The following is a 57,671-nucleotide window of genomic DNA, read 5'->3' on the forward strand; positions in this document are numbered from 1 at the left end:
CCATAACCGTTATTAACATCCCGCATCAGAGCCGTCTGATCACCAACACCACCGTCAACTGCTGGGATATTGAAGAATCCTACCTTGCCAATCAAACCTTCACCGGATTGTCCGGCTTTAAACACGGAGGATTTCCACGTACCGTCATACATCAGAATCGCTTCACCACTAGTAAATTGTGTTGTATATTCAGCATACTCGAAGCCGAGTTCGCCTTTTTTGAAATATCCTTTGTCGATCCATTCTTTATACTTCGCAAAGCCCTTAATTACATCTGGGTCACTCCACTTAGCTTCGCCTGTAGCAAATTTAACCGTTACATCCGGTCCAGCATAGCGAGACCATAAATGGTTAGCCAGCATAAGCGGTACCCAACCTGCTTTGGACGCGCCAGCCAATGGCACTTTGCCATCCGCCTTGATTTCAGCTAGCTGTTTCTCAAGCTCTGCAAAGGTAGTTGGAGCCTGCCAGCCCTTGCTAGCATAATATTCTTTGTTATAGAAGAACCCTTCACCGGAACCGCCAATAGGCAATCCATAAATCTTACCTTCATAAGTAAAAGGGTCCAGGTTCGAGAATTTATCTTTTATGCCCAGTTCTTCAAGAATAGGTGTGAGGTCCAGCAATTTACTTTCTTTGGCATAGATCTTGGAGTCCGGACTGCCGAATAGATCGAATATTTCCGGAGGGTTCCCTGCCGCCATTTCACCGCGGAGTTTTTCTTTACGATTCACATCCGAATCTACTCCATCCAGCTTGAACGTTAAACCCGGTACCTCTGCTTGAACTTTGCCTACTACATCCTCCAAGATGGCCAGACGTTTTTGTTTGTCTGCACCCACTTGTGTATGACGAATCGTCATTTCAAATGGTTCAGTGCTGACAGGTTCCTCTGTTGCAACCGCATTTGTGGCGTTCGCTCCGTTGGTCGCAGTGGCGTCTCCTTCTGCGTTATTTGCTGTATTATTGTTGCTTCCACAACCAGTCAATAAAGCAGAGGTGACGAAGATCAGAGACAAAAGCATAGTTAAACTTTTTTTCATTGTTGGTGACCCTCCCTATTTATGATTTCCTTTACACTTCTTATTATAGAAAATGATCTTTGTTATCGTAAGGTTAAGATTCATCCACAGAGGGGATAAAATACTCTGATGTAAGCGTTGACAATCATCTTTTATAACTTACTATGTAAGTTTAAATTACATAATGAGCGTAAATTCTTCAATCTCATCGTTCCACATCTTTAATATTCTCCGATTATGTAATAAAACCTTTACATTAGAATTAACATAAATTCATAAATTCCATGTTCGATCTTTCAACAAAAAAAGAGCCGTCCCCCAGTAATGAACTACTGTTGGAACGGCTCGTACTATATTCCATGCTGGATATATTACACCAGCGCAGTCTGCTTGCGTCCTTCTTCAATCAGCCGATACGCACGTTGCACTTCTTCTTCTGATGGAGATGGGACACCTTCCAGCTCATACGGTTTCCCCATACTCTGCCATTTGTAGATACCCATTTGATGATAAGGTAAGATCTCAAATTTCTCTACGCCATTCAAGGTCCCAATGAAGCGGCCCAAGTTAATTAAGTCCTCTTCGCGGTTATGAATACCAGGAACATAGACGTGACGAATCCACATCTTACGATTGTGATCTGACAACCAACGAGCAAGCTTCAATGTACGTTCATTAGATTTACCGGTCAGCTTAATATGAGCTTCATCATCAATGTGCTTCAAATCCAGTAACACCAAATCAGTAACATCTAACAAATCATTGATCTTATCGCCTTCGTTATAGCCATTTGTATCAAGCGTAGTATGCAAATTCCAGCGCTTCTTCACTTCGGTGAATAGTTCTTTTACAAAATGCGCTTGTAGCGTTGGTTCTCCGCCCGATACAGTCAATCCGCCACCTGATGAACGGTAGTAATGCAGATATGGTTCTATCTCAGCCAATACCTCTTCAAGGCTCATTTCATTGCCATCATTCAATTCCCATGTGTCTGGATTATGACAGTACTGACATTTCAATAAGCAACCTTGCATGAAAAGAACAAAACGAATACCTGGGCCGTCAACGGTTCCAAAGGTTTCTAAGGAATGTATGCGTCCTTTAGCCATATGATGACATCCTTTCTCCACGATTGAATAACAGTCTGCTTTTCTCCAATATCGCGGCCAGAAGCTTAAAATTTTAACTATCTTGTAACAAGATCATACCGCCCTTGAGACAAGGGCGGTATGGCCTTGCAGCTATTTCACTGCGTATTTAAAATCATTATTAATTAAATTACATTGCACCATGGAAAGTACGTGTAACTACATCCATTTGTTGCTCACGAGTCAGCTTAACAAAGTTAACTGCATAGCCAGATACGCGGATAGTCAATTGCGGATAATTCTCTGGGTGCTCCATAGCATCCAGTAATTGTTCGCGGGCAAATACGTTAACATTCAGGTGATGACCTTTGCTGTTAAAGTATCCATCAAGCATAGATACAAGGTTGGATTTACGTCCTTCTTCTTCTTTACCCAGTGCTTTTGGCACGATAGAGAAGGTGTTGGAGATACCATCCATGCTATCTTCATACGGCAATTTGGCTACGGAGCTCAAGGAAGCCAAAGCACCTTTCTTGTCACGTCCGTGCATTGGGTTAGCACCTGGTGCAAATGGTTCACCTTTTTTACGTCCGTCAGGAGTAGTACCAGTCTTCTTACCGTATACTACGTTTGAAGTAATTGTCAGTATTGATTGAGTTGGCAGAGAATCACGGTAAGTGTGATGTTTACGAATCATAGTCATGAAAGATTCTACCAATTCTACTGCAATGCTGTCTACAGCGTCGTCATTGTTACCGTAGCAAGGGAATTCGCCTTCAGTTGCGAAGTCAATAGCAATTCCTTGTTCGTTACGGATAGGTTTTACTTTAGCAAATTTGATAGCACTCAGGGAGTCAGCTGCAACCGACAGACCAGCGATACCACAAGCCATTGTCCGCAGAATATCACGGTCATGTAAAGCCATTTCAACACGTTCGTAGGAATATTTGTCATGCATATAGTGAATAACATTCAATGTGTTTACATAAGTCTTTGCAAGCCATTCCATCATTGCTTTGAAGCGTAACATTACTTCATCATAATCAAGAACATCGGAAGTAATGCGCGGCATTTCAGGTCCAACTTGTACGCCGGACTTTTCATCCACACCACCGTTTATTGCGTACAGCAATGCTTTTGCCAAGTTGGCACGAGCACCAAAGAACTGCATTTGTTTACCGATACGCATTGCGGATACACAACAAGCGATACCGTAATCATCGCCGTAAATCGGACGCATTAGATCATCGTTCTCGTATTGAATGGCACTAGTTTCAATTGAAACCTTTGCACAGAATTTCTTAAAGCCATCAGGCAATTTCTCAGACCACAGAACAGTAAGGTTTGGTTCTGGTGCTGGTCCCAGGTTGTAAAGAGTGTGCAAGAAGCGGAAACTGTTCTTCGTAACACGAGTTTCTCCGTTAACTGACATACCACCAATGGATTCTGTAACCCAAGTAGGGTCACCACTGAACAAATCGTTGTAATCAGGTGTACGTAGGAACTTAACAATACGAAGTTTCATTACGAAATGGTCAACCAGTTCTTGTGCTTGTTCTTCACTCAGAACGCCTTCAGCAAGATCCCGTTCAACATAGATATCAAGGAATGAGGATACGCGTCCAAGAGACATTGCCGCACCGTTCTGTTCTTTGATCGCTGCCAGGTAGCCGAAGTATACCCATTGGAAAGCTTCTTTAGCTGTGTTAGCAGGCTTGGAAATATCGAAGCCATGCATTTCAGCCATTTTCTTAAGTTCGCCAAGAGCACGAATTTGTTCGGAAACTTCTTCACGAAGACGGATTAGATCTTCGCTCATGGAATCCAATTCAAGATTAAGAAGATCTTGTTTCTTGTCTTTAACAAGGAAGTCAATACCGTAAAGAGCTATACGACGGTAGTCACCGATAATACGACCGCGGCCGTAAGCATCAGGAAGACCAGTAATAATACCTGCTTTGCGGACTGCTCTCATCTCATTGGTATATGCATCAAACACGCCTTGGTTATGCGTTTTGCGAATATTCGTGAACATGTCAACAATTTCTTGTGGAAGCTCGAAGCCATAGGCTTTACAAGCATCGATCATCATTTTAATACCGCCAAATGGTTGGATCGAACGTTTGAAAGGTGCATCTGTTTGAACGCCGACAATTTGTTCCTTGTCTTTGTCAATGTATCCAGGTTTATGGGATACAATGGTGGATACAGTGTTAACATCCACATCAAGAACGCCACCATTAGCAATTTCTTGCTTAGTCATTTCGGAAACAAGTTTCCAAAGTTCCTTGGTATTGTGAGTTGCGCCTGCAAGAAATTCTTCCTTGCCTAGGTAAGGTAAAATGTTCTTCTCAATAAAATCATTAACGTTTACTTTTCTTGACCATTTGCCTTTTGTAAATCCGCGCCATCCCGACTTAACCTCTTGTACATCTTTTTCGATCACCGACATTGCTAAATCCCTCCATTTATATTTATATTTTTTTTGTGAGATCGCAGGCTTGAAGGTTAATCCCGCGTCTTGTTTGATCCCTAAGAATATGAAATGGTTGTAATAATTTTCACAATCGAAACTTCATAACCGGGACCTTGTCTATACATACATTTTAGTTTGTTTTCTGAAAAAAGACTGTGACAAATATCACCTTTTCGGTGATATTTGTCACTCTCATCCAATTTCATGGTGCTTTATTATTTACTGAATTACAGTTGATTAGTTTTCAAATCTTCCGTAGAATGCGTCACGGTATACTTCAGCCAGTTCAGAAACCAGTGGAAGCTTAGGGTTAGCAGTCGTGCATTGATCTTCAAAAGCTTTGTCAGCCAAGTAATCTACCTTGGATTCGAAGTCCTTTGGATCAAAGCCCAGTTGTTGGAAAGATTCTTCAATACCCAACTGTTTATTCATATCGCGAATCATGTTAATCAAGCTGTTTACGCCTTCTTCAGTAGTACGAGCAGGCAATCCCAGAATGCGGGCAATTTCTGCATAACGCTCGTCAGCTATGAAATGCGAGTATTTAGGGAACGAAGCAAACTTCGTTGGTTTCTTAGCATTGTAACGAATTACGTGCGGTAGCAAGATGGCATTAGTGCGTCCGTGAGCCGTGTGATATTGACCGCCCCATTTATGCGCCAAGCTGTGGTTGATACCCAGGAAAGCATTAGCGAATGCCATACCAGCAAGCGTCGATGCGTTGTGCATTTTTTCGCGGGCAAGTTTATCGGCTTCCAAAGCTGATTTGATCAGGTATTGGTGTACCAACTGAATAGCTTTGATAGCCAGACCATCAGTGTAGTCACTAGCCATTACAGATACATAAGCTTCGATCGCATGTGTCAATACGTCCATACCTGTATCGGCAACAGCTGTTTTAGGCAGACTGTAAACAAATACTGGATCGATGATCGCAACATCCGGAGTAAGCTCATAATCAGCCAACGGATATTTAATGTGGTTTTCACCAGTTTTGTCAGTGATAACAGCGAATGATGTTACTTCCGAACCTGTACCTGAAGTTGTTGGAATGGCAACGAATTTCGCTTTGTTACCCAATACAGGGAACTTGTAAACGCGTTTGCGAATATCCATGAACTTCTGTTTCAGTCCGTTAAAGTCAGCATCTGGATGTTCATAGAACAACCACATTCCTTTAGCTGCGTCCATTGGGGAACCGCCGCCCAGTGCGATGATGCAGTCGGGCTTGAATCTGTTCATCATAGCCGTACCTTTTTCAACTGTAGTTGTAGAAGGATCTGGTTCAACTTCCGAAAAGACCTCAATGGCTACCGGAGTTTGGCGTTGACGCAAATAATGTTCCACTCTTTCTACATATCCAAGTTTAACCATCATAGGGTCAGTGATAATAGCAACACGGGTAATATCAGGCATTTTGGTCAGGTATTGTGTAGAATCCTTTTCAAAATAAATCTTATCCGGCACTTTAAACCATTGCATATTCACTTTACGACGGTTCACCCTTTTCACGTTGATCAAGTTGATAGCAGTAACGTTCTGTGATACCGAGTTGCGACCATAAGATCCACAGCCCAGAGTCAGAGAAGGAATATTTGTATTGTAGATATCACCGATTGCTCCGTGTGTAGAAGGAGAGTTCACAAGAATACGTCCGGTTTGCAGACGGTGCGAGAATTTCATAATAACTTCTTCGTTGTTGGAGTGGATAGCTGAGCTGTGACCCATGCCTCCAAATTCAACGATCTGTGCTGCGCGTTCGATACCTTGATCTGCATTTTTTACTTTGTAGCAAGCCAGAACAGGACTGAGCTTCTCAGCAGAAAGCGGGTATTTCGGACCTACGCCTTCAAGTTCAGCTACAAGGATCTTAGTGCCAGCTGGAACCTGAATTCCGCACATTTCAGCGATCTTAGTTGCAGATTGTCCAACAATTGCCGGGTTAACTGCACATTTTTCCACGTTCATTGCGCCGGAAGTCAGCTTAGCCGATTCTTCTTTATTAACGAAGTAACAGCCGTTAGCGATCATTTTCTTCTTCACTTGATCAAAGATAGCTTCTTCAATGATTACTGCTTGTTCAGATGCGCAGATCATGCCGTTATCAAAAGATTTAGAAAGAATAAGGTCAGTTACAGCCTGATCGATATCCGCACTCTTCTCAATGAAGGCAGGAACGTTACCAGGACCTACGCCGAGAGCCGGTTTGCCGCAGCTATAAGCTGCTTTAACCATTGCCGATCCGCCAGTTGCCAGAATCAAAGCAACATCAGGATTGTTCATCAGTGCGTTTGTTTTGTCCATTGTAGGCATTTCGATCCACTGAATACAGTTCTCAGGAGCACCAGCTGCAACAGCTGCGTCACGAAGAATTCTTGCGGATTCGGAACTACACTGTTGCGCAGATGGATGAAAACCGAATATAATAGGGTTACGTGTCTTAGCGGAAATTAGGGCCTTAAACATTGTGGTAGATGTTGGGTTAGTTACCGGTGTGATACCCATAATGATTCCGACTGGTTCTGCAATCTTCTGGAAAGCATCATAAGCGTTGTCTTCGATAACGCCTACTGTCTTGTCATACTTGATTCCGTGCCAGATATATTCTGTTGAGAAGATGTTCTTGGTGATCTTATCTTCGTATACTCCGCGTCCTGTTTCTTCGACAGCCAATTTCGCCAAATACATGTGTTTATCAAGTCCAGCCAATGCCATGGCTTGAACAATGTTATTCACTTGTTCCTGGTCGAGCAACATGAATTCTGCTAAAGCTTTCTTTGCTTTGTCAACTACCGTTTGAATATATTCTTCAGCGGTAGGTTGTTTAACTTGGGCGGCGACTTCATTCTTAACTGCCATCTCCCTCGTCCTCCTGTCAATTTTTGAGTTGTTTTTCTCTACAAATTCATTCTATCACATTCTATCCCATATGCATAGTGAAATCTTTCACATACTTTAAACTTTATTTGATTCGTTTTCAAAGCGCTTTCATTCGATCATATTGTGGTTTTTAATCCATTTTTTTCATTTTATTCAAACTTGTAAATCCATTTTTTATGAAATTGAAGTCCTTTATTCCTTTTGCGTTACCTTGATTCTGCTTTGTTCTTTTTGAATGCAATAAGATTGCCATATTAACTGCTTCCAGTCATTCCTCCAAGTTCCTCCTAGGTTAATAGTGTACCATCCTTCCCCGTTCAATTATAAGTATAACCATTGAACAACAGTCACCCTCAGGCATTTCTTGCCTAAGGCCATGCAGCGTCGCCCGTATGTAATATAATCCGTTCTTGGAGTAAGATGCTACCTTGCCTTCAGCAAGCATGCCAAAAGCCGACCCCAAAGGGCCGGCTTTTGGCATGCTTATTTTAGTTCGATCTAGGCTATAGGATCTGTTCGACAACTACTCCACTTTAATGGTGTCAAAAAATTTCGATTGTACAGTCTTAGCAGCCGCATCGAGCTGGGCTTTGGAATCTGTGCCTTTTTTGGAGAACAGCTCCTGAATGACGTTGGACATTGTTGCATAGTAATCTTGCGTATTGTATTGCGCTTCCGGTTTGCCATCCAACAGAGCCATAATGTCAGGGCTATATTGGTAGACGTTGGTATACTTGTCGTAGACGGCTTTTGTTTTCTTGCCGAAATCGGAATCTGCGGAATAGTAATCCAGAAGCGGCGGAATGAAATATTTGCCGTCTGTTGTGCGTTGCTGCAGAACAGCATCGAGTGCTTCTAAGCCTTTGTCAGAGAAATAGTCGAAGGTAATATAGCGAAAAGCCATTTCTTGCTCGTCTTTTGTGGCATTAGGATTGATGACCAGATAGTCGCCGCCAAGTACACCGGTATGTTTGCCACCTTTTTCAGCAGCTGGCATTGGGTACGTAAGCACATCCTCAGGTTTCATTCCACCTTGATTCAACGCTTGCTCGATTACACCATCGGAGCCAGCCATAACCATGGCTGTACGTCCTTGTTGGAATGCGCCTACAGCGTCACCCCAGCCAAGTGCCCAGTCCTGAGGAATCGCATTGGCTTCCCATCTCAGCTTTTTGTAGAAGTCCAGTGCTTTGACGCCTGCATCAGAGTTGAAGGTTGCGACAACCTTGCCACCATCAATCTTTTGGATATCGCCGCCTGCTTCGAACAGGAAGTTGGTCCAGTTCCAGCCTGCTTCGTTGCCTTTACCCATTGGTGCGATACCAGAGATGCCTTTTTTGGTATCCGCTACACCTTTGGCGGTATTCAGCATATCGTCCCAGGTCCAATCCATAGGCGGAACCGCAACACCTTTGTCGTCGAGCATTTTCTTGTTAATCATCGTTGTTGTAACATAACCCTTTTGCGTGACCCCGAATACTTTGCCATCAATAATGAATTGATTCTGCAGCACCGGATTGATCTGATCTTTGAATTCATATTTATTCCACAGATCGGTAATGTCGGCAACCCAGCCTTTTTCCACCAGAAATTTTGCTTCAGTAGCATAGGTGTTAAAGAAAGTTGGTGCTTCATTGGCCGCCATCTTGACTCCAATTTCACTTACATTGTACTGCCAGTCATCTTTAACGATCTCTACATTCGGATATTCTGCTTGGAAACGCTTGATCTTGTCATCTTCCTGTGCTCTTATCTCTGTCAGGTCAGGCGTAGGATAGTGAATCTTAATGGTTACTTTTCTCTGGGTGATATCATCCGTTGGCGCTTCGGTTGCGCTGCTGGCGTTATCAGTTGCGGCATTGGTTACTGCCGGAGATGCTTCCCCTCCCTTGTTTCCCTGTGCATTACCGTTGTTATTATTGTTACCGCCGCAGGCGGACAACAATGTGCCGGTCACAAGGAGGCATGCTAACACGCTGGAAAATTTACGCATTGAAACTCCCCTTTTCAATTCATTATTATCTTACAACTTCATCATAAAAGAGAAATCGCTTACAAACGAGGTGCATTTATATTCCTTTCATGTGCAGGTTTACGATCCATCTAAGAAATTTCTTTCCCTAGCCTTTAACTGCTGACAGCGAGACTCCGCGCATTATAAACCTCTGGAAGACCAGGAAGACGATGATCGGCGGCAGGGTAACAATAAAAAGAATAGCAAATTTGATGTTAGTATTGAGTGCTTTTACATTAATGACGTATTTATAGATCGCTGTGGCCAGCGTATATTTATCCTCACTATGCATGACCAGAGATGGCCAGAACCAGTCATTCCACGCCGTAGAGAAAATAAAGATCGCCAGTGTTGCAAAGATTGGAATGGATAATGGTACCGCAATGGAGAAAAAGCTTCTGGGCTCTGAGGCGCCGTCGATGCGTGCTGCTTCAAAGATTTCCGGGTGCAGTCCATCAAAAAAGTTCTTCAGCAACAGAAAATAAAAGGTGTTCGCGCCAGCAGGCAGCCAGAACGCGGCATACTGATTCAGCAGACCGAGTTCTTTCAGATTGACAAAGTTCGGAATCATATAGCTGGTCGCCGGAATAAACAAGGTCATGAGGAAGAAGAAGTAGAATGCTTTTTTATAGGGCACATTCATCCGGGATATACTAAACGAAGCCATGCCCAGCACCACCAGTGTCACAACCATATTTCCGAGGAAAATATATATCGTGTTCCTGAGGAACATCGGCAGATCAATATAATTCATGGCGTCCTTGAGATTACTGAAATGCCATTCCTGCGGGAAAAAATGAGGTGGAAACGAGTTGACCTCCTGGTTTGACTTCAAGCCGTTGAACATCGTCATTAATATCGGGTACAGCATGGTAAAGACCATAATAACGAGAACTAGAACCATTATTCCGTATATTACTTTGTTGCTCGTTTTTTTGAGATCATGCTGCGAAAGTATGCCTCTTTCCGTGTTCTTCATCTTAATTGTCCTCCTTGTTAAGCTTGAACTGTAAGATGCCCAAACCACCAAGGACAATGAACATCAGCATGCCAAGCGCAGTAGCTGTTCCATAATCCAGCCTTGTAAAAGCATACTTCACAATCAGCAGCGCATAGGTCAGCGTCGTATTGTTCGGCCCGCCATCCAGCAAAGCCAACTGTGACTGATAACCTTGGGAAGTCGCGATAATCTGCAAAATCAACATTAGAATAATGAGATTTCGCAGCGAAGGCAGCGTGATATGACGAATACGGGCCCAAACGCCAGCACCATCAATTTCAGCCGCTTCATACCAATCCCGTGGAATACTGAGCACAGCGGCCAGATAGATCAACATTCCTGAACCAAACTGCTGCCAGGTCTCCATAAAAACAAGGGACACCATTGACCATCTGCTGTCGGTAAGAAAGGCAACCTGGTCCAAACCGAGCGAACCTATTAAGGCATTGATCGGTCCCACTGGATCATACAGCCATCTCCAAAGTCCATAGAGTACCACGCCAGGAACAACGAACGGCAAGTAAGCCGCGACCCGTACAAATCCCCCAAATTTCCGCAGCTCTGAAATCGCGATGGCAAAGGCAATCGGGACCCAGAAGCCGATAGCGAGACCTAACACCATGTAATATAGGGTGTTCTTGACCGCCGTCAACACGTCGGGATCAGTAAGCGCTCTGCTGTAATTGTCCAAGCCGACAAAGCTGTTGCCTTTTACAAAGTCTACATTATAGAAGCTATACAATAAGCCTTTAAATATAGGAACCCACATAAACATAATAAAGATAGCGATCGCGGGCAGGAGGAACAAATATCCCCAGAAGTTCTTTTTCCAACGATTTTGTTTGTACGGCTTGCTCTCCTGCTTCACCGGCAGGTTCTCGCTTATACTTACGGTTTGGTTCATCAGGCTCCCTCATTCCTCTTTTCTTTAGGCCATTATTCACACAATGACTCCTACTTAAATTGTAGGAAAAGAGAAGGGTGCTGAACATGTCTATATCTACCGCAATCGTGACTGTTCTTACTTCTTCAATTCGCTGGGGCTGATTCCGTAGTATTTTTTGAAAATTTTGCTGAAATGCTCCGGTGATTCATAGCCCACCCGCTCTGCTATTTCATACCGGCGTAAATCCGTATTGAGAATCAGCTCTCGACTTTCTTCCATCCGCAGCTTGATCACATATTCCCACAGGTTAAAGCCCGTATTCTTCTTGAATAGATAACTTAAGTAATTGGGGCTGACGTGATTCTTCTTGGCTACCTCATGAATGGTCAAGCCTTTTTGGGCATAGTTCTCATCAATGTATTCCTTGGCCTTCTCCACGATCAGATTACTCCGAGTATGCAGTTCTTCTACCGACGGATCAGCCGTATAGTTATTCCAGTTGAAATCTCCATAGTAGAACACATAATGATCATTATGCTCTTTGTTCCAGAGAATGGCCTTGGAGGCCTGACGGTTCAGCACATCCATGAAAGATAAACCCTTGAGAATCTGGCTGATTCCGATCACCGCGTGCAGATGTAAATATTTATGAATATTAAAATGCAGACTGCGGCCCAGCACATCAAGCCTATTGAGCTGACCGGACGAAGATTCTTCATAGCTCTTCTCATCCCACTGAATAATGACCGTAATTTCCTCTTCGGGAGAATAAAAGGCGATGGAGTTCCATTCCTGATCCATTAGCTCCTTGGCAATGTTCAGGGTGGCATAACGCATTAATAGTTTATCTTGAGCATTATATTTAATCTCCTGAAGATCGTTTAGCAATGGGGCCTTAATCTTAATCACTGAGAAAAAAGGCCCCTGCAGGTTCAGGTCATCCAATTTGCCCAAATCAGCTTCATTAGTCAGCACGGAATCAGGATTGACGAGCAGTAGGTTCAACAGCTCGCTATACTCCGGAAGTGGCTCCTCTAGGCGAAAGTTCTCGCCAATCCCTGCCATGAAGGTTTCGAGCTCAGGTGAGGGTTTGTTCATCTTAAGCAGCACATTACGTACCGAATCCAGAAATTGCTCACTATTCAGCGGTTTGATTAAATAATCTTTGGCCCCCAGCCTTACAGCCATTTGTGCGTATTGAAAGGTCTCATGCGCTGAAATAACGATAGTCTGCACCCACGGTTTGGCCAGCTTGGCATGCTGCATTAGCTCAATGCCACTCATCGTACCCATCTGTATATCGGTGACGAGCAGGTCGATCTCCTCCATCCGAATACAGTCCAAGGCTTCAAAGCCACTGTGTGCAGTATAAATATGCTCGATATCCAGCCCAGATGAAGCTAACAGGCTGCTGAGTCCTTTACAAATCAACGGTTCATCATCCACAACCAGAATATTAAACATAGGCTAATCTCCTTTTCACTCTTGATTCTCCGCTTTCGGAAGTTTAACGGTTACAATGGTTCCGCCTTCTTTACGCTGTGCATAGTCAATTCCATAACCCGATCCGAAATGTAGATGAATCCGCTGATTAATATTGCGAATACCATACCCGCTGGCGGGATTGGGACTCTCATCATTCAGAACAGCTTCAATGGCCATATAATCGACGGTTTTGTAGCCGTTGTCTTCGATTGTAATTCGGATGGTCTCCTCCTCAACGGAAGCACTGATGATGATTTCTCCATCCTCACCCATATTTTTGACACCGTGTATAATCGCATTTTCAATTAAGGGCTGCAGAGTGATTTTGGGAATGAGATAGCTCTTCGCCTCCGGATGAATATTCCAAACTACCTCAAACACATAATCATAACGATGCTGCTGCAGCTTAATATAGGCAGTTGCATGCTCCAGCTCTTCTTCCAGCGTGATGAGTTCTCTTCCTCGGCTTAAACTGATCTTCATCAGCTTCGATAGCTCCTTGATCATCTCAGCGGATTCGACATTGCCTTCCAACGAGCTTTTCCAATAGATGCTTTCCAGGGTGTTATAGAGTAAATGCGGGTTAATCTGCTGATACAGCAGCTGCAGTTGCGACTCCTTCTGCTTGATCTCCATTTGATACTTATACATAATTAATCCGTTAAGTCGGCGAGCCATATCATAGGTGGAGGCAATCAGCACACTGACCTCATCATTGCTGCCTCTCCGTGGCGTCTCCGGCACCCGGTTGCCTGGTTCATACTTACGCACGAAAAAAGCCAGCTTCTGCAGCGGCGTCATTAACGACCGCCAGAAATAGGTAATAATAATGAGCCCGAATACGGCGTAGGCGACGGTTATGTATTGAATGACCCGTTTCATTTCATTTTGCTGCTGCAAAAGTGCTTTTACGGGTATTTTATAGACTAGTTTCTGCCCCAGCGTATGGTTATTGTTGACAACATAAATAAAATCAGAAGTGATCACATCGACGGTTCCTTCGGGATCTCCTGCTTCGGCACTATCCGGCAACGTGATAACTTCGCCTGTAGCATTGGTAGTAGAAGCGAGTACGCGATTATGCAGATCCGTCAAGTAAATCTCTCCTTCCGGAAGCGATATGGTTTGAAGGGACGCGCCGATTTTGGATTCCATTTTGGTAACAACGAGTACGCCGATCGTCTTTGCTCCTCTGTAAATATTATTGACTGCTCTTATGTACGTCAGCGTCTTCAAATTCTCGGCCCGCGGACTCAGCTTCTCCGCGAACATCAGGTACCCGTGGCCCTTTTGCTGCACAGCCTCTTCAAACCAGTACGGTTCCTCACCTTTGGAGAAAAAATAAACGCCCGCCTTCTTCACCTGCGGAAAGTTAGGGGCAAAAAAATAATAATCATCCGGATCATAGATATATAAGGAATAATAAATTCCATCTCCCCGTTCGGCTCCCTGCGAATAGCTGGCCAACAGCTTCTCAATCGTTTCATATCGCATCACCCGCTCCAATATCGGATCGGTGCCGGTCATATTGATCTGTTGTATTAGGGGATTCTGGATTACGGTGGTAGTGATTTTGTTAACCGTATCGATATCCCTGCTGATAATGGTGAAATTCTGCTTGTTCAGCTCCACATAAGCATTCGTGACATGGCGCTTGAGAATCTGCTCTGCCTTCATATTGCCGTAGCTGTTCAGAATCAGAATAGGGGAGATCATAATTAGAAACAGCAGGATCAACTGCTGCTTAACGTTCAGCTTTACAATGGGTTTAATTAGCCCAGACCACATCTGCATACACCTCCGGCTTCAATAATATATCAAAATGACAACCGCTTACATATGTTTATTTTAAAGTTTATTATGGTTATTTGTATGCAGTTTTGTTTGTTGGCAGGTAAGTTAGTGAGGTCATCAAAGTGTCATTACAAGGAAACTTTGGACTTCCGGCCGCTGTTGTCTCCAGATTTTCTGATTTAACCGCTCTTAGCGGATAAAATCCGGAGACAAAGGCGGACGCTAACGCTCCTCCAGTTCCAAATTCCCTCTCCATGACTTTCTCCCCTCTCTAAAAAAACCGCAACCAAAAAAGGACTGGAGCGCCGATAAAAGGCGTCTCCAATCCTTTAGGAGAAATCTATAATTCTTTTTTAGTGTAGCCGTTCATGCGGAGCCATGACGCGCAGGCATCGGTCCAGCCTTTGGTATGGGGTTCTTCCTCGGCCATTCCGAGTCCATGTATGCCATGCGCATAGATATGAAGGTCGAACGGAATTTCATGACGCCGGAGCGCAGCGGCGAAGAGTAAACTATTCTCGACTGGCACTGCCTCGTCATCCGAGGTATGCCAGAGGAAGGTCGGCGGAGTATCCGAGCTAACCTGAAGCTCGCTACTTAATTTCCCCACCAAATCCTTGTCCGGATGGACACCGAGCAAGTTTTCTTTTGACCCTTGATGAACATACGAATCATTCATTGAGATGACTGGGTAGCACAGGATCAACAGATCCGGGCGGCTGGACAGCTTTTCCACGGGTTCGTCTGCCTTAGCATCCCCATTATCGAACAGTACACCTGCGGTAGAGGCCAAATGTCCTCCCGCCGAGAAACCAAGAATTCCTACTCTCGCCGGATCAATTCCGTATTCTTCTGCGTGAAGACGAACGGTACGGATCGCTCTTTGCGCGTCTTGGAGAGCTCTTGGATATTGGTAGGGTGCCACCCGGTAACGCAGCACAAATGCTGATATCCCCAGACTATTTAACCATTCTGCTATTGGCTCTCCTTCATGATCCGCACGCATAAAGTACGCTCCACCTGGACAGACCACTATTGCAGCATTGCCTTTTCCTTCTACTAAATAAGGAGTAATAGCCGGACTATCCTCGATACTTGTACCCATTGCTCCTGGGGCACCCTCTGGCCATAATAATGTCGTCTCCATCATCATCCCTCATGCTTTCCTTCTATTATAGATGAATTATTCTTGAGGGAAATATTCCCTCGATTAATTCAGTCTATCAAGACCTTCCAGCACATGCAATCCTGCAACGACAAGATCAGCATCCTTTAGAATTTCCGGCCTGCCAATTCCAACTACCTGCATTCCGGCTGCTTTGGCCGCTTGCACTCCTGCTTCTGCGTCCTCGAACACAACGCAGTCTACTGGCTGTAACGCAAGTTCTGCGCAGGCGATAAGAAATACTTCCGGGTCCGGCTTCGCGCGGGATACCTTATTACCATCAACTATCGAATCGAACAATTCTGCGATGTTCAGCTTATCTAGAATGAACATTGCATTCTTGCTGGCTGAACCGAGCGCAATACCCACTCCGCGAGCTCTAAGTCCTATTAAATAATCCTTTACACCAGGCAGCAACTCTGACTCATTCAATGTGGAGATGTACTCTACGTATAGTTTATTTTTCTTGTCTGCCATAACGAGCTTATCTTCTTCTGAAAAATCTTGGCCACCCACCTCCAATAAAATATCCAGTGAGCGCATCCGGCTCACGCCCTTGAGTCGTTCGTTATGCTCCTCAGTAAACGCAAAGCCAAGCTCATCGGCAAGCTTCGCCCAAGCAAGATAATGATATTTGGCGGTATCGACGATGACACCGTCAAGATCAAAGATGGCGCCTCTCATAGTTTGCAGCATGGACTCACGTATCCTCTCTGTTTATATATTCAGCGCTATATAAGTTAAACTTAGATTTCCCTAAAACGGCTTTAATCGTAACTGCGGTGAATATTTGGACTTACGGCCGCTGTTGTCTCCAGATTTCTTGATTTATTCCACTCTTAGCGGATGAAATCCGAAAACTGCTTATGCTTACGATGCGAGCTTTCCTACGGAAAGCTTGTGGGCGGTCGCTATCGCTCCTACAGTTCCAAAATCCCCCTCCGTTACTGCTGCCTTTTCTTATGTTATTTAGTTCATCTTATATAGCTATACTGAGGCCGCTTCCAAACGCAGCCGCAGTTGCGCACCTGGGTGGCAGAGTTCAGGCTGCCCATCTTGTATTGTGAAGGCTAAATCTTCACGATTGCTTGCGGCGGCTGAAACTGTAACTTCATCGCGGCTGATATGCAGCCTAAAGCTTCCGCCCCGTAGAACAACTGGCAGTTCCACAGATTGCCACTGTTTGGGCAACGATGGATGGATATGGACGGTCTCCCCGTCAAAATAAAGTCCCGCGAAGCCTAACACCGCAGCCATCCAGGCACCGCCGTTCGCGGCAGGATGGGTTCCGCCAATATAGAGGTCACCTACATATTGCTTCGACACTCCGGTCAGATCAACGGTAGCCGTCCGCATAAAATACGGATATCCCCAATCGGGAGAACCGATATCGGCAGCGACCAGCGCATAGATGCAAGGACTGAGACTGGACCCATGCTCCGTACGCGGTTCGTAGAATTCCCAGTTCGCTTTTTTCACAGCTTTAGTGAAGGAATGCTTAAATAGGTTGAGCATCAAGACAATATCCGCCTGCTTCAGAATCGTGGTTGTGGTTGCCAGCCCGTTGCCGCCGCCCCAATACTCATGCTTGTTAATCACTCGCGATTTCAGCTCAGCCAGTGTTACCTCCTCCAGCTTGTGATAACGGTCGAATTGTTCAATGATGAGACTTTCAGGGTCTGGTTGCGGAACATAAAAGCTATCCAGCATGGCTTCGAATTCTGCCAGATAGGGTCCAGCACTGAACTGTGCAGATAAATCCCGGTAGGCTTCCGGATATTTCTCTTTCAACAGCTCTGCCGTCCGCATCGCAATTTCTAGTGTCTCCTTAACTAGGGCATTGGTAAAAGCATTATTGTTTACGCGCTCATGATATTCATCCGGACCGGTGACATCGAGAATTTCGTAGCGCTCTTTTACCGAATTGTAATAGGCATAAGAATAGAAGAAACGGGCGCATTCCCAGACAACCTCGGCCCCTCCGTCCAGCAGCAAAGAATCATCGCCGGTAAATTGTACATATTGCCAGATTCCATGCACAACATCTGCACTGATATGAACCTGCTTATCCCGGAAAAAGGTGCGCATGGGCCGGCCGGTGAAAACATCATTCACATTGAATAAAGTACAAGCATCATCCCCTGTGTCCTGGCTTTCCCAAGCATAAAAAGCACCCAAGAAACCATATTCCGCCGCTTTGCGCCGCGCCCCGTCCAGCGTATGAATACGGTACATCATCAAATTACGGGCAATACCCGGATCACTATGCAGGAAAAAGGGCAGCATGAACATTTCAGTATCCCAGAACACTGCACCTTTATACACCTGACCCGATAATCCCCGGGCTGGGATTGACACCTTCTCCGATTCAGCCGGGGCGATAATCAGCAGCTGATAAATACTGTATCTTAGTGCAAACTGTGCTTCCTCATCGCCTTCGATAATCACATCACTGTGAGACCATCTATCCTCCCACAGCTGACGGTGGTTGTTCAAGAGCACTGCATAGCCCTGCGCTTGAGCGGAGCGGACAGCATGTACTGCTGCCTCAATAGGAGTTGGAGTATCTCCGGCATTAAGAGCATCCAGCCCCGTATATACCGCGACATATTTATACCACTCATAGGTCTCTCCTGCCCGGACTTCAACAGAAATTCGCCGTAAAGCTTTACCTTCGTCGATCTGCTGCTCTCCGAAGCTGAACACTGCTTGTTCGGCTACAACAACCGGGATTTTCAATTCTCCTGTAATTGCAGATGTAATTAGTACATCCTTCTCCAACTGCTCCTGCAGCTCAAAAAGATGAGGGCCATTAATATCCCATACCTTGCCGTCAATCCCCGTCTCGATAACAATCCGGCAGTCACGCGTACTGTGGATACTCAGCCTGCTTACCAGCAGATGTTGATTATCCAGACTTGCAAAGCGCTCTGCGCTGAAGGTCAATAATCCCCCTTCAGGCAAGTTGTACACGGTCTCCCGGCAGTGGACCGCGCTGCGGATATCAAGCTCCTGTACATGGCTTGCCACTTCAGAGTCCAACACCGTAAGGTCCTCGCCGTCACAGGCTATTGAAGTATACAGACCATTTGGTGCATTCACAGGCTCCCGCCACTTGTCGCCAGCCTTGTCATAAAGACCGGCCAGTGTAACCGCAACAAGCTGTTCCTTGCCAAACTCCTCCAGCGTACCGCGATATCCCATGTAGCCGTTGCCGATCATATATTTGTTCCCGTTAGTCGTCACCAGATCCTTATCAAAATGAGTGTCTCTAGTACTCCAGCTCAACCTGCCAACATCCCTTCGCCCAGCGGAAGCACCGTACCGGAGTCATCCACCTTAATCTGCTGCCCATAGACAATTACTTCGGTACTCCCACCACTAATTGCACTAAGTTTCACTGTCGTTTGGTCAACGACAATACGGAGCAGCACTTCTTCGTACAACACCTGAAAGCTGTAAGAGCTCCAACGCTCCGGCAAAGTGGGCTGGAAGGATAACCGTTCTCCATCCGAGCGCATACCGCCAAAGCCATACACAATGTTCATCCAGGCTGCCGCAATGGAAGTAGTATGCAGCCCTTCCCGGGTATTGCGGTTATAGTTATCCAGATCAAGGCGTGTTGCGAACTCGAAGAAATTGTATGCCTCCTCATGCTTGTCAATTTCACTGGCGAGAATGGAGTGAATGGAAGGTGACAGGGATGACTCATGAATGCATCTTGGCTCGTAATATTCATAATTGGCAATTTTGGCTTCCTTGGAGAATTGCCCACTATATAAGAACATAAACATCAGCACATCCGGCTGTTTAATCATGTCATAACGATACAGGCGATCGTAAGACCAGTTCGAGTAGAGTGGGAACTCGGTCACTGGAATAGAATGAATATCAAGATGCGGCATATCAAAAAATCCATCATGCTCCTCATACACACCGCTGATCTCGTCCAGAGGAATCCGCATATGCTGCGCTTTGGAACTCCAATCCCCCAGTTCTTCTTCGCGCAGTGCAGTTCGGGCAACAACCTCGGCATATTCAGCTGGAGCTTGTTCTTTCATCACACGGAGGGTATCCAGCGTGTATTCAAATGATTTTTGGGCCATTAGATTGATATAACAATTATTGTTAACCATCAGTTGGAACTCGTCGGGGCCCATTACGCCAAAATAGCCGTATTCCCCGGTCCGCTGCCCCCATTGTCCACGGGTGGCATAGAAACGGCTGATCTGGATCAACATTTCTGCACCTTTACTGTACAGGAATGCTTGATCACCTGTATTTTTGACGTAATGCCAGATTCCGTAGGAAACCGCTGTGCCGACATGCAACTGCAGATTGGAATGCTGCCACAGATCACAGCTTTCCGTTCCATCAATCGTAGCAATTGGATAACAGGCGCCTTCACAATCTACATCTTTGGCACGCTCCATAGCTTCAGCCAAGGTCTTATATCTGAATTCCAGCAAGCTGCGGGCTGCCTTAGGATTGTTAAACATGTAGAAGGGAAGACAATAGGATTCTGTATCCCAGAAGGCCAGGCCACGATAGGCTTCACCCGTCAGCCCTTTAGCTCCAATGTTGAAGCCTGGATGATCGCCATGATAGGTCTGATAGAGCTGGAAGATGCAAAAACGAATTCCCTGCTGATTCTCGGGATCTCCCTCAATGTTGATATCGCTTGTCTCCCAAATTCTGCTCCAATAGTCAGCCTGTTCCGCAAGCACCGCAGTCTCGTCCAGCTTGCCAGCAGCTGCAGCAAGCTCCATGCCTTCGTTCCATAGCTCATCTGCTGTCCGGGTAGAATTGCTATCTGCACAGTTGACCACAAACTTCGTATAATAGGTTGTCTCTGCCTGCGACAGCTTTAAGCTGAAGCTCTGTCCGATAAATTTATCCCGCTCAATGCGGGTAGTCTGGAGGGGTTGCGGCGATTGCAGTGCAAAACCGGAAAAGAGCTTATTGCCGGTATGGATCGTACTGGCCATAATCCCTGTTACTGTGCCTTCCTCAGCGCTGTGGAGGCTGTTCCACATATTCTCGCCGCGTTCCTCATGAATGATGCCAAAATCAAGACCGGTACATACCTCTACACTTCCCGAGAAATTGAGTGGCTGAAAGGCTACCTGCTGCAAGCCCAAATGTGAGAGGGTCATGCTGACCATTCGCGTAAAGGTAACCTTCAGGCTTTTACCATTCTCCAGATGCCATACGAACTCGCGCTGGTAGGTTCCACTGCGAAAATCCAATCTGCGTGAATAGTCTGATATCGTGCTCTTCGCCAGATCAAGCTGCTCTCCATCCACAGTAATACGGGTATAGAGCCAGTCGACTGCATTCACCATATAGCGCAGAGAACGAATAATGCCTTTATAATGATTGCCAATCTCAAGTTGTTCATTTAATCCATTGAAATAGCTGCCCAGCAAGGAATCTCCACCGTAGCCTTCTTCAGCATATCCTCGCACACCCATGTACTCATTTCCCAACGAAAAAATGGATTCAGAGGTCCGATTCCGCTCCGGATCAAAGCCCTCTTCAATAATTGCCCACGGATCGACCTTTAAATATTTGTCTGCCACTTTAGCCATATTTTTATTTCTCCTTCGCCTGAGTTTGGCCTGCCCGTTCCCCCAGTTGAAGCAAGGAAACGATTAAACGCTCAATCTTTAGGATATCCCTCAAGCCTAGGGTCGCCAATGTCCGACTGTAATGGAGTTATGTGTATTTATACGGAGTTGGAGATTTCAACAGTTCACTAAAAATGTCTTCATTTCTGTCTTGTTATACAAAAAAGCATTCGTAATCCATTAATTGTAATTAATGGATTACGAATGCTGAAATAACTGAAAATTACTCTTTCATACCCCGTTTTAGAGGAAAAGCATATTAAATCTCACACCTTTTGAGTGAAAATAATCACAATGTTAAAAATTCGACACTTTTCCGTGAAATTTCTTAACCATAAAGAGGAATTTCAAGGTATAATTAATTTAAAATTTACTGAAAAACTGAGGGAATAAAGGGGATGTCGATTATGATTAAAGAACATTATAATGTTATCGAAGCCCGCGGGAATACAAACTGTTTCTCCGAACAAAATTTTAACAGACTTTTAGTCACAATGAAAGAGCGCATGATCCCTGAAGGATCACACCTGTTCTGGGAAGGTGACTACTCGGATAAATTGTTTTATATCAAACGTGGACGGGTGAAGCTAACCAAATCAACAGATGAAGGCAAAGAACTGATTCTTTATATGTATCAGGCCGGCGACATGGTGGGTCAAGCTGACCCGTTCTTCAGCACAAAGCACAGCTTCACAGCTGAAGTTATTGAAGAAAGTGAAGTTGGCGTTATCGAGCAGAAGGATCTGGAGATTCTTATCTGCCAGCATTGCGATTTTGCCATCGACTTTATGAAATGGATGGGTATTCACCACCGTCTCACACAGACGAAATTCCGTGATTTGATGATGTACGGCAAACCGGGTGCTCTCTGCTCTACGCTGATTCGTCTGGGCAATACCTATGGTGAGAGAAGCGGCGAGAATATCCTGATCAACAAAAAAATCACCCATACAGATCTGTCCAACATGATCGGTGCAACCCGTGAAAGTGTCAACCGGATGCTAAGCGATCTGCGTAAGAAGGACGCTGTAGAGTACGAGAATGGCATGATTGTTATCAAGGATTTAGGCATGCTTCAAGATATTTGCCACTGCGAATTGTGTCCGAACGAAATTTGCCGTATTTAATTTCATAATATAGTACCCTCTATTCACCTCATTGAAACATATATGGCCCAATATTCTGCATAATAAAATAGAGTGGTCAAATGCGCCCAAATCAGGGCGTATTTTTTTGTCTATATAAGTTGACCATAAGATTTTCTAAACAGGCTTCATCGCAACTGCGGTGAATGTTTGGACTTCCGGCCGCTCTTGTCTCCGGATTTCTTGATTTATTCCGCGTTTGCGGATGAAATCCGGAAACAAAGGCGGTCGCTATCGCTCCTCCAGTTCCAAAATCCCCCTCCGTTACTTATGCCTTTTGTTAATTTTTTTGTTCAACTTATATATCCTATTTACCTTCCCACTTATCTTAATATTCAACAGCAAAAGGCAATATCCCGCTCATCAGCCATTCCGCTGCCAAGACAGCCACGGGCGATGATGAGTCTAAGGAGATTAAGTGTAGGTCCACCCACTCTGTCCCCAGAGAATCCTGTCCCTCGAACATCGCGAGCTTTTGCGGCTCTTCATTCCCGATGATCTCCACAGCATACAGAACAGCTATGTGATGCATGTGGGTAAACGATTCCTCTGGATAGCGCACAAAAAAATCAAAGGTGCCAAGGTTGCTGTTTGCCTTGACGGACAGCCCTGTTTCTTCCATGAACTCTCTCTCCAGACCCTTCAGCAATGACTCATTATCCTCCAATCTCCCGCCCGGAAGATCGTACCTTCCTGTGTAAGGACCTTTCCCTTTATGAATAACAAGCATCTTCCCAGCACGCTCGCAGACTCCATAAACTCCAAAGTGCCTAAAACTCTTCATTCCAGTCATGACACCTCTCCATTCACTGCTACGTTATTTAGGGCCTATGGCATTTAATAAAGCAACCCCATTGACTATTAAGGGTACGATTCTTTGGGCTAAGGCAGACGGAGCTTCCGTTCTCCCCTCCAGATTCCAGCGATAGGTTACACCATAGATCGACCATCCTAACATGGTTGCAGTCGTTTCCAGCGTTTTTTCATCCGTAGTGTCGGTGACTTTAGTTATTAGTTGAAGAATAAATTTCTCTAATCGTTTCTTAATGTTTTCTTCAATGATCAGTGACACGGAATCATATTTTTTGACGCAGCTATTGCTTGATTCATGATAATCACATAATGAAAAAATAAGTTGCTGAATGGTCTCCTCCGTCAAGGGTGCCTCAGCATCGATTCTTTGGAGAAAATACTCCAGAAACGCAGCTGCCAAAAGGGCTTCAAGCAGTGCGTATTTATCTGCAAAATGGGCATAGAACGTAGCCCGGTTAATGGTTGCTTTTCGGGTAATATCACTGATCGTCATCGTGTTGAAGTCCATGGTATGTAATAGCTCTGCGAAGGCATCCATAATTAATTGACGTGTTCGAATGACGCGCGGATCGTTTGGGTTTGGTGAAAGTTCAGCAGGCATCCTCAAAACACTCCTTTCGATAAATCAATTATAAACGTAACATCCAACAATTTCACGCTCCTTTCGTATAAGCAACAAAAAGAGTAGATTGTTGGTTGAAGGTTACCTAGGAGATTGCTAAGATTGCACTCATACCCCGCTCGAACACAATATAGGAGGCGTTATTCTTGAGTAACCAACAGCAAAAAATTCATTCTACGGAAGCATTGTTTCAACCCTTTACTATTCATAATTTAACCCTTTCTACTCGTATCATAATGTCACCAATGGCCCGTGCCTTTTCTCCAGAGGGTGTGCCGGGAGCGGATGTAGCGGCTTATTATCGCCGGCGTGCAGAGAATGGTGTCGGTCTTATTATTACGGAAGGTGCAATGATTGAGCATCCGGCTGCAACGAGTGAGCCGAGATTGCCTAACATGTATGGCGAAGCGGCTCTAAACGGTTGGGCTGAAGTGGTCAGACAAGTTCATGAAGCTGGTGGCAAGATTTTCCCACAAATTTTGCATATGGGCATGGTTCGTCCACTGGGAGCTCAGCCTAATCCGGAGGCTCTCTCGATTGGACCCTCGGGGCTGGACCTGGAAGGAAACAAAGTGACTGAACCGATGACAGAAGAAGAAATCGCCAGCGTCATACAGGCCTATGCTGAGGCAGCAGCAAATGCAAAGCGAATAGGCTTTGATGGTATTGAACTTCACGGTGCTCATGGTTTTCTGATTGATCAATTCTTCTGGGAGAAAACAAATGAGCGGAGTGATCGCTATGGCGGCGACATGCTGAAACGTGTGCAGTTCGCTGCCCAACTTGTTCAGGCTGTCCGTGCTGCTGTAGGCCCTGGCTACCCCATTGCAATGCGTCTATCCCAATGGAAAATGAATGATTATAATGCGAAGCTGGTCGATACGCCGGAACAATTAGAGCAATTCTTGAGTGTGTTGGTCACAGCAGGTGTGGACATATTCCATTGCTCGACACGCCACTTCGGAGAGTCCGAATTTGAAGGTTCCAAACTTAGCTTTGCCGGATGGGTGAAGAAGCTTAGCGGAAAAACAACGATTACTGTAGGATCTGTAGGTATGGATAGTGATATGGATGATCTATTGGCGCGGCTGGACAACAATGAATTTGATCTGGTAGCCGTTGGGCGCGCACTTCTGGGCGATCCTGCATGGGCTACGAAAATACGTGAAGGCCGACTTCACGAACTTCAAGCTTTTACACCTGAAGCGGTTGGTACCCTGTTCTAATCTCAAAAATAATCAAAGGCTGCACTCGTGATCTATTAGATCCGGGTACAGCCTTTTTGAATTGATCTAACGCACTTTAGCGGTTCTGGCGAATCCCACGCACGGGAGAGATCAACCAGTAAGCCATGCCAACAAAAACACCGCCGCCTATGATGTTGCCCAAGGTAACTGGAATCATGTTGTGCATCCAACCCGCTAATGTAATGGTCTCGGGGTGGTTTGGAAGGAGCAGTGCTACGCTCAACAAGGTCATGTTGGCTACACTATGTTCATATCCGCTGGCGATAAAAGCAAACAGACACCACCAGATCAGAACAAGCTTGGCCGTTTCACTCTTGGCACGGGAGGACATCCATAAGGCTAGACAGACCAGCCAGTTACAGAGGATGCCGCGGAAGAACAATTCGGAGAACGGTAAACTCATTTTTTTGGCCGCAGCGGTAAAGATCAGATGCTCGGGGGGAATGGCCTTGAACAGTCCTGTACCTTGAATCAGCAGAGCCAAAATCACAGCGCCGGCAACGTTGCCTAGGAAGACGATAACCCAGTTTTTCACGGTATCCCAGACACTGGTTCTGCCAGCAAGAGTACTGGCGGTAAAGTACATATTATTGCCAGTAAACAGCTCAGAACCTGCAAAGACAACAAGTGTCAGCGCAATCCCAAAGGACGCACCCATAATAAGCGGTTGAAAAGGGGATTTGACTGCCGCCAGCGGTGCTCCCAATGAAAAGATAAGAATAATACCAATGCCTACATAAGCCCCAGCCAATAGTGCTGCCAGAAAGTACTTGGGTAAGCTTTCGTTCATTTTATCCCTTTTGCCCACTGCTACTTCTACGATATTCTCCACATTTTGCGTAAACATCCTACTCCACCCCGCCGTTTTCTATTTAATCTTGCAATTCTCAGCTTCTTTCTATAAGCTGACCCTAACGGTTTCTCCTACAAGGGTGACTGGATAAGTTACAGCCTGACCCTGATCCGGGGCTTGCACCTCGCCGGTGCGCAGATCGATTTTCCAATCATATAGTGGATCATACAGATAGTACCCAGATACGATTCCTTCTGCGAGTGGTCCACCTTTTGGATGAGGACTACGATTCTCTAGTGCATAAATGGTTTCGTCAGAGGCGCGGAATATAGCTAACTCCACATTGCCTGCGACAACTACACGGCCGATTCTAGGTAGAAAATCCGCTACTACTCCTACAATTACCTCTTGTTTGGTCAGTTCCATCGTTGTTCCTCCCCTTCTATAGCTACTTTGTTAAACCGTTGTCTTCTCAAAAAGTGCCGTACGCGTATTATCATCTTCCAGCATTTTCTTCCAAGGATCTGTAACCTGAGCCAAGGCAAAATCTATCCGTGCAGCCAGCTCTTTACGGTTCATTTCATTGTCCATAATGGCTGTTTGGATCGTTTCCAGTCCCATACGCTCTACCCACTCTGAGGTTCTTTCCAGGTAGTTGCCGGTTTCACGGTAGTATTGCATCACTGCAGAGCATACTTCCAGCAACTCTTCATCCGTCTTCACCTTGCAAAAAGCATCAGCAATACGGGGCTTGATGCCGCCATTCCCACCGATAAATATTTCCCAGCCGCCGTCATTGCCGACGATGCCGATATCCTTCGTACAGGATTCTGCACAGTTGCGCGGGCAGCCATTGACTGCTATTTTGAATTTAGCCGGAAAATCAAGACGTTCGTATTTACGCTCTATTAGCGCGCCCATACCCATCGAATCCTGCGTACCAAAGCGGCAGAACTGCGAGCCTACACAAGTCTTGACGGTACGCAGAGATTTGGCGTAAGCATAACCCGATGGCATATCCAGCTCTTCCCAGACCTTTGGCACATCCTCTTTCTTCACCCCGATCAGGTCCAGACGCTGGCCTCCGGTTACCTTCACAACCTTCACATCATACTTCAACGATACTGCGGCAATCTTCATCAAATCTTCAGGTGTAGTCACCCCACCGTACATCCGCGGAACGACCGTGAACGTGCCATCCTTCTGAATATTGGCGCCCATCCGTTCGTTTACAAAACGTGATTCCTTCTCATCCTCATGCGTGTCGGGATAAATCATACCCAGATAATAGTTAACCGCCGGACGGCATTTGGAGCAGCCTTCTGCCTGTTTCCAGTCCAGTACGTTCATGACCTCTTTAGTGGTTCTCAGGCCTTTGGTCGTAATCTCAGCGACAATCTCATCGCGACTAAGCGTTGTACAGCTGCAAATCCCCTGCTTCGCACCTTGCTGAAAGCTGTCTCCCAGCACGAATTGTAGAATTTGTTCTACAACCGGTTTACAGCCACCGCAAGAACGGGTAGCACCAGTACACGCTTTGATCTCATCAACGGTAGTGAAGCCGTTCTCGGTGACTGCGTCTACTATCGCTTTCTTGGTTACGCCGTTGCAGCCGCAGACAATTTCTTCATCCGCCATGGCTTCAATGGACATGCTCTTCTTGGCACCACCGTCACCGCAGCAGCCGGTGCCCATAACCTCGGCATAAATCGCGTCAGTCATTTCTGCACCTTGCTTAACCAGCTTCTGCAAGCTGGCTGATTCGGTCACATCGCCGAACAGGACCGCGCCTACAATGATATTATTTTTGAGCAAAATCTTCTTGTAGGTTCTCTTCCAATCATCCTTGGCTGAGATCACCGTATGTTCAGGAGAATCTATGAATTCACCAGCAGAAAAGACGTCTACGCCGGATATTTTAAGTTTTGTAGATACAACGGAGCCTTCATAGGGATTAGTTTCGACCCCGCACAGATGTTTAGCTAGTATCATTCCCTGCTCGAATAGTGGAGCGACCAGGCCGTAACACAACCCGCGATGCTCGGTACATTCGCCGACAGAATATACATTTTCCATTGAAGTTTGCAGATAATCATTAACCACAATCCCGCGATTTACCGTAATTCCACTATCTTTAGCTAGAGCTACATTCGGCTTAATTCCGACAGCCATAACAACAAAGTCTGCAGCAAGCTCCGTATCATCACTGAAACGCAGGCCGCTAACCCGTTGTTCGCCCATCAATTCGACTGTTTGTTTGCCCATCGCGAATTTCACACCTTGACGTGTAAGTTCGGCTTGCAGCATGGAGGATGCATTGCGATCGAGCTGGCGCTCCATCAGGTCCTCCATCAGATGCACAACCGTAACGTCCATCCCAAGGTTAACCAGTCCTTTGGCCGCTTCCAAACCGAGTAATCCACCGCCAATGACAGCCGCCTTGCTGTACTGTTTGGCCGCTGCCAACATCGTTTCACAATCCGCGATATCACGGAAACCAACCACACCATCTTTATCACTACCTGGAATAGGTAGTATGAACGAATTCGAGCCTGTCGCAATAATTACTTTATCGTAAGGAACTGCCATTCCGTTATCGGTGAATATTTGCTGGGAGGCTTCGTCAATTCTGGTGACTGTTGTTCCCGTGTGCAACGTAATGTTATTGTCTTTGTACCAATTCAAGTCGTTAAGTATAATATCTTCCACTGTTTTGCTGCCTTCAAGAACATAAGACAACATAATCCGATTGTAGTTGGGGTGTGGCTCACTGCCGAAGATGGTAATATCATACATACCGCCAAGCTTCAGTATCTGCTCGATTGTACCTACGCCTGCCATACCGTTGCCGACCAATACTAGCTTTTCTCTGTTTGCTGTCATGGCTCTTGTGCCTCCTCAAAGCTTCTGGATTCTATCTCTCACTTCTACCTATTGAAATTATACGTTTCAAATTTGAAGAGTGATGGTGATTCCAGTCACATCAAATGTGAAGGATTTCACATTAATGCGTTAGCCGATGAGAGATTGCAGACAAGACGCACCAATAGCCAGATCCCCTGCTCCAATAGCAGTGGTGATCTGGCATTTATATCATCATAGGTTTAACGTGTTGTTAATGAAATCTCCAGCTCATCCTGGGGACGCAGCTTCATATCCACCCCGCTGTCCAGCAGTTGCTTGCCGTTCACCTTCAGCTTCCATATTTCATTGGTGAGTGGCGTATAGGCCTTAACGGAAACTACTGACCGGTTATTCTCAGCCAACTGAACGATTCCACTACTTTTCAACAAGCTTCTTACCGAGACATCCTCCGTAAACAGCATGACATACGAGTGGGTCAATTGTGCCTGCTCGCTTCCTCCGTTCACGATCAGAATCACAGACTGCAGTGGATCTTCACCGGTCTCTGATTTTACCGTTATTACGAGATGCGCATCCTTATCAACGGAGCTGTTAAAGTCTGCAACGTTAATTATTGCGCCATCTACCTGAAGCTCCCAGTCCAAACCCTTCCCTAGAGAAACGTCACTCACCGAGAGAATACGGGTGCCATCTTGAGCAAATTGCACAATCCCGCTGTCTTTCAGCAGCTCCCGGATCGTTATCCCTTTGTGGTAGGAGTCACCTAACTGCCTATCGGAGCTTTCGGCAAGCTCATTGTCGCCAATAAGCAGCGAAAATGTCGGAGGCTTAGTGCTAACTACGGCATAATCTCCGTTCGTCTTGTCCTCAACTAATGAAGAACATCCACCTGCTGTTATTAAAATAATCAATCCTATCAACAAGCGCCACAGAAGTTTTGTGGGCATTCCTGGCACCGCCTTCTCCCACCCGATGACAACTGCTAGCAGCCTTACAGGTATGGTAGTCACTTATGTATACTGACCCTTTCAGGATATCGCAAATTAGCCCGGTTCTCAATAAATAATATAGAGGACGACTTAACTTGGTTCGTAATGGCTGATGTCTCCGTGCAGCACGATTTCCGGGACTCCGTCGATAATATCAATCTGGCAAAGGCAGGTCGGGTGGATGTAGGGTAAATCCCAAAGCTGCTCATTTGCTCTCCCTTCAAAATAAGCCATTAGATGCTTAATAATTACAGTGTGCGTTACAATAAGTACAGATTGCCCCTCGTGTGTCTCCATGATCTCCTGCAGTTTATGAAGTGACCTTGTCCGTACCTCCGCATAGGTCTCGCTTCCCTCAACTTTAAACTTCCCGGGTTCCTTCCAGAAATTATGCCATTGCTCAGGATAACCGGACTCCACCTCGGAAGAATAACATCCTTCCCATACACCGAAGCCCATCTCCATAAGCGCTTCGCTGGTCTTCAGCGGGATGTTACGCTCCCCACGGACAATTTCCGCAGTACGTAGTGCCCGAGGACTGGGACTTGCATAGATAGCATCCAGTGTTACCGTATGCATAGCCTTTCTCAGCCATTCAGCCTGTTGCAGACCAAGCGCAGTCAAGGCTGAATCCTGAAATCCCTGCATTCGATGCACCACATTCCATTCCGTCTCTCCATGCCGTACTAAATAAAGTTTTGTGTGCTTCATAACGATCTCCATCTCCCATCCCTAATATACTATTAATATACTATGGACCCTAAGACGTCAAACAGCCAGTCCTTCGCTATGAAGGCTGGCTGTTTGACGGACTCTTAAGTTCAATTAGTGCTGTTACTGATATCTTGGGAACAAAATGTTATTCTCCAGATGAACATGCTCAAAGGTCATTCCTTCCAGCTCTTCGAGCCGGGCATACGTCAAACGGTAAGTTGTACAAGCATGGCCTGGAGGGGTGAAGTCATTAGTGACCAGGCGAATCTTCTTCAGTATATCTCCAGCGGCATCATGCTCGTCTTCCAGCTTATTCAGAATAAGACGCAGCTCGGCCAAAGCTTCTTCACTAGGATCTACCGAGTAAGCCAATATCTTAGGAAACTCACTTTCCTCTTCCTTGGCGGTGTGCTGCAGCAATTCTTCCTTAAGCGTATTGAACAGCGCATGCATTTCAGCTAAGTGAGGAGAATCTTCACCATGCACACGGAACACTTTAGCTACATTTTGTCCGATTAGAGGCAGCTCTTCACGCAAATAATGGTGGTGCTTATTAATAATATGTTCAATCAGCTGTGCGGAAGGCGCCGTATTCCATACCTTCTCTTCTTCAAGCACCGGATATTCTGCAAGCAGCTTATTCAAATCGCCCAGCATGCTGTCAATATCCAGACCACGCTCCGCAGCCGCATCAGCCAGCGGTCTTGCGCCGCCACAGCAGAAATCAATCTTGTTTGCTTTGAAATAATCCGCAGCTTTAGGGAATTGCAGCACAATATCTCTTACCAATGCTTCCCCATTAAAAGTGTTCAACGAAGGCTGTGCTATCTCTGAAGTTCTATCATAAGTTTGTTGGGTTTCCATAAAGGTTCCTCCTTGGGTTGTGTGTTCAGGTTTCTTCTACCTACTAACCATACTCCCGAAAGGAACCTTAACTTGTGATTGTAAGCACTGAATTTAAAACTGTTTGTTGGATAGAGTGAATTTCATAACGACGGAAAAATTTTCTTTATAGAGAAAATGATATCTTCTAACATGTTCATCTGTATTTACCGAAAAAGTTTACACGCATGAGGTTCTACGGAAATAACCATAAATTCTCACCTCATGAGTTTTATTGCAAAATCGACAAAAAAGAAACCTTGAAAGGCAGAAAGCCAATCAAGGTAAGACTATTATTTCTCGGTAAAATTGCTATACCTCTCTTTTAATTTGCTAATCAACCAGATAAACCATACAAGGTTTGACCCAACCTTCAATAACGACTTCTTTTACTTTCTCCTGCCAAAATGGCAAGATCGCATCAGTGAAATCGGTAATAATTTCTTCTATCCATGCTGTCTAAGCAGGTCGTTGGGAACTTAAATTTCATTTGTATCTCGGAAATATAATCTTCCCTGACTGTATATTTGTTCTCTTTAGTTCAACGATATGAAAACTTTCAATTATCACCAGTTCCGCTTTGAGAGATTCAATCTTTTCACTATTTGTTATTGGTTTTAAGACTTTATTATCTATCATCTCATTCATTTCCTCACATCCTTATCTGATTTGAGTAAAGATACCATAATGGTCGCCTGAATAATATACTGAAACATCACTACCCTGTACAAACCTTTGAGGAGCATTTCCTCCACTATTCTTTGCCTAAACCAAACATAATATTATCATCAACCGCATCCAATATTCCTGTTGTTAAGTTATTTATCCTTGTCTTGACTTTGTTTCCATTCGTAGTTCTTTCGCTACTGTTCGCTCTGCCGATGAGCCGGAACGAGACGCCGGTGCTGAGGGCTGAGATAGCTATCACAAAAAGCGACCTGTTTTGTATAACGATATTGCGTTAGATAGTATACTTTTCGACTTACAAGTGTGTACATCAATTTTCAGAAAAATTTGGTGTAGATATTACATGGGTTAAATGTGTTATTGATTAAATGATAGGTTCAATCAACTTGGTAGCCCCACCAAAAAAAGAAACTCCTGAACAATTCATTCAGGAGGATAAGTGATACAAGAGTATCTATTTATAAGCAACCTTTGAAGCAACAATATTTATGTTGTCTCCGGAATTAAGTAAAATAGTAAAATGCAATGCTTGACTGTCTTGCAGAGGGCTGTATTTCGTAATAAGTTCACTACTTTCTCTTATAACGAATTCATTGATATACATTCCTGCCCCCCACGGCTCATATAGACTAACATCAATAAAAAGTACTTCATCAAATATAAGTTCATTTTTATTGGTGTTTAGTTTAATTGGGATGCTTACTTTATGCTCATAATAATTACAAATAACATCTCTAATTTCAGCATCGTGTAAGTTGAGTTTCTCAATTTCATGCTGTGTCTGTTTGTTTATAGTAATCATAGTACCCTCCATCATTCAGGAACTTTAGGAACGCTATCACCCGGCCAATAATGGGTATTCCCCTGTTTCGGGATGCTCCATTCTGTTTTTACCATCAGGCGTTAGATGAAAATGGTCACCGTATTTAACATCCTTATTCCATTCATAAACTGCTTGTCCCGTCTCAGGGTCATTCCATTTGATAATATCACCGTTCTTATAATTTTTCCCAACTAATCCCGCTGGATTAAAGTCATTTGGACTTTCAGGAAACACATTTTGTGGAACAGCTTCACCCTTCCCCTCACCCGAGAAAAGACTAGTCGTATCCGACATTATGCTCTTAGTGCTATTTACTCGCTTTCTCCATGGGTAGTTACCGCTGCTGTAGCTGCTATTAAAGTTTCATTAATTCCTATACTCTTAAAAACGCATTACAAATATCTGCATTAGTTTATCAACGCTACTCAATGTGTTATTTAAGATATTGATTGAATGATATGTTTTGGTATTGGACACCTTCAAAAAAATAAGAACCTTGAAATGTACAAAGCCAATCAAGGTAAGGATATAGTAGATATTATTATTCAATTTACAATATTTGCTTTGCAAATTTCACATACTCATCTTTGAATTCAGTTTTCAATCTCAGTGTCTCCAAAAAGTCATGAATATAATTTTTGAGAACTGATTCAAAAATATGAATTGGAACATATTCTAAACCAGTTGAACAGAGAAAAGATATCCCCTCTTGATATAGTTCTTCGTTGTTCCACGTTATCTCTATTTGCTGACCAATCTTTCTAAAATAAATATCAAGTAGGTTTGAACCTCCCCTACTAGCAAACCATGAATGTTTGAATTCCCAGTTTTGTTTTTTACTAAACCACGCATCAAATTCATCATCATTGTCTGAATCAAAATCTAAACTATTAGTCAATAATTCTATCGCAGTTTTACCTTGGACAGGTAAAGGAAACTCTTCATCAGTTAAAATGGTCGAGAGATTTTCACGTAACCATTCTACTAAGTGAATCAAGTTCCATTCATAAGTGATTTCATGATTATTTCTAGAAAACTTACAAAGTTCTTTTCCATTGACCCAAAATTCAAACTTCCCCCAAGTTTCAGCAATCAATCCTTTTTCATTAAAAGGATTTTCAATAAAATCATATTTTATTGAAAAATATGTTTATCACCAAACACTCTCATGCCTAGACACCTCACTTGTTAAATTGGTTAAGCATGTCATTTGTTGATAAAAAAGTGCATACGACACGGGTAACCACAATTCATTCAACCCTCACAGTTACTTAACTTCATTCTATTTTGTTTACGTGAAAATACTTGTGTTATACCCTCACCCCAAAAATATCCTCTCTATTTACTGCTTCGTTTATTAATCACCATTCTAAAACACAAAAAACACCCCGCCATGGTTCATATCGCAGCGCGATATTGCAACAACCATTCGCAAAGGTGCATTTTAGTATCACTATTCCTCATTCTTTTATTGTACAAACGCCTGCATATACGTTCGCTTGCCAGCCGCATCCTTCAAATAAGGCCCCAAACCGGCAAAACGGGACTGATCGACATACACGCCGGTCATCCATCTGCCTTCGGTCAGGCCGCCATCCCATTGAAGCACTAGGTTAGGCGCGGCTATCCATTCCTGATAGACTCGTACGTTATGTTCTTTATATTCCTTACAGGGTTTAGAAAGCTCTAGCAGACGGATATCGCTAAGATAGGTAGGGACGAAATAGGTAGCAATCGTATCCAAATCTTCCCCGTCAAAAAAAGACTCCTCGCCTAAGAAAGGGTGAAACAGTTGCGTATTCTCGTACATGGACCAAATTACGGCCTGCAGCACCATGCTTTGGCGGATGCCGTTGTGAAACTTAAAGCTCCGCTGCTCACCGAAAACTCGCTCCTCCGCTGCTCTCTCAACATCGGTAGACTCCAGACAATGCCGCTCACAGCCAATACATTTCCACCCGTCAGGTCCTTGAATCCATTTCTGAAAGATGGTCCCACTCTCGTTATTACCTTTATAAAGAGAAGAAATAATACTGTAGGGCACTCCGATCCAAGCCTCCCATAAGGAATCAGGAAGATGGCTATGAAGCATGAACAACACCTTGTCATAAATGAGCTGCACCTTGATCGAAGCAGTCTCCAGCTCGGCAACATCCTCTTTGATATACGCAATCTCCCGGGAAAACAGGGTTGTCTTCATCTCCCTCGCCTCCTGATAGTTATGCTACTTACTCCATTCTGAGCAATTTGAGCAAGAACCAATATTAGTAAGCGTTTCCAGCACGGCCTGAGTAATGTTTTTCCTATTATATTACATACATCTATCCTAAGTGAATCTTTATTTTAATAAAATAAAAAAGCCCCTTCCCCCTATTAACGGGAAAAAGGAGCCAGCCCTCATCATTTACTGTAGATGAACTACTCTACCCAGCTCTCGGCCCAAGATTGAATCTGCTGCATAACAGGCTCCAGCGCATGGCCCTTGTCGGTCAGTTCATACTCAATGCGTACCGGTGTTTCCGGGTACACATGGCGTACCAGAATACCTTCGCATTCCAAATCCTTCATCCGCTCAGATAGCATCTTATCGCTCATTAATGGAATCAGACCGGAAATATCTTTAAAGCGTTTCGGTCCGCTCATTAATGTCTGAATAATAAGTCCATTCCATCGTTTGCCTAAGAAAGAGAAGGCAGTTTCGAATCTGGGGCACATCGTTAACTGATGTTGTTCCATTGTTCTCACCTCTCACTAGTGAAGCTTACTATTAGTTAGTATATATAATTTTACCACATTTTAATCGGGATGAACATCGTTTCCCAAAAAAAAGTTCATCTGCCTTAAATATTATATCTTTAATGTCAATCCTCGGTGCCTGCGGACGGTGCCCTTTGGGATATGGCCTCCGTTACAACAAAGCCAAGATCATCGTTTCCATAGAGCGAAAGTACTCCAAGAACGGTATCATCGGATATAAACCCCGCCTCTTCTAAGGATACCGTCAGTGCTAACGCATTACTAAGCGCCTCATTCCCCGCCTGCTCTGGGTAAGCTTGTAAATACAAGCTGTGCGGGTCCAGATTGTTATTAACACACCACTGGGCAAACACAAGGATCATCATCTCTTCATCACGTTTATAGCTTTCGATGATCTGCTCTTCCATCGATTTACGGTCATCTTCCAATAGCCTGCTCCTTTCTGCGATCCGTTAACCGGTCAGCTCTGCTGCCAGTATATGACTTGGCAATACAGCTGAAGCAGCAACTCCGCATTGCTCTGGTGTATCTAAGTTGCTCAGAAAATGATCGACTACTCCAGCAAAACCTCTTCTGTCCAGAATAGTATCCCAACTTCCGAAGCTCTGGCTGCGCGGCAACGCACCATTCTCGTAGAGCACCGCTTTATCCATATCGGCTACTTCCACTGATCTTCCATGCCCATGCAGCTCCACTTTCTCTTGATCTGCACCGGCATCACGAACCATACTATACGTACCAACCGTACCATTCGCCCAACCCAACATCCCGGAGGATTGTAATAATCGCCCATCTGTACCTGATTGCAGATTGCTGTGCAGCAGCTCATAATCACCGCCGCATAGCCACAGCAGCAAATCGAGCATGTGAATCAGATCATCATGCACAGTTTCATGGCTGCTGCTGGCTTGTTGCTTCGTGCGATGCTTAATCGCACTGCAGTGGCTAATGCCACCCGCCTTCTCCAGCCAGGCCTTAGCAGCAGCATACATCGGAGCATACCGACGGTTAAAGCCCACGGCCAATAGAAGCCCTTTATCTTCAGCAAGCGCTACCATCCGCCTGGATTCTCCCAGATCATAGGAAAGAGGTTTATCCACATATACCGCTACTCCATGCTGAAGGCATTGTGTGACGATATCGTAATGGGTTGGCGTGGGACTATGTACGAATACGGCATCGAGCTCCCAGGACAATAACTCATCTAAATGGGTGGTCCCTTTAGCTAAACGGTACATGTCCATCGCACTTTGCACCGTTGTCGGTGAATGGCTGAGTACGCCTACGACCTCTGCATGATCATGGCGGGAGAGCAGCGGCAGGTAGACTTTACGGGCAATATCGCCAATTCCGATCATGGCCACTCTTTTTCGTTCAGCACTACTCATAGGTGTATATCCCCCTCAATACCGGGAATTTTCCATTCCCGTATGTCTCTTTAAGCTATTATACCAAGACATAAGGCAGTGACAAATGATCTTTGCTTCAATAATTAGTTTTTTTTCAGTATGATGAGAGCATTGAGCGGAAGAAGGGGCATATTAAGATGAGAAAATGGCTGGTGGCGATCCTGTATGTTTCGGGCATAAGCATCGCGTTTATCTACAGATATAACATCCTAAGCTGGATGAAGCAGGATCATAATATAATCCTATCCATTGGTACCGCCACTTTACTGGCGATGTTCCCAGTCGTGCCCTATAAAGCCATCATTGGCTTGTACGGATATGCTTACGGGAGTCTGAGTGGTGCGATGATCTGCTGGTTGGCTACCAATCTGGCTGCTGCCATTATGTTCGGCGGGACCAAATATTTGTTCCGACACAAAGCGAGAAGCTATTTGGCTTCCGTGCCGATGCTTGAAAAGTTCACGGCTGCCGTGGAACGGCGCCCTTTCGCCTCTGTAGTACTAGCTCGACTGGCACCAGTTATCCCACAGACTGTCGTTAACGTCTACGCAGGGGCTGCCGGACTTCCTTTCTGGAGTTATATTGCTGCTTCAGCTGTCGGTAAAATACCCGGGATAGCCTTATTCGCCTTTCTCGGTGGCAATGTATTTCAACATCCCAAAAGTGCTGTTATCGCCATCATTATCTACGCCGCTGTGCTGGCTCTTGCCGGCTGGTCCCTACGCCCCCCTTCACCGGATGGGAAGAATCATATTTAAACTAACCTTGTTCAAGCTGGCAGACGATGCTTTTTTGCTTTATAATTAGATTGTGATCTATTTAATTGCATTCTGTGAATGGAGGGAAATTAATGAGTGATGTTCAACATAACGATATAGGGTCAAAGACGGAAAAGGCAACGTTCGCAGGTGGATGCTTCTGGTGTATGGTAACCCCATTTGAGGAGCTGCCCGGCATCATTGAAGTGGTCTCTGGTTACACCGGCGGTCATACCGTGAATCCAACCTATGAGGAGGTTTGCTCGGAAACTACAGGACATGTAGAGGCTGTGCAGATCACCTTTGATCCAGATATTTTCCCATACAGCAAATTGCTCGAACTGTTCTGGCAGCAGATTGATCCAACCGATGCAGGTGGACAATTCTATGACCGTGGCACTTCTTACGGAACCGCCATCTTCACGCATAGTGAAGAACAACGTCAGCAAGCTGAAGCCTCCAAGGTAGCTTTACAGAACAGCGGTCGCTTCACCAAGCCGATTATCACCCCAATCCTTCCGGCAGTAGCTTTCTACCGAGCGGAAGAATATCACCAAGGGTATCATCACAAGAACCCAGCACATTACAAGCGCTACCGTAAAGGGTCAGGCCGGGACGCTTTTATCGAGAATCACTGGACGCATAAAGAGGACAAAAAAAGCCTAAAGGAGCGCTTAACTCCGCTGCAATATGAAGTAACGCAGAATAGCGCTACGGAATCTCCTTTCCGCAATGATTTCTGGGATCACCACGGAGATGGGATTTATGTAGATATCGTATCGGGCGAGCCGTTATTCAGCTCATTGGACAAATTCGATTCCGACTGCGGCTGGCCCAGCTTCACGGGTCCAATTCGGAAATACTCCGTTAAAGAAAAAACAGATCTCACCCATTTAATGATCCGTACGGAAGTACGAAGCAAAGTAGCCGATTCTCATCTGGGCCATGTCTTCAATGATGGTCCCGGAGCGGACGGCCTGCGCTACTGCATTAATTCCGCGGCTCTACGATTTGTGCCCAAAGAGGATTTGGAGCAGGAAGGTTATGGAGAGTATCGCGCTCTTTTTCAGGGGATGTCTCATAAGTAAACCGTACAATGCTAAAAAACAGCAGGTCTCCCGTTATGGGGACTTGCTGTTTTTGGGTTAATCAAGAAGGAACAAATTCATTCCCGGCGCATCCACTGCTCTAGCCTGAAATCCGAATTTCTCATAAAATCCTTGTTTCCCTTTGGCAGATGCCAGTTGAATCCAGCGTATCCCTTTATCTTTGGCGTGGGTAATAAGCCGACTTAAGATGTCTTTGCCCAGACCTTGATTCTGATATTCAGGGAGTACCATCATCTCACAAATAAAACATTGTATTATGCCGTCGGAGACCATGCGACCTGAAGCCACAAGCTTATCGCCGTCATAGACCGTTACAATGTACCAGCTATTTCGGGCTGCTTCATGGAGCATTTCTTGGGTCCAATCTCCCTCCGGATTCCAACCAGTCGATTGAAATAATTGAAAGTAATCCTCTTTATCCGGATTACCCGTGCGAAAAGAAAAGGGCAAAACAGCCACCTCCAACACTCATTCTTGTTAGAACCAACAGCTTATTCTAAAATTCATTAATGACTCAAAGCCAAAATCAGAAGTTGACCTGTTGTGAGTAGAAACGCTACGACCCTCCGCTCCATCCGCACGTTTAGTTAACCTCTGATTTTTAGATAGAACCTCATTCATTTCACTATTCCTCTTTATTCTCTTCCTCTTTGATACTTTCCTTCACTTCTTGACGGCTGGTCTGACGAATCCGCTCAGTCCCATCATTGCGTTGACGTAATGCGTTCTTACGGAACCATAAGACAATCGCCAGAACAATACCTACAACAATTAGAAGTGGAAGAGCTCCTGCTAAGATGACAACGATCCACTGGAACGTAACAGATATCGCATGTAGACTAGCATTCAAAGCAGAAGAAGCCCGATCCATCAGCGGTCCTTGATCTGTTTCTTCCTTATCTACAACGGCCTTATCGGTCTGATACAGACGCAGCTCTACCGTGGAGAAGGAAACATTCTGGTCAATATAACGCATTCTGCCCTTAATTTGCTCGATTTGCTCTTGAATGGCACCCAGCTCATTCGCAAAGGAGACTAGATCACTTGATTTTGTCGCTTTTTTCATAAACTCGGTATATTGAACTTCCATCAATTGCTTAGCCTTCAGCCGTGATCCCAGATCGACGTATTCCTCGGAGACATCCTGTCCTTTAATGCTGCGCTCCAGCTTCTCATGTTTAACCTTATCCAGATTGCTCAGAAAAGAGGAGAAGCCAGAAGCTGGCACTTTCAGAATAAATGTTCCGCCCTGTTCGTATTCAGCACTAGTTTCTGTAAATTCGATAATATAACCATTTGCCAAACTAACCATATTGCGGATTTCAGTTTGCGCTTTAGCGTAATTCTCTACCTCCATGTTGAGATTGGCATGGTAGATCAGCTTCATATTTAGCCCGGCTACAACATCATTCCCGGTAAATCCAGCTGTTCCGTCAGCTGCATTCTCTGCTGTCGAGCTCTGGATGACTGTATCCTGGTCCCCACCAGTTTGCACAGCCGCCCCCTTTGAGGCTGGCGCAACAGCCGTCGATGCTAAACTCTCCGAGGATTCCGTCTTATTCAAGGGAGCAGCAGCAGTATCTGCCGTATTAGATACAGCTTCACCTGAATCAGACTTACTGAGACCTCCCCTGTCAGCAGCTGAATTATTGTCACTGCCCCCCGAACCACAGCCCGCTAAAGCAATTGCAAGAATTAATAAACATAAGTAGTGCAGACCCCATTTTCGCATACTCATACCTCCAGAAGTGTAGTGTGAACCTTACTTTCTTTGGTTTTTCTTACTTTCAGCTCCGGAATGTCTGTTATATGTACAGCTCTCTTTCCCGGGACTCTTTCTATTGACGTTTCCAGAAGCTGGAAGGTTGCAGTGAAATAGGAGGGAAGACATACTTATTTTGTATTTTTTTCAAATAGGCTGGAGTACGACAAATACCCTCTATTCATAATGAATGAGGGTAATGTTCTGTTCGGACAAGCTCCACCTTGCTGAACAAGTGATTCATTTAATATTGCTGTCCATTCACTAGCAAAGGAGGTGAATCCTCATGGCAAAAGACGTAATGTGTATAAATGATGAGCTAAAGGAACCGTCCATGGTTCCTTCTTTTCTTTTTTTATTCTAACAACAATGAGAACTATTATCAAGTGGCTAATTATTTTAGCGGCTAACGACTCTCTCCCGTACGATAATGGCAGCCTGTACCATGTTGCGCAGTGCGCCTTCGGTTTCCGGCCAGCCACGTGTTTTGAGTCCGCAATCCGGATTAATCCAGAACTGCTCCGGCTCTAGCACTCGCAGGGCGCGGTCAATATTCGAGGTCATTTCTTCTACACCGGGTACGCGCGGGCTGTGAATATCATATACACCAAGGCCGATGCCTTTATCATATTCCTGCTCCTCGAAGCTGACAATCAGCTCCCCATGACTGCGTGAGGTTTCAATCGAGATTACATCGGCATCCATAGCCGAAATCGAATCGATCATATCATTAAATTCGCTATAGCACATGTGGGTATGCACCTGCGTGGTATCCTTGACATGATTCGTCGCAATACGAAACGACTTCACTGCCCATTGCAGATAATGCTCTCGGTCTTCAGCCTTCAAGGGCAGCCCTTCACGAATAGCAGGCTCATCCACCTGAATCATTTCTATGCCTGCACTTTCCAGCGCCAGCACTTCATGGCGCAGGGCCAGAGCAATCTGGTTCGCTACTGCTTCGCGGCTCAGGTCATCCCGTACGAACGACCAGTTCAGAATAGTAACCGGACCGGTGAGCATCCCTTTTACCGGGAGCTTCGTGAGGGACTGAGCATAGACGCTTTCTTTTACAGTCATAGGTTCAATAAAAGCAATATCCGCGTAGATTACCGGCGGTTTAACACAACGGGAGCCATAGGACTGGACCCAGCCGTTTCGTGTAAACAGGTAACCCGCCAGCTTCTCACCAAAGAACTCCACCATATCTGTCCGTTCGAATTCTCCGTGAACCAGTACATCCAGGCCCAAATTCTCCTGAAAGGTGATGGCTTCCTCAATCTGCTTGCGGATGAACAAGTCATAGCGCTCCTGATTCCAGACACCTTTGCGCCATTTCAGCCGGGCTTGGCGTACCTCCACCGTCTGCGGGAAGCTGCCAATGGTCGTTGTCGGCAGCAGAGGTAGCTGCCACTTCTGCTGCTGTACCTTGACGCGCTCCGCGAAAGGCAAACTGCGGTTATCCGGCAGAGCTGCAAGTCCGCGGACCTGCTCGGCCACATCCTGCCGAGCACGTTCTGGAAGGGCGCGAAAGGCAGCCAGCGCTTCGCGACTTGTGGCAAGTGCAGCGGCGGAAGCTTCCCCGCCACCTACAGCCGCACCGATCAAGGTTAGCTCGGCCAGCTTCTCATCGGCGAAGGCTAAGGCGTTCTTCACCGTCAGCTTCAGCTTATCCTCACCTTGTACCGTTACCGGCACATGCAGCAAACTCGAAGAGGGCTGTAGAATCAATTGGTCGAGGGCCACATGGGCAGCCAGCTTCTCCACGAGCTGCAGCTTGGCATCCAGATCTGAGCGCCAAATGTTGCGTCCATCAATAATGCCAGCCCCCAGCCATTTATCCTCCGGCCAACCTAGACGTTGAATGGATTCCAGGTTCGCTCCTCCATCATGTACGAAGTCGAGTCCTAAACCCTGCACCGGCAACTTAAGCAGCGCCTCCAGCGGTTCAGCAGCTTCGAAATAGGTCTGGAGCATAATATTCAAGCCCGGTACAGCAGCTGCTAGGGTCTGATAAATGTTCTCCAGCAGGCTTTGGTCTTCTTCACTTAACCCGCTAACTATGGCTGGTTCATCGATCTGAACCCAAGCTACACCTTCTGCCTCAAGCTCTTGCAGCAGTTGCACATACACGGGAAGAAAACGCCCGGCAACGTCGGCAATATCAGTCGATGGGAATCCCTTGGACAGCTTTAAGAAGGTATACAGTCCTACAATTACAGGTTTGCCTTCAATCCCCGCCTGCTCTTTGGCGAAACGGTAGGCAGCCAGCGGTTTATTCTCGGTCAGGCGCGGCGTCTGCCGGCCAATTTCTGGAACGATATAATGATAGTTCGTATTGAACCATTTTGTCATTTCGCAAGCTGTGGCTCTCGTATTGCCGCGTGCCATGCCAAAATAAAGTTCAAGTGGGATGTCGCCACCCTCATAATCATAGCGTGGAGGTACGATGCCGAACATAACCGCCGTATCCAGCACATGATCATAGAAGGTAAAATCATTGACCGGAATAAGCTCAATTCCCGCTTCCTTTTGGGTCAATAAATGCTGGAGCTGGATCCCTGCCATTTCGGAACGAAACGTGGCTTCATCCGTCTTGCCGGACCAGAACGCTTCCAGTGTCTTTTTCCACTCCCGGTTCTTGCCGATTCTCGGGTAGCCGAGATTACTTACCTTCACCTTGTTCGTCATAATCGCAACACTCCTTCTCTCCATCTCTATTTAGGCCATTGATTCGTTCAATTCAAACTAAAAGGGCGTCTCTCCCTACAAAAGTCATAGGGAAAGACGCCCATCCTATACCCATGGTTAACGTCTAACACTTCCCTATATCCCGTAGGAAAAGCAGTGCTGTGAAACAGGCAGGTCTCCTGGCTAACGGCTTCAGCATCCTTAGCAGTCTTCCCGGCAAGTCGTAAACTGCCAGTGACTATAGTTGCTAAGAACTCTTCCGTTACAGTGGCGGGTCCGCGTCGGTTTCACCGAACTTCCCTTTTAAGCTGACCGGCAATACTACATTCCCGGCAAGCACCTGTCTCCAAATATCAAATATTTAATACGATGTCTTGAATCTGATGTCATCATACTGTAAGCTCTAGCCGCTCCGCAATAGATTCGCAGGGGTTCGCCCTATAACAATTACCTATACCGGAGTAGGAAAAGCCCGCTCTATATCATCTCAACCGCCAGTATCGTACCCAGCTGGATCACTATCCTGAACGTATTCTAAACGATAGCTTTGATAGTCATGTGCTACGCCGTGTCTTGTCCACCTTAAATTTAGGTTATAAGCAAAAGATATAATCCCAACAAAAAAAGCCAACCAGAAACTCTGGCTGACCTTGATCTTAGTATATCCACGAAATAGCAACTGATACATGTGCTATTCCAATTATCTTATATTCTGCGCCTTGCCGAGTGTTGGCTGAATCTTTGGCATCTTTGCCAGCTTCGGCTTGCCCAAAGAAGTAGTTAACGTAATAACATAGCCGGCTACGACTACTGCAATTACCGTATACAAAGTTTCCTTGAGAGGCATATAAAAGAGTGATAACGCCAGAACAATTACATCCATCAGGATGAAAACCGTCCCTACCTTAATTCCTTTCCATTCACTGATCAGCAGCGACAAAATATCATCTCCGCCACTTGCTCCACCGCCACGCAGGACTAACCCTGCTCCTAAACCTGTAAGTACACCAGACAACAACGCCGCAAGCGGCAAATTATCCTGCAGATTAATGACCAAACCGGAATAACGTTCCATCAGTCCATAAAAGATTGTAAAGGCTGCTACAGACACAAATGTATTGCAGACGAACGCTTTCCCTTTGAATAGCATAGCGACCAAGAGTACTGGTATGTCCAGCACAAGAATAGAAATGGAAGGCGAAACCCCTAATACATATTTGCCGAGCAGCGACAAACCTACGAACCCGCCCTCGGTCAAATGATTCTGATAATTAATGTGGTAATAAGCAAATGCAAGCAAAAATGTTCCAAACAAAATGACTGTCAATCGGAGCAGATAACTTACTCCGTTGTTGTGGTTCCTCATACAGGTCTCCCCTTATCGTATATGGCGGCTAGACGTCCCACCAACCTCTACGACAGGTTATACCGGAGGTGTTGCTCCTTCGCATACAATACTCCCTTTCCCTCGTAGAGATGGTCTCGTCAATTAACGGTACACGCACCTTCTACAGGGAAGCTAAGTATAAGACAGATCATAACGTTTCCAAATCGTCCTTTGGGGAATCGTCCTTCGGGGACACATGGTATCCTGATCCTTTCTCTAATTTAATAAGTTCTAAGTACATTATACCACGCTGAACTCCTTCTCTAAACCCTTTTACATAAAAAGTGATCATTTTACACAGAATTGCGCAACAGCCTGTTGATCGTCTCACGTCTCACACCAATTAATTGTCCAATTTCTTCCTGGGTTAATAGGTCTGTTAGCGAAGTACCATGTGCATAGTCATTAAACCAGCGGGTCAGCAGCTCCATCCGCTCACCTGGGGTTCCGACTGTAAGGTGATCAAGCCGCGTCTGCATGAAGCGCACCTTCTCCTGAAGCAGGATCGCAATTTCCAGCGCTTTACCCGGTTCTTCACGCAGCTGTCGATACCATTCCGCAGCCGAAATCGTCTCTACCTCACTCTTCATCATAGCAACCGCTGTTCCATGCGCCTCCTTTGGCGTAATCAGAGAATGATGGGGAACCGTCTCTCCAGGATATAGAATGTTGAACAACACCATATTCCCGTTCTCATGTAGTCTCGTTACCTTGAACAGCCCGCTTTTGACCTGATACAGGAACTCGCAGCCGTCACCTTGCCGGAACAAGACCTCCCCTTTGTGCAGTATCATCTCGCCCTCTCCTTTGCCTTCTCGTTATATATATTTTTAATTATACAAAAATAAACCTGCAAAATGGAGTTTATTCCAAATTGCATGGATGTACCCGTCCAAAAGAAGAGGGATGTCCCAAAGCCATTTGCATGGCTTATAGGACATCCCCGGAAATTGTTAAGTTAGATATTTTCAGAACAGGATACTTACATATTTTTGAGAATATCGATTAACTCCTGCTTGGTGCTTGCATTTAGCAGCGACTCGCGGAATTCATCATGGATCAGCTTGCGGGACAGCGCTACCAGAATCTTCAAATGCTCATTGCCAACGTTCTCTTGAGGCACAGCGATTAGAAACACAATAGATACAGGCGTGCCATCTAGGGAATCCCAGTCGGTAGGCTCGCTCAAACGGGCTAAGGCCAGACCTGGTTTTGCAACGCCGGAAGATTTGCCGTGTGGGATTGCCACTCCAAAGCCGATGCCGGTAGAACCGGTAGCTTCACGAATAAGCACATCACGCACATATTGCTCGGCATCTGTTACCGAACCGGAGAGCTTAAGCCCTTCAGTCATCTGGGCAATAATAGTCTCTTTAGTCCCTGTCTCCAGGGGCAGGAATATCGTTTCTTCCGTCAATAGTTCATGAATATTCATTTAGTGCCAACTCCAATCGCAGGTTTATTTCTTTTGAACAGATTGACCAAGAGCGCAGTTACGACAGTACCGACTACAATAGCAAGCAGGTACATCATCGGCTGACCGATCGCATTGGGAACTGCCAGAACGAAGATGCCGCCATGCGGTGCACGAAGTGTAGCATCAAATACCATGGACAGTGCTCCAGTCAGGCCAGAGCCAATCATAAATGCTGGAATGATGCGCAGTGGATCAGCAGCTCCGAATGGAATGGCACCTTCAGTAATAAAGGAGAGCCCCAGGATGGAAGCGGCCTTGCCAGCTTCGCGTTCTTCAAGGGTAAATTTCTTTGGAGCCAATACGGTAGCCAGCCAGATGCCAAGCGGCGGAGTCATTCCTGCAGCCATTACAGCAGCCATAGGGCCATACACACCACTTGCCAACAAACCTACAGCAAAGGTATAAGCTGTTTTATTAAAAGGTCCACCCATGTCGATTGCCATCATGCCGCCCAATATGGCGCCTAGCAATATTTTATTACCCGAACCGATATTTTGCAGCCAAACGGTCAAAGCGTCCATCAAATCTTTAATCGGGGTTCCGATAACATAAATCATAAGCATACCGATGATAAATACCGACAGTAACGGCACGATAAGCAGCGGTTTCAGACCTTCCATCGATTTCGGCAGCTTGATATATTTGATCAGATATCTGACGATATAACCAGCCAGGAAACCGGCGAGAATGCCGCCTAGGAAGCCAGCACCAAGGTCTTTAGATAACATACCACCCACAAGACCGGCAGCCAGTGCAGGTTTACCACCGATGGAAAAGGCGATGAATGCTGCCAGAATGGGCACCATAAGTCCCATCGCTGCGCCGCCGATTTGCAGTAGGTTGGCGAAAAAGGTTCCTTCTTCCGGATTAAGCTTAAAGAAGGACAAGGCGATCAAGAGACCCCCAGCAACTACCAGCGGCAGCATATGGGATACACCATTCATTAGATTTTTGTAAAATGAATTTTCGGAACGTTCGCTGCTACCAATGGATGATCCGCCTTGTGGAGCTGCTGAGGCTGTTGAAGCCTGCAAAGCCAAAGCCTGATCAATCAGTTGGCCAGGAATTTTGATCCCTTGGGCAACAGCAACCCGCACAATTGGTTTGCCAGCAAAGCGCGCTTCATCCACATCTGTATCTGCTGCAATGATGATGGCATGAGCTTCAGCAATTTCCGCTGCGCTCAGTTCATTCTCAATACCGATTGCGCCCCGTGTCTCTACCTTGATTGGGACATTTTTTTCTCCTGCTGCCTTTTGCAGAGATTCAGCCGCCATATAAGTGTGGGCGATTCCGGTGGGACAAGCTGTAACCGCTAATAGTTTTTTCATTTAATATTCCTCCTGCGAGCGTTTTTATAACCCTCTATACTTCAATGCTTGTAATCCCAACGTCTTGCAGGCGGGCAATAACCTCTTCGGGGCCGCAGACTTGGGTCCCCGGTTTGGAGGCGGTTACACTGCCGGCTGCTGTAGCCCAGCGAAGTGTCTCGGTAAGACTGCGCCCGTGAATTAAGCTTGAGGCAATCGCTGCTACCATCGAATCTCCGGCGCCTACGGTGCTTTCGGGCTTAATACTAAATGGACGGGCTCGAATGGCTTCATCCTTACTGACGGCTACACTGCCTTCGCCCCCCATGGAGACAATGACCCAATGCGTTCCTTCGGCAATCAGCTGTCGTGCGGCTCGAACAATCTCTTGTTCAGTCGCAAGTGTGGCACCAACCAGCTGTTCCAGCTCATGAATATTCGGTTTGATTACATCCGGTCCAGCCTTCAAGCCATATCTCAGCGCGTCACCATCAGCATCCAGAATGGTCTTAACTCCTTTACTCCGGGCAGACTCAATTAACAAGGCATACTCTGAAGACTCTATTCCCGGAGGAACACTGCCTCCCAGCACGAGGATGTATGCCTCTTCAAGCAGCAGATGTAATGCCTCGTGAAAAAGAGTTCGCTCAGGCTCCGATACAGTACCCCCACGTTCATTAATCTCTGTCGTGACCTGAACATTACTGTCTACTACTTTGAGGTTCATTCTCGTCTCTGCCAGCGTTTCCGTAAATGAATGCCGGATATCTTCCTGCTCCAGCCGTTCGAGGATCAGCTTGCCAGTGTGTCCACCGATATAACCTACTGCAGTTACCTCTTCGTGAAAGCCCTTCAATACTTTAGCAACGTTAATTCCCTTGCCGCCCGCATCACTGCGGATATCGTTGACTCGATTCAGTCCGCCAACCTCCAGACCGTCAATCGTTACTGTTTTGTCTAAAGCCGGATTCAAGGTAACTGTGATGACTAATTTCTTCATGATAACCTCCTCTGCTTCACACCAGCGTGAAGTCAACGCCTAAGCTTGTAATCCCCCGAATAAAGCTCTCTGGTACGCCGGAATCGAGAATGCAATGATCCATTTCCGTCAGATCTGCTACCTTGCAAAAAGAGATCTGGCCAATCTTACTGTGATCAGCAAGCAATATTACCTGCTTGGCAACAGCAATCATCTTGCGCTTCGTGGCCGCTTCCAGCATATTCGGTGTGGTGATGCCTTCATGTAAATCCAATCCGTTGGTGCCGAGAAATGCTTTATCCACCCGCACCATATCGAGAGAACGTTCGGTCATCGGCCCTACAAAAGCCATCGTATCCGGCCGCAGCATTCCACCTGTGATGGAGACTTCAATATTCCGGCAATCCTTCAGCTCATTCAGAGCCATGATCGAATTGGTGATTACCTTGATATTGGAGAAGGACTTTAGCTCTCTGGCAATCTGCAGGGTCGTGGTTCCTCCATCCAGCAGGATGGCATCGCCCTCACGGATCATTTCCACAGCCTTGCGGGCAATCCGCAGCTTCTCATCGAGGAAACGGTCTTCCTTGTCCGGAATGGCTGCCTCAAAGTTAACGCTTTGCATGGAGACTGCCCCGCCATGTGTGCGCTTTAGCAACCTCGCTTCTTCTAGCTCCTTAAGATCTCGGCGCACTGTAGATTCAGAAACACCCATTTTCTGACTAAGTTCCTGAACAGAGCCTCGTGAATGCTGTTCTACAAACTGCACGATACTCCGCTTTCTTTCTTCCTCAAACTGCACCGCGTTCCCCTCCTTCTATAGGTTAGCGCAGCACTGAAAAGGTTTCTTAGGGCTTGCGCATATCTATATATTATTATGACCGAATAATGATCATCTTAGTTTTAATGATGATCGTTAATGACCACTTATGCTCATTTATGATTGTAACAGCGTTTTCATTCCCTGTAAAGCGCTTTTATAAGAAAATATAAATCCACAAAAAAGAAGAAGATCCCTACTGCCCTTAAGGCCAATAAGGATCTTCTCCGTATAAGTACCACCAGAAAGAAATTACGTCCCAACTGCCTATTTCATCTTCAGTGTTTATAACATATTTTATTATACATAAAGGGGAAAGTGGGTGAGTAGGAGATGGCCGATAAAAAAAATAGCAATCCATTAGAACCTGAAGAATTAAGCGCTGAAGATTATGCCATCATTGCTGCCGGGCTGACTGCTCTGGGTGATTTTTTCGCCTTTTTGTCACTGATGAAAGCAAAAGAGATCGCCAAGCAAACTGGAGGAACTACTGATATTATACCTGCACTCTTCATCCGGTCCAGAAACAAAAAGCCTACTCGAAAATCCCGCTAATTCTATTGTTCACATAGATTCAAGCGGAACTGCATGATGCTTATTAAAAAGAGAACTTACCCGCTTAATTTTCTCTTGTTCTAACGCAAGCATCACGATGATATGTTCTTTGTTTACATGCCGCGCGTAACCTTCGGCATCTCTCTGGGGAATACCCACTCCCATAAGGCTTACGGTTAATCCATCCAAAGCTGTATCCTCATCTAAACTTGCTCCCGCCAGTTTATGTGCTGCAGGTCCCGCTGCGACAGCCGTATCAGGCAGCATATTCAACCCAACAGCAATCTCCTTGGCTGTTCCGAACAATCCCCCGTTGCCTATCCCGACTTCAGGTTTGCCAATACCGGAATCCTTGCTGATCTGCTCCACGATATTTTTTTGCTTCGCCAGCACAGTTATCTTCTTGGGGTTGATTCCACTCCCCTGCAATGCCTTGATGGCCAATGTTGCGTCACTCCGATGTCCGAATATTCCTAGAATTAACACAGTCACTGCGCATCCCTCCTGTTAATGCGGTATTAACCGTCACATCCACAGGTTAAACCGCCGTGAATAAGGTTATAAAGATAGAGCAAGGTTTAGTATAATAGTAGAACACATTGATTCAAAAGATGTTATACATAATCTATGAATCTTACAATCAGGAGGTGCTGTGATTGCTGCAAAGTAAATATTTTCGGACAAGTCTGGCTATAATCTCTTTTTTACTTATTCTGTTCTTGGGCTCCAAAGTTATTTTTCTATTCACACCGTTGGTTGAAATCTTCAACCTGCTGCTCGTGCCTATGATGCTGTCTGGCTTCATGTACTATCTATTGCGGCCGCTCGTTAGTCTGTTAGAGAAGAAAAAGCTGAACCGCGCCGTCTCCATTCTACTAATCTACATTGTGTTCGCCGGATTATTTGTGCTCTTCTGGGTGCTGGTCTGGCCGACCCTGCAGGAACAAATTCAAAACTTCATTGATAATACCCCTTATCTGGTCCAAGGGCTCCAGAATCAGTTCAACAAACTGCAGGACAACCCAGCGCTATCACGCTTTTTCAAAGGGGATTCCGATCTGGCGACCCGGCTCTCAGGATATTTGAATGATGCCATCACCTGGGTAACCAATTCCATGTCCAATCTGATCGGTGTTATTTCCAGTATTGTAGTGATCATTGCCACTTTGCCGATCATTCTCTATTACATGCTGAAAGATGGCCATAAGCTATCGCCTATACTTCAGGGGCTGATTCCTAAGAAGTATCGTAGAGAAGGACAGGATATGCTGAAGGATATTGACAGTGCACTCAGCAGCTTTATCGTTACACGAGTTCTGTTGAATGTCGTTCTTGGTACCCTGCTGTATATCGGCTTTCTGTTCATTGGATTGCCTTATTCATTACTGCTTGCTTTAATCTCAATCCCACTTAACTTTATTCCTTATGTCGGATCTCTGCTCGCTGCCGTCCCTGTCCTAATTGTAGGCTTTATTGAATCTCCTTCCATGGCTTTATGGGCGCTTATCATTATCGTAATTGCGCAGCAGATTCAAGATAATGTGCTTTCCCCGATTATTTACGGCAAATCGCTGGATGTGCATCCATTAACCACGGTTGTTCTCGTGCTAATAGGCGGAGATTTCTTCGGAATCATCGGGGTATTGATCGCACTTCCGGTCTACATGATCATCAAGATCATTTTCGTGCGGATCTATGAGATTATTGTTGCGGAGCGGGTCGAAGAGGTACCGGAACAAGTGCCAGTCACTACAGAAGAACCACTATAATGGATTGATAGTGTCTACTATATAAATTGAACTTAAGATTTCCCTAAACCGGCTTTAATCGTAACTGCGGTGAATGTTTGGACTTCCGGCCGCTGTTATCCTCTGATTTCCTGATTTGAACCGCTGATAGCGGTAGAAATCCGAGGATAAAGGCGGTCGCTACGCTCCTACAGTTCCAAAATTCCCCTCCGTTACTTTTGCCTTTTCTTATATTTTTAGTTCAACAGATATAGATATACAAAGGGGCTGTCTCAAAAGTAGATATTTTTGAAGAATGAGGTAGATTTTTGTACTTCAAAGCCTTGAAAGCAAAAAAACGAGCCAGTCTCCGGTTATGGAGACTGGCTCGTTTTCGTTTTTGATTCGTAGTGGCCTGCTTTAGCAGGTTATGGGCAAGCGAAAGCCACCCGACTTCTAGCGTCACTTTTGACAACCCTCGAAGCAGGAAACGCCGGTATCCCCGGTTGTTCTTCACTTGCCCAAACCGCTAAGGGGAATTCAAAAAATCTGGACACAACAGCGATTGGAGCAACGGTTCGTTCGCGGAGCGTCCTCACAAGCACAACCGTTTATCCTACTCCAAAAACATGGGGTGTCCCAAGCAGCCATTTCATGGCTTCTGAGACAGCCCCTTCTTTATGTTCCCTGACTCTGTTCATGTTACCCCCGCAAGGAACGGACTACAAATAAATGTGTCCCCTTCAGCAGATTCTGACCATCCTGAAGGGTAACCGTCCCTTTCGTATGCGACACAATTGTGGTATCAAAGGCAAGCAATAGATCGTCCTTCCAGACGCTTACCGCTGATTTGAAATATACTGCATTATCGAATTGCTGCCGTTCTCTCATGATGTATCCAATGGAATGTAGTACTGGGGGCAGTGCTCTCTCCCTGGGCGCCAATGCCTTGATGAACACAATGTCACGAAAAGGAACAGCAATTTCCTGATGGCCGATGACCGCAATTCTGGTCGAAGAGTCCCATTTACGCAGTACGCCCTTCATGATCGTGTAGGGCCTTACACCGCAGTACATTATGACCGGTTTGCCCACCCAATGCCTCATTAGCTCCACCCCCTTCGCTGTGTACAAGCTTTCCTAATCGTTCGGTATCGTCCAATTTACATCCTTCAGACCACGAGATTCCAAAAATTGATTGGCCTTGGAGAACGGCCGACTGCCCAAGAATCCACGGTGTGCTGAAAGGGGGCTTGGATGCGGAGACTGAATGACTTGATGCCTGCTACTATCTATGTAGGCCCCTTTTTTCTGCGCATAGCTTCCCCATAATATAAAAACTAACGGTACGGTACGTTCATTCAGCTTTCCCATAATGGCGTCTGTAAATGTCTCCCACCCCAGTCCTTTATGCGAATTAGGTAAACCTTCCCGAACGGTCAGCACCGCATTGAGCAGCAGAACACCTTGCTCTGCCCAATGAAGCAGCGAACCATGGTTCGGAACCGGCACACCGATATCCTCCTTAAGCTCCGTATAAATATTGCGCAAAGATGGAGGAATACGTACACCCGGCTTCACCGAGAAGCTCAAGCCCTGAGCCTGCTCCGCACCATGATAAGGGTCTTGGCCTAAAATAATGACTCTTGTCTCGCTATACGGCGTCAGCTTGAGAGCTGTAAAGAGTAAATCCTTAGGCGGATACACCGTATGTTCCTTGTACTCCCTTGTTAAGGCTAGGCGTAGCTCTTGAAAATACGGTTTTTGCATTTCATCAAACAATACCTCGTCCCAATCATTGCCGAATATCGCCGTGCTTGCTTGCTTATTTGCGTCCATAATCTGCTTTGATCTCTCCCCACACTTTTGTCTGCCATTTCAACAGCTTATTGTCGTAGGTATTATTCTGCAGCCAGCTTACCGCCCGGTCGATCAGCAGCCAGATTTCTGCAGTCGAAGCATCCCGCGCCAAGGTTGTAGCCACTTGTTTCTGCTTCACCCATTTCATCGCATTCACGGAATCACTGTACACTGTTTTACTGCTGCCCTCTTTCTTCAGAAGCGCCAAAGCATGCACAATAGCCAGAAATTCACCAAGATTATTTGTACCTTTACTAATTGGACCACAAGAGAAAATAAGCTCTCCAGTCTTAGTATCTACACCCTTATATTCAACCGGACCTGGATTGCCCCGCGTGCCTACATCTACAGAAATGCTGTCATAATCGATCTCTGCTGAAGTTTCTACAGCCGCGCTCCGCTTAAACGAACTGCCCACGGTAGACTTGGCTGCACCTGAACCTGCGGTACCTGTGCCCCAATTGCCTTTCCAGCCTGCCTTATAGGCCGTTTCCGCTGCCGTTTTAGATTCATAAGATTTATATTTAGCCCCGGTATAATGATCCGTCTGTGCCTGGCAGTCAGCCCAAGTACTGTAAACTCCCGGTTGTTTACCTTCCCATACTACATAATATTTCTGCTTAGCCATAAATACAGCTCCTTTTCTACCCCAGCTCAAAGGATTATTGTAATCCAAACGGCGCTATTATTGAAGAAGAATTTCACCGGATAATTACTACCTTCAGGATGCATACTATTTATAGACTTCAATCTAAAATGGCAAGTGTGGTGTCAATGATACCGTCCAGCTTCTGCAGATCCGATGTTGTCTTGACCATTACACGCAAGCCCACCAGTGCATTATGCAGATAAAAGGAAAGAACGAGTGGCGAATACTGTCCAGAAATTTCTCCATTCTCTTGACCATGCTGCACTAGTTGCTCCAAGAGTCGCTCATTACTCATAAAGCTCTGATTGACCTTAGCCACCGCAATGGGATCATGATTGGATAACTCAACCGCCGTATTCACAAACAGGCAGCCTTTAGGCTCTGCATCATCCTTGTGAACAGTTGTTTCGAACAACAGCCGAATGGCTCCTTTGGCGGAGGGTAGTCCTTGAACCCGCTCTTCCATTTTCGCTGAGATGATTTCGGTATAACGTTCCATTACTTTCATATATAAAGTGTGTTTGTCTCCGAAGGTATCGTACATGCTTCTCTTATGAATACCCATACCGGATACCAGATCCTGCATAGATGTTTTCTCATAGCCTTGCTGCCAAAATATCGTCATCGCTTTACCGAGAACGGTATCTATATCAAACTCTTTACTTCGAGCCATTATGATCATGCTCCTTTCCAGTCCTATTTTAACATTTATAGAACGATCGGTAAATAAAATTGAGCTACTATGAAATAAATCACTTTTATTCTGCACTAATCATTCTATATTAATTTTAAAGAATATTACTACAACTTAAGGAGGACATATCAATGAAAAAGCTGGCAGCTTTAGCAGCAGTATTCATGCTTGTGATGTTGATTGGGTGTGGTAACAATAATAATAATGGGGCAGCAGCAAATCAAAACGGAGCAAATGCAAATACAGACTCCAATGCCAACGGCAATGCAGACCAGCCTACGGACGCAGTGACATCAGCATCCGTAGTTGATAATGAGGCAAACTTCAAAAAAGCAATCAGTAAAGAAGGTACCTGGATTATAGCCACTCTAAAGGATTTAACTTTCAGCGAGGACCTTGTTCTAGATGGACAATTTACGAACAAGGATGAACCGGCCCGGAAGATTGCGCTATATTCACAGGATGCGGACCACAATATTACAGCTTCTTTCACACTCACTGCTCCGAAGATTACCATTAAAAGCGAGAATGCCCGTATTCAAGGTGGTACCTTTGTCGGAGATGTTTATGTAGAAGCCAAGGGATTTCAGGTAGTCAATGCAACTATTCAAGGGAATGTATATTTCGCTAGCGATGAATTCCAATCCACGTATAGCGCTGCGGATCAAGGGAAGGTTACGGGAGTTACGGAAGTTCAGAAATAAATCAAGCTTCAAAAAAGGTGTTCTGAGGTCGATAAGACGAAAGGACACCTTTTTTACTGTGTAGTATAGAAAAGAGGCACAAGAATGAACTCTCGCAAAACTTTTTTTATAGGATTGATTTTATTATTCATCATTACAGGCTGCAACAGCAAGCAAACTCAGAAAACACCGGAATTCCGAATCCAAACCGGACATGATCTAACCATATTCACTACAACGGATACCCACTATTTATCCAAAAATCTGACCGATCGCGGACCTGCCTTCCAGAAATTCCTCGCTGCCGGTGATGGTAAGCAACTGGGGTATAGTGATGAGATGATTAGTGCCTTCGCCAACGATATCCAAATTCAACATCCGGATGTTGCCATTATTAGTGGAGATCTAACGAATAACGGAGAGAAGCAGAGTCATCAGGATCTGGCAAAACAACTAGAGGCCATAGAGAGCAGCGCCGGAACCCGTGTATACGTCATTCCCGGCAATCACGATCTGCTTAATCCGTGGGCCAGAAAGTTCAAGGGTGATCACCAATACACCACAGAGTCCGTAGACGTTAAACAGTTTCGCAATATTTATAGCTCTTTTGGCTATGACGAGGCGTTATCCCAAGATAAGGACTCTTTAAGCTATTTGGTAGCCCCTTCTGATGATCTATGGCTGCTTATGCTGGATACGAGCCAGTATCTCCATAACCCCGAGCTTGGATATCCGCAGTTGGATGGACGGCTAACCTCTTCAACCCTGAAATGGATTGACGAATGTGGCGCACTCGCTGCGAAGAGTGGGGCGCAGATTGTGGCCGTCATGCATCATAGTCTGCTGGATCATAGCAAGCTCATTCAAGAAGGCTTCACGATTAATGATAATCAGAAGGTGATAGATGCTCTGCTGCGCAACGGGATTACTACAGCTTTTAGCGGACATATACATATTCAGGATATCAGCTATTATCAGCAGAAGAACTCGAAACAAATATATGATATAGCCAATAGTGCATTGTCTGTATATCCTCATCAATTTGGCATCCTGAAATATTCCGCTGCCAATCGAACGATGGATTATAGCACCTCTCCGCTGAACATGGAATTATGGGCGAAGACAAACGGCCTCAAAGACCCGAATCTGCTTCATTTCAACACATATAGTGAACAGAGCTTTGGCGATCTATCCTACAACAGAACCTATAAGCGTTTAACCGAGAACATCGCCTACGACAATTATACGGATCATGAACTGCAAGCCATGGCAGACACTGTAAGTCGACTTAATGAGAACTATTTTGCCGGAACAGCGAACACGGACAATGCGGCTGTCCTCTCATCTAACGGCTATCAACTGTGGATGGAAGCTCCTTCAGACGGTCTCAAAAGCTATGTGCTGCGGATGACTGAGCTGGAAGCAAAGGATAACCATCAGTTGCATATGCAGCTGCCTTAACTTCAATCATATCCGCCAGCCGTTACCGCGCGCAACAAAAAGCTCCTCTTCAAACCCTGTGAGTTCACAAGGCAGAAAGAGGAGCTTTTGCTGCATCAGCATTAATACTTATTCTAGCTTCAATACTACTGAAGCAAACTCGCGCCCGTTGACCAATAACGCAATTCGATGCTCCCCTGGATAATGTCGGCGAGTCGTCAGATCCGCCCAACGATGTGTCCGCCCAGCGCTTAGACTTGCACCACCGGGCACGGTTTTATCCGATAATAGGAACGACTTACGCGAGGTACGCCCACTGGCTTTCACGAAATCAATCCCATATTCGACACGGATGCGCACTGGATTGCCTTCGTGGATACGCAAAGCGTATTTCAGCTCGCAGCTCTCGCCAATTGAAAGTACGGACGGCTCTACTGTGAAGGAAGCGCTCGTGATCAGCGGTGTTTCGTCCGCCTGCTCCGCATAACCGAATAACGCCATCACCTCGGGATCGGTTTTACGAATCAAGGATCGGCAGCCATGCCGCACAATCCAGTCTGTATTTGCATTCACACCCTTCCAGC

The 57,671-nt window shown here is 45.5% G+C and carries 52 protein-coding genes, 1 pseudogene and 1 riboswitch (2 of these 54 cut by a window edge); of the genes and pseudogenes, 8 read left to right on the top strand and 45 right to left on the bottom strand.

Annotated elements, in window-relative coordinates; translation table 11 throughout:
* The 14 genes from GJB61_RS11295 to GJB61_RS11360 form a co-directional block, all read right to left on the bottom strand.
* On the bottom strand, nucleotides 1-1,043 hold the 5' portion of the coding sequence (locus tag GJB61_RS11295) for an ABC transporter substrate-binding protein (RefSeq protein ID WP_154118599.1). It extends 364 nt beyond the left edge of the window; only the first 1,043 of its 1,407 coding nucleotides appear in the window; it begins with the start codon at nucleotides 1,041-1,043; the stop codon falls past the left edge of the window.
* A gap of 350 nt (nucleotides 1,044-1,393) precedes the next feature.
* The gene (gene pflA / locus GJB61_RS11300; RefSeq protein WP_154118600.1) at nucleotides 1,394-2,131 is read right to left on the bottom strand and encodes a pyruvate formate-lyase-activating protein; all 738 of its coding nucleotides are present in this window, start codon (nucleotides 2,129-2,131) and stop codon (nucleotides 1,394-1,396) included.
* 169 nt (nucleotides 2,132-2,300) lie between these two features.
* Complete coding sequence (gene pflB / locus GJB61_RS11305; RefSeq protein ID WP_154118601.1) at nucleotides 2,301-4,562, bottom strand: formate C-acetyltransferase; 2,262 nt, start codon at nucleotides 4,560-4,562, stop codon at nucleotides 2,301-2,303.
* A gap of 261 nt (nucleotides 4,563-4,823) precedes the next feature.
* The gene (gene adhE, locus GJB61_RS11310) at nucleotides 4,824-7,445 is read right to left on the bottom strand and encodes a bifunctional acetaldehyde-CoA/alcohol dehydrogenase (RefSeq protein WP_154118602.1); all 2,622 of its coding nucleotides are present in this window, start codon (nucleotides 7,443-7,445) and stop codon (nucleotides 4,824-4,826) included.
* Nucleotides 7,446-7,989: 544 nt separating this feature from the next.
* Nucleotides 7,990-9,459: an ABC transporter substrate-binding protein gene (locus GJB61_RS11315; protein ID WP_154118603.1), complete on the bottom strand. Its 1,470-nt coding sequence runs from the start codon at nucleotides 9,457-9,459 to the stop codon at nucleotides 7,990-7,992.
* A 127-nt stretch (nucleotides 9,460-9,586) separates the two neighbouring features.
* Nucleotides 9,587-10,459 carry a carbohydrate ABC transporter permease gene (locus tag GJB61_RS11320; protein WP_154118604.1) on the bottom strand — a complete coding sequence of 291 codons (873 nt, stop codon included), beginning with the start codon at nucleotides 10,457-10,459 and terminating at the stop codon, nucleotides 9,587-9,589.
* Nucleotide 10,460: 1 nt separating this feature from the next.
* Entirely contained in the window at nucleotides 10,461-11,384 is a 924-nt protein-coding gene (locus tag GJB61_RS11325) for a carbohydrate ABC transporter permease (protein WP_154118605.1), read from the bottom strand.
* A 117-nt stretch (nucleotides 11,385-11,501) separates the two neighbouring features.
* Nucleotides 11,502-12,830: a response regulator transcription factor gene (locus tag GJB61_RS11330; RefSeq protein WP_154118606.1), complete on the bottom strand. Its 1,329-nt coding sequence runs from the start codon at nucleotides 12,828-12,830 to the stop codon at nucleotides 11,502-11,504.
* 15 nt (nucleotides 12,831-12,845) lie between these two features.
* Nucleotides 12,846-14,639 carry a cache domain-containing sensor histidine kinase gene (locus GJB61_RS11335; RefSeq protein WP_154118607.1) on the bottom strand — a complete coding sequence of 598 codons (1,794 nt, stop codon included), beginning with the start codon at nucleotides 14,637-14,639 and terminating at the stop codon, nucleotides 12,846-12,848.
* Between the two features lie 76 nt (nucleotides 14,640-14,715).
* Nucleotides 14,716-14,901 (bottom strand): hypothetical protein, encoded by a 186-nt coding sequence (locus GJB61_RS11340; protein ID WP_154118608.1) that lies wholly within the window; start codon nucleotides 14,899-14,901, stop codon nucleotides 14,716-14,718.
* Between the two features lie 84 nt (nucleotides 14,902-14,985).
* Nucleotides 14,986-15,792: an alpha/beta hydrolase gene (locus GJB61_RS11345; protein WP_154118863.1), complete on the bottom strand. Its 807-nt coding sequence runs from the start codon at nucleotides 15,790-15,792 to the stop codon at nucleotides 14,986-14,988.
* Between the two features lie 63 nt (nucleotides 15,793-15,855).
* A complete protein-coding gene (gene pgmB, locus GJB61_RS11350) occupies nucleotides 15,856-16,506 on the bottom strand; it encodes a beta-phosphoglucomutase (RefSeq protein WP_154118609.1) in 651 nt (216 codons plus the stop codon).
* Nucleotides 16,507-16,797: 291 nt separating this feature from the next.
* Nucleotides 16,798-19,098, bottom strand: a complete 2,301-nt coding sequence (locus GJB61_RS11355; RefSeq protein ID WP_154118610.1) for a glycosyl hydrolase family 65 domain-containing protein — start codon at nucleotides 19,096-19,098, stop codon at nucleotides 16,798-16,800.
* Nucleotides 19,095-21,401 carry a glycoside hydrolase family 65 protein gene (locus GJB61_RS11360; RefSeq protein WP_154118611.1) on the bottom strand — a complete coding sequence of 769 codons (2,307 nt, stop codon included), beginning with the start codon at nucleotides 21,399-21,401 and terminating at the stop codon, nucleotides 19,095-19,097. The genes GJB61_RS11355 and GJB61_RS11360 overlap by 4 nt, the downstream gene beginning before the upstream one ends.
* A gap of 446 nt (nucleotides 21,402-21,847) precedes the next feature.
* Between GJB61_RS11360 and GJB61_RS11365 the strand changes: the two genes are divergently transcribed.
* The gene (locus GJB61_RS11365; RefSeq protein WP_154118612.1) at nucleotides 21,848-22,567 is read left to right on the top strand and encodes a Crp/Fnr family transcriptional regulator; all 720 of its coding nucleotides are present in this window, start codon (nucleotides 21,848-21,850) and stop codon (nucleotides 22,565-22,567) included.
* Nucleotides 22,568-22,913: 346 nt separating this feature from the next.
* Here the strand turns inward: GJB61_RS11365 and GJB61_RS11370 are convergent, their stop codons facing one another.
* Nucleotides 22,914-23,378 carry an NUDIX hydrolase gene (locus GJB61_RS11370; RefSeq protein WP_154118613.1) on the bottom strand — a complete coding sequence of 155 codons (465 nt, stop codon included), beginning with the start codon at nucleotides 23,376-23,378 and terminating at the stop codon, nucleotides 22,914-22,916.
* Nucleotides 23,379-23,402: 24 nt separating this feature from the next.
* Nucleotides 23,403-23,999 carry a TetR/AcrR family transcriptional regulator gene (locus tag GJB61_RS11375; RefSeq protein ID WP_154118614.1) on the bottom strand — a complete coding sequence of 199 codons (597 nt, stop codon included), beginning with the start codon at nucleotides 23,997-23,999 and terminating at the stop codon, nucleotides 23,403-23,405.
* Nucleotides 24,000-24,166: 167 nt separating this feature from the next.
* Between GJB61_RS11375 and GJB61_RS11380 the strand changes: the two genes are divergently transcribed.
* The gene (locus GJB61_RS11380; RefSeq protein ID WP_154118615.1) at nucleotides 24,167-25,246 is read left to right on the top strand and encodes an NADH:flavin oxidoreductase; all 1,080 of its coding nucleotides are present in this window, start codon (nucleotides 24,167-24,169) and stop codon (nucleotides 25,244-25,246) included.
* A 76-nt stretch (nucleotides 25,247-25,322) separates the two neighbouring features.
* Here GJB61_RS11380 and GJB61_RS11385 read toward each other — a convergent pair whose 3' ends face one another.
* From GJB61_RS11385 to GJB61_RS11445, 13 genes are all read right to left on the bottom strand, one after another.
* Entirely contained in the window at nucleotides 25,323-26,114 is a 792-nt protein-coding gene (locus GJB61_RS11385; protein WP_154118616.1) for a formate/nitrite transporter family protein, read from the bottom strand.
* A gap of 51 nt (nucleotides 26,115-26,165) precedes the next feature.
* Entirely contained in the window at nucleotides 26,166-26,486 is a 321-nt protein-coding gene (locus GJB61_RS11390) for a nitrite reductase (NAD(P)H) small subunit (RefSeq protein WP_154118617.1), read from the bottom strand.
* Nucleotides 26,487-26,516: 30 nt separating this feature from the next.
* On the bottom strand, nucleotides 26,517-28,943 hold the full coding sequence (gene nirB, locus GJB61_RS11395) for a nitrite reductase large subunit NirB (protein ID WP_154118618.1): 2,427 nt from the start codon (nucleotides 28,941-28,943) through the stop codon (nucleotides 26,517-26,519).
* Between the two features lie 221 nt (nucleotides 28,944-29,164).
* Nucleotides 29,165-29,872: a hypothetical protein gene (locus GJB61_RS11400; RefSeq protein WP_154118619.1), complete on the bottom strand. Its 708-nt coding sequence runs from the start codon at nucleotides 29,870-29,872 to the stop codon at nucleotides 29,165-29,167.
* A 132-nt stretch (nucleotides 29,873-30,004) separates the two neighbouring features.
* Complete coding sequence (locus GJB61_RS11405; protein WP_154118620.1) at nucleotides 30,005-30,625, bottom strand: histidine phosphatase family protein; 621 nt, start codon at nucleotides 30,623-30,625, stop codon at nucleotides 30,005-30,007.
* Between the two features lie 123 nt (nucleotides 30,626-30,748).
* Nucleotides 30,749-31,492: an iron-sulfur cluster repair di-iron protein gene (gene ric / locus GJB61_RS11410; protein ID WP_154118621.1), complete on the bottom strand. Its 744-nt coding sequence runs from the start codon at nucleotides 31,490-31,492 to the stop codon at nucleotides 30,749-30,751.
* A 1,159-nt stretch (nucleotides 31,493-32,651) separates the two neighbouring features.
* Nucleotides 32,652-32,999 carry a hypothetical protein gene (locus GJB61_RS11415; protein WP_154118622.1) on the bottom strand — a complete coding sequence of 116 codons (348 nt, stop codon included), beginning with the start codon at nucleotides 32,997-32,999 and terminating at the stop codon, nucleotides 32,652-32,654.
* Between the two features lie 36 nt (nucleotides 33,000-33,035).
* The gene (locus GJB61_RS11420) at nucleotides 33,036-33,314 is read right to left on the bottom strand and encodes a hypothetical protein (RefSeq protein WP_154118623.1); all 279 of its coding nucleotides are present in this window, start codon (nucleotides 33,312-33,314) and stop codon (nucleotides 33,036-33,038) included.
* A gap of 256 nt (nucleotides 33,315-33,570) precedes the next feature.
* Nucleotides 33,571-34,116, bottom strand: coding sequence for a hypothetical protein (locus tag GJB61_RS11425; protein ID WP_229521598.1), 546 nt, complete (start codon nucleotides 34,114-34,116; stop codon nucleotides 33,571-33,573).
* 372 nt (nucleotides 34,117-34,488) lie between these two features.
* Complete coding sequence (locus tag GJB61_RS11430; protein WP_154118624.1) at nucleotides 34,489-35,220, bottom strand: hypothetical protein; 732 nt, start codon at nucleotides 35,218-35,220, stop codon at nucleotides 34,489-34,491.
* A gap of 218 nt (nucleotides 35,221-35,438) precedes the next feature.
* A complete protein-coding gene (locus GJB61_RS11435; protein WP_154118625.1) occupies nucleotides 35,439-35,756 on the bottom strand; it encodes a winged helix-turn-helix transcriptional regulator in 318 nt (105 codons plus the stop codon).
* A gap of 125 nt (nucleotides 35,757-35,881) precedes the next feature.
* Nucleotides 35,882-36,205: a hypothetical protein gene (locus GJB61_RS11440; protein WP_154118626.1), complete on the bottom strand. Its 324-nt coding sequence runs from the start codon at nucleotides 36,203-36,205 to the stop codon at nucleotides 35,882-35,884.
* 24 nt (nucleotides 36,206-36,229) lie between these two features.
* Entirely contained in the window at nucleotides 36,230-37,165 is a 936-nt protein-coding gene (locus GJB61_RS11445) for a Gfo/Idh/MocA family protein (protein WP_154118627.1), read from the bottom strand.
* Between the two features lie 158 nt (nucleotides 37,166-37,323).
* On the opposite strand from GJB61_RS11445, the gene GJB61_RS11450 reads away from it, so the two are divergent.
* Entirely contained in the window at nucleotides 37,324-37,944 is a 621-nt protein-coding gene (locus tag GJB61_RS11450) for a TVP38/TMEM64 family protein (RefSeq protein ID WP_154118628.1), read from the top strand.
* A gap of 92 nt (nucleotides 37,945-38,036) precedes the next feature.
* Nucleotides 38,037-39,032 carry a peptide-methionine (S)-S-oxide reductase MsrA gene (gene msrA, locus GJB61_RS11455; RefSeq protein ID WP_154118629.1) on the top strand — a complete coding sequence of 332 codons (996 nt, stop codon included), beginning with the start codon at nucleotides 38,037-38,039 and terminating at the stop codon, nucleotides 39,030-39,032.
* Between the two features lie 57 nt (nucleotides 39,033-39,089).
* Here the strand turns inward: msrA and GJB61_RS11460 are convergent, their stop codons facing one another.
* From GJB61_RS11460 to GJB61_RS11500, 9 genes are all read right to left on the bottom strand, one after another.
* Nucleotides 39,090-39,503 carry a GNAT family N-acetyltransferase gene (locus GJB61_RS11460; protein ID WP_154118630.1) on the bottom strand — a complete coding sequence of 138 codons (414 nt, stop codon included), beginning with the start codon at nucleotides 39,501-39,503 and terminating at the stop codon, nucleotides 39,090-39,092.
* 175 nt (nucleotides 39,504-39,678) lie between these two features.
* On the bottom strand, nucleotides 39,679-40,785 hold the full coding sequence (locus tag GJB61_RS11465; protein ID WP_195724306.1) for a DUF4349 domain-containing protein: 1,107 nt from the start codon (nucleotides 40,783-40,785) through the stop codon (nucleotides 39,679-39,681).
* A 429-nt stretch (nucleotides 40,786-41,214) separates the two neighbouring features.
* Complete coding sequence (gene metE, locus GJB61_RS11470) at nucleotides 41,215-43,506, bottom strand: 5-methyltetrahydropteroyltriglutamate--homocysteine S-methyltransferase (protein WP_154118632.1); 2,292 nt, start codon at nucleotides 43,504-43,506, stop codon at nucleotides 41,215-41,217.
* A 152-nt stretch (nucleotides 43,507-43,658) separates the two neighbouring features.
* Nucleotides 43,659-43,865: riboswitch (cobalamin riboswitch) on the bottom strand.
* 341 nt (nucleotides 43,866-44,206) lie between these two features.
* Nucleotides 44,207-44,872 (bottom strand): YitT family protein, encoded by a 666-nt coding sequence (locus GJB61_RS11475; protein ID WP_154118633.1) that lies wholly within the window; start codon nucleotides 44,870-44,872, stop codon nucleotides 44,207-44,209.
* 314 nt (nucleotides 44,873-45,186) lie between these two features.
* On the bottom strand, nucleotides 45,187-45,687 hold the full coding sequence (locus GJB61_RS11480) for a Crp/Fnr family transcriptional regulator (RefSeq protein WP_154118634.1): 501 nt from the start codon (nucleotides 45,685-45,687) through the stop codon (nucleotides 45,187-45,189).
* Nucleotides 45,688-45,875: 188 nt separating this feature from the next.
* The gene (locus tag GJB61_RS11485) at nucleotides 45,876-46,328 is read right to left on the bottom strand and encodes a PTS sugar transporter subunit IIA (protein WP_154118635.1); all 453 of its coding nucleotides are present in this window, start codon (nucleotides 46,326-46,328) and stop codon (nucleotides 45,876-45,878) included.
* Nucleotides 46,325-47,701 carry a PTS fructose transporter subunit IIC gene (locus tag GJB61_RS11490; RefSeq protein ID WP_154118636.1) on the bottom strand — a complete coding sequence of 459 codons (1,377 nt, stop codon included), beginning with the start codon at nucleotides 47,699-47,701 and terminating at the stop codon, nucleotides 46,325-46,327. The genes GJB61_RS11485 and GJB61_RS11490 overlap by 4 nt, the downstream gene beginning before the upstream one ends.
* Before the next feature lie 34 nt (nucleotides 47,702-47,735).
* Nucleotides 47,736-48,680: a 1-phosphofructokinase gene (gene pfkB / locus GJB61_RS11495; RefSeq protein ID WP_154118637.1), complete on the bottom strand. Its 945-nt coding sequence runs from the start codon at nucleotides 48,678-48,680 to the stop codon at nucleotides 47,736-47,738.
* Nucleotides 48,681-48,696: 16 nt separating this feature from the next.
* Nucleotides 48,697-49,461: a DeoR/GlpR family DNA-binding transcription regulator gene (locus GJB61_RS11500; RefSeq protein WP_338115759.1), complete on the bottom strand. Its 765-nt coding sequence runs from the start codon at nucleotides 49,459-49,461 to the stop codon at nucleotides 48,697-48,699.
* A 351-nt stretch (nucleotides 49,462-49,812) separates the two neighbouring features.
* Between GJB61_RS11500 and GJB61_RS11505 the strand changes: the two genes are divergently transcribed.
* Complete coding sequence (locus GJB61_RS11505; protein ID WP_154118638.1) at nucleotides 49,813-50,034, top strand: hypothetical protein; 222 nt, start codon at nucleotides 49,813-49,815, stop codon at nucleotides 50,032-50,034.
* 9 nt (nucleotides 50,035-50,043) lie between these two features.
* Here GJB61_RS11505 and GJB61_RS11510 read toward each other — a convergent pair whose 3' ends face one another.
* A complete protein-coding gene (locus GJB61_RS11510; RefSeq protein ID WP_154118639.1) occupies nucleotides 50,044-50,526 on the bottom strand; it encodes a general stress protein in 483 nt (160 codons plus the stop codon).
* 164 nt (nucleotides 50,527-50,690) lie between these two features.
* Here GJB61_RS11510 and GJB61_RS11515 point away from each other — a divergent pair, with 164 nt between their 5' ends.
* Nucleotides 50,691-51,803 (top strand): AI-2E family transporter, encoded by a 1,113-nt coding sequence (locus GJB61_RS11515; protein ID WP_154118640.1) that lies wholly within the window; start codon nucleotides 50,691-50,693, stop codon nucleotides 51,801-51,803.
* 370 nt (nucleotides 51,804-52,173) lie between these two features.
* Here GJB61_RS11515 and GJB61_RS32560 read toward each other — a convergent pair.
* The 5 genes and pseudogenes from GJB61_RS32560 to GJB61_RS11540 form a co-directional block, all read right to left on the bottom strand.
* Nucleotides 52,174-52,287: pseudogene (locus GJB61_RS32560) on the bottom strand (transposase); the annotation flags it as partial.
* Nucleotides 52,288-52,463: 176 nt separating this feature from the next.
* Nucleotides 52,464-52,868: a hypothetical protein gene (locus tag GJB61_RS11525; protein ID WP_154118641.1), complete on the bottom strand. Its 405-nt coding sequence runs from the start codon at nucleotides 52,866-52,868 to the stop codon at nucleotides 52,464-52,466.
* 33 nt (nucleotides 52,869-52,901) lie between these two features.
* Nucleotides 52,902-53,570, bottom strand: a complete 669-nt coding sequence (gene ung / locus GJB61_RS11530) for a uracil-DNA glycosylase (RefSeq protein WP_338115785.1) — start codon at nucleotides 53,568-53,570, stop codon at nucleotides 52,902-52,904.
* Between the two features lie 16 nt (nucleotides 53,571-53,586).
* A complete protein-coding gene (rnhA, locus tag GJB61_RS11535; RefSeq protein WP_154118643.1) occupies nucleotides 53,587-54,249 on the bottom strand; it encodes a ribonuclease H in 663 nt (220 codons plus the stop codon).
* A gap of 118 nt (nucleotides 54,250-54,367) precedes the next feature.
* Nucleotides 54,368-54,943 (bottom strand): TetR/AcrR family transcriptional regulator, encoded by a 576-nt coding sequence (locus tag GJB61_RS11540; RefSeq protein ID WP_154118644.1) that lies wholly within the window; start codon nucleotides 54,941-54,943, stop codon nucleotides 54,368-54,370.
* A 152-nt stretch (nucleotides 54,944-55,095) separates the two neighbouring features.
* Here GJB61_RS11540 and GJB61_RS11545 point away from each other — a divergent pair, with 152 nt between their 5' ends.
* Together GJB61_RS11545 and GJB61_RS11550 are read left to right on the top strand one after the other, a co-directional pair.
* Nucleotides 55,096-55,668, top strand: a complete 573-nt coding sequence (locus tag GJB61_RS11545) for a hypothetical protein (protein WP_154118645.1) — start codon at nucleotides 55,096-55,098, stop codon at nucleotides 55,666-55,668.
* 84 nt (nucleotides 55,669-55,752) lie between these two features.
* Complete coding sequence (locus GJB61_RS11550) at nucleotides 55,753-57,108, top strand: metallophosphoesterase (protein WP_154118646.1); 1,356 nt, start codon at nucleotides 55,753-55,755, stop codon at nucleotides 57,106-57,108.
* Between the two features lie 108 nt (nucleotides 57,109-57,216).
* Here GJB61_RS11550 and GJB61_RS11555 read toward each other — a convergent pair whose 3' ends face one another.
* A protein-coding gene (locus GJB61_RS11555) for a DNA alkylation repair protein (protein WP_154118647.1) crosses the window boundary here: on the bottom strand, nucleotides 57,217-57,671 show its 3' end. Its footprint extends 646 nt past the window's final position; the window shows 455 of its 1,101 coding nt (coding positions 647-1,101); its start codon lies beyond the right edge, outside the window — the gene reads right to left on this strand; its stop codon occupies nucleotides 57,217-57,219.

Origin of the sequence: Paenibacillus monticola (assembly GCF_009664975.1) — a bacterium.
Classification (GTDB): domain Bacteria; phylum Bacillota; class Bacilli; order Paenibacillales; family Paenibacillaceae; genus Paenibacillus_AQ; species Paenibacillus_AQ monticola.

Bases quoted from the DNA above. Each gene is read 5' to 3' on its own strand.
- pflA (WP_154118600.1), bottom strand. From the start codon at position 2,131: ATGGCTAAAGGACGCATACATTCCTTAGAAACCTTTGGAACCGTTGAC.
- pflB (WP_154118601.1), bottom strand. From the start codon at position 4,562: ATGTCGGTGATCGAAAAAGATGTACAAGAGGTTAAGTCGGGATGGCGC.
- adhE (WP_154118602.1), bottom strand. From the start codon at position 7,445: ATGGCAGTTAAGAATGAAGTCGCCGCCCAAGTTAAACAACCTACCGCT.
- GJB61_RS11315 (WP_154118603.1), bottom strand. From the start codon at position 9,459: ATGCGTAAATTTTCCAGCGTGTTAGCATGCCTCCTTGTGACCGGCACA.
- GJB61_RS11320 (WP_154118604.1), bottom strand. From the start codon at position 10,459: ATGAAGAACACGGAAAGAGGCATACTTTCGCAGCATGATCTCAAAAAA.
- GJB61_RS11325 (WP_154118605.1), bottom strand. From the start codon at position 11,384: ATGAACCAAACCGTAAGTATAAGCGAGAACCTGCCGGTGAAGCAGGAG.
- GJB61_RS11330 (WP_154118606.1), bottom strand. From the start codon at position 12,830: ATGTTTAATATTCTGGTTGTGGATGATGAACCGTTGATTTGTAAAGGA.
- GJB61_RS11335 (WP_154118607.1), bottom strand. From the start codon at position 14,639: ATGTGGTCTGGGCTAATTAAACCCATTGTAAAGCTGAACGTTAAGCAG.
- GJB61_RS11340 (WP_154118608.1), bottom strand. From the start codon at position 14,901: ATGGAGAGGGAATTTGGAACTGGAGGAGCGTTAGCGTCCGCCTTTGTC.
- GJB61_RS11345 (WP_154118863.1), bottom strand. From the start codon at position 15,792: ATGGAGACGACATTATTATGGCCAGAGGGTGCCCCAGGAGCAATGGGT.
- pgmB (WP_154118609.1), bottom strand. From the start codon at position 16,506: ATGCTGCAAACTATGAGAGGCGCCATCTTTGATCTTGACGGTGTCATC.
- GJB61_RS11360 (WP_154118611.1), bottom strand. From the start codon at position 21,401: ATGGCTAAAGTGGCAGACAAATATTTAAAGGTCGATCCGTGGGCAATT.
- GJB61_RS11365 (WP_154118612.1), top strand. From the start codon at position 21,848: ATGATTAAAGAACATTATAATGTTATCGAAGCCCGCGGGAATACAAAC.
- GJB61_RS11370 (WP_154118613.1), bottom strand. From the start codon at position 23,378: ATGACTGGAATGAAGAGTTTTAGGCACTTTGGAGTTTATGGAGTCTGC.
- GJB61_RS11375 (WP_154118614.1), bottom strand. From the start codon at position 23,999: ATGCCTGCTGAACTTTCACCAAACCCAAACGATCCGCGCGTCATTCGA.
- GJB61_RS11385 (WP_154118616.1), bottom strand. From the start codon at position 26,114: ATGTTTACGCAAAATGTGGAGAATATCGTAGAAGTAGCAGTGGGCAAA.
- GJB61_RS11390 (WP_154118617.1), bottom strand. From the start codon at position 26,486: ATGGAACTGACCAAACAAGAGGTAATTGTAGGAGTAGTAGCGGATTTT.
- nirB (WP_154118618.1), bottom strand. From the start codon at position 28,943: ATGACAGCAAACAGAGAAAAGCTAGTATTGGTCGGCAACGGTATGGCA.
- GJB61_RS11400 (WP_154118619.1), bottom strand. From the start codon at position 29,872: ATGCCCACAAAACTTCTGTGGCGCTTGTTGATAGGATTGATTATTTTA.
- GJB61_RS11405 (WP_154118620.1), bottom strand. From the start codon at position 30,625: ATGAAGCACACAAAACTTTATTTAGTACGGCATGGAGAGACGGAATGG.
- ric (WP_154118621.1), bottom strand. From the start codon at position 31,492: ATGGAAACCCAACAAACTTATGATAGAACTTCAGAGATAGCACAGCCT.
- GJB61_RS11415 (WP_154118622.1), bottom strand. From the start codon at position 32,999: ATGATTACTATAAACAAACAGACACAGCATGAAATTGAGAAACTCAAC.
- GJB61_RS11420 (WP_154118623.1), bottom strand. From the start codon at position 33,314: ATGTCGGATACGACTAGTCTTTTCTCGGGTGAGGGGAAGGGTGAAGCT.
- GJB61_RS11430 (WP_154118624.1), bottom strand. From the start codon at position 35,220: ATGAAGACAACCCTGTTTTCCCGGGAGATTGCGTATATCAAAGAGGAT.
- GJB61_RS11435 (WP_154118625.1), bottom strand. From the start codon at position 35,756: ATGGAACAACATCAGTTAACGATGTGCCCCAGATTCGAAACTGCCTTC.
- GJB61_RS11445 (WP_154118627.1), bottom strand. From the start codon at position 37,165: ATGAGTAGTGCTGAACGAAAAAGAGTGGCCATGATCGGAATTGGCGAT.
- GJB61_RS11450 (WP_154118628.1), top strand. From the start codon at position 37,324: ATGAGAAAATGGCTGGTGGCGATCCTGTATGTTTCGGGCATAAGCATC.
- msrA (WP_154118629.1), top strand. From the start codon at position 38,037: ATGAGTGATGTTCAACATAACGATATAGGGTCAAAGACGGAAAAGGCA.
- GJB61_RS11465 (WP_195724306.1), bottom strand. From the start codon at position 40,785: ATGCGAAAATGGGGTCTGCACTACTTATGTTTATTAATTCTTGCAATT.
- metE (WP_154118632.1), bottom strand. From the start codon at position 43,506: ATGACGAACAAGGTGAAGGTAAGTAATCTCGGCTACCCGAGAATCGGC.
- GJB61_RS11475 (WP_154118633.1), bottom strand. From the start codon at position 44,872: ATGAGGAACCACAACAACGGAGTAAGTTATCTGCTCCGATTGACAGTC.
- GJB61_RS11480 (WP_154118634.1), bottom strand. From the start codon at position 45,687: ATGATACTGCACAAAGGGGAGGTCTTGTTCCGGCAAGGTGACGGCTGC.
- GJB61_RS11485 (WP_154118635.1), bottom strand. From the start codon at position 46,328: ATGAATATTCATGAACTATTGACGGAAGAAACGATATTCCTGCCCCTG.
- GJB61_RS11490 (WP_154118636.1), bottom strand. From the start codon at position 47,701: ATGAAAAAACTATTAGCGGTTACAGCTTGTCCCACCGGAATCGCCCAC.
- pfkB (WP_154118637.1), bottom strand. From the start codon at position 48,680: ATGAAGAAATTAGTCATCACAGTTACCTTGAATCCGGCTTTAGACAAA.
- GJB61_RS11505 (WP_154118638.1), top strand. From the start codon at position 49,813: ATGGCCGATAAAAAAAATAGCAATCCATTAGAACCTGAAGAATTAAGC.
- GJB61_RS11525 (WP_154118641.1), bottom strand. From the start codon at position 52,868: ATGAGGCATTGGGTGGGCAAACCGGTCATAATGTACTGCGGTGTAAGG.
- rnhA (WP_154118643.1), bottom strand. From the start codon at position 54,249: ATGGCTAAGCAGAAATATTATGTAGTATGGGAAGGTAAACAACCGGGA.
- GJB61_RS11540 (WP_154118644.1), bottom strand. From the start codon at position 54,943: ATGGCTCGAAGTAAAGAGTTTGATATAGATACCGTTCTCGGTAAAGCG.
- GJB61_RS11545 (WP_154118645.1), top strand. From the start codon at position 55,096: ATGAAAAAGCTGGCAGCTTTAGCAGCAGTATTCATGCTTGTGATGTTG.
- GJB61_RS11550 (WP_154118646.1), top strand. From the start codon at position 55,753: ATGAACTCTCGCAAAACTTTTTTTATAGGATTGATTTTATTATTCATC.